Origin of the sequence: Pseudomonas sp. HOU2 (assembly GCF_040729435.1) — a bacterium.
Taxonomy (GTDB): domain Bacteria; phylum Pseudomonadota; class Gammaproteobacteria; order Pseudomonadales; family Pseudomonadaceae; genus Aquipseudomonas.
Genome location: NZ_CP160398.1, coordinates 5,389,942 through 5,447,612 on the forward strand (window position 1 = coordinate 5,389,942; position 57,671 = coordinate 5,447,612).

The 57,671-nt window shown below is 62.8% G+C and carries 22 protein-coding genes (2 of these 22 only partly in view); 13 read left to right on the forward strand and 9 right to left on the reverse strand.

The features are described 5' to 3' along the window. The 4 genes from ABV589_RS24450 to ABV589_RS24465 all read left to right on the forward strand — a co-directional run. Positions 1 to 551, forward strand: partial view of an alpha/beta fold hydrolase gene (locus ABV589_RS24450; RefSeq protein WP_367086227.1) — the 3' portion only. Its footprint begins 136 nt before the window's first position; 551 of the gene's 687 nt are visible here — the last part of the coding sequence; its start codon lies off the left edge, out of view; it ends in the stop codon at positions 549 to 551. Between the two features lie 228 nt (positions 552 to 779). Further along, entirely contained in the window at positions 780 to 13,100 is a 12,321-nt protein-coding gene (locus ABV589_RS24455) for a non-ribosomal peptide synthase/polyketide synthase (RefSeq protein WP_367083998.1), read from the forward strand. Then, positions 13,100 to 28,096 carry a non-ribosomal peptide synthase/polyketide synthase gene (locus tag ABV589_RS24460; RefSeq protein ID WP_367083999.1) on the forward strand — a complete coding sequence of 4,999 codons (14,997 nt, stop codon included), beginning with the start codon at positions 13,100 to 13,102 and terminating at the stop codon, positions 28,094 to 28,096. Before ABV589_RS24455 ends, ABV589_RS24460 begins: the two co-directional genes overlap by 1 nt. 67 nt (positions 28,097 to 28,163) lie before the next feature. After that, positions 28,164 to 29,123: an alpha/beta hydrolase gene (locus ABV589_RS24465; protein WP_367084000.1), complete on the forward strand. Its 960-nt coding sequence runs from the start codon at positions 28,164 to 28,166 to the stop codon at positions 29,121 to 29,123. A 972-nt stretch (positions 29,124 to 30,095) separates the two neighbouring features. Here the strand turns inward: ABV589_RS24465 and ABV589_RS24470 are convergent. The 5 genes from ABV589_RS24470 to pvdM all read right to left on the reverse strand — a co-directional run bounded on the left by ABV589_RS24470 (position 30,096) and on the right by pvdM (position 38,066). After that, entirely contained in the window at positions 30,096 to 32,558 is a 2,463-nt protein-coding gene (locus ABV589_RS24470) for a TonB-dependent siderophore receptor (RefSeq protein ID WP_367084001.1), read from the reverse strand. Positions 32,559 to 32,675: 117 nt separating this feature from the next. Beyond that, positions 32,676 to 34,325 carry a cyclic peptide export ABC transporter gene (locus ABV589_RS24475; protein WP_367084002.1) on the reverse strand — a complete coding sequence of 550 codons (1,650 nt, stop codon included), beginning with the start codon at positions 34,323 to 34,325 and terminating at the stop codon, positions 32,676 to 32,678. A gap of 146 nt (positions 34,326 to 34,471) precedes the next feature. Then, complete coding sequence (locus tag ABV589_RS24480) at positions 34,472 to 35,380, reverse strand: formylglycine-generating enzyme family protein (RefSeq protein WP_367084003.1); 909 nt, start codon at positions 35,378 to 35,380, stop codon at positions 34,472 to 34,474. A 38-nt stretch (positions 35,381 to 35,418) separates the two neighbouring features. Then, positions 35,419 to 36,699 (reverse strand): aminotransferase class V-fold PLP-dependent enzyme, encoded by a 1,281-nt coding sequence (locus ABV589_RS24485; RefSeq protein WP_367084004.1) that lies wholly within the window; start codon positions 36,697 to 36,699, stop codon positions 35,419 to 35,421. Next, positions 36,696 to 38,066 carry a pyoverdine-tailoring dipeptidase-like protein PvdM gene (gene pvdM, locus ABV589_RS24490; RefSeq protein ID WP_367084005.1) on the reverse strand — a complete coding sequence of 457 codons (1,371 nt, stop codon included), beginning with the start codon at positions 38,064 to 38,066 and terminating at the stop codon, positions 36,696 to 36,698. Before pvdM ends, ABV589_RS24485 begins: the two co-directional genes overlap by 4 nt. A 252-nt stretch (positions 38,067 to 38,318) precedes the next feature. Here pvdM and ABV589_RS24495 point away from each other — a divergent pair, with 252 nt between their 5' ends. Further along, positions 38,319 to 39,938, forward strand: coding sequence for a PvdJ/PvdD/PvdP-like protein (locus tag ABV589_RS24495; RefSeq protein ID WP_367084006.1), 1,620 nt, complete (start codon positions 38,319 to 38,321; stop codon positions 39,936 to 39,938). Between the two features lie 236 nt (positions 39,939 to 40,174). Then, on the forward strand, positions 40,175 to 41,110 hold the full coding sequence (locus tag ABV589_RS24500; RefSeq protein WP_367084007.1) for a transposase: 936 nt from the start codon (positions 40,175 to 40,177) through the stop codon (positions 41,108 to 41,110). A gap of 190 nt (positions 41,111 to 41,300) precedes the next feature. On the opposite strand, the gene ABV589_RS24505 is transcribed toward ABV589_RS24500, so the two are convergent. From ABV589_RS24505 to ABV589_RS24515, 3 genes are read right to left on the reverse strand one after another with little or no spacing between them, the layout of a single operon-like run. Further along, a complete protein-coding gene (locus ABV589_RS24505) occupies positions 41,301 to 42,692 on the reverse strand; it encodes an efflux transporter outer membrane subunit (protein ID WP_367084008.1) in 1,392 nt (463 codons plus the stop codon). 7 nt (positions 42,693 to 42,699) lie between these two features. Next, positions 42,700 to 44,673: a MacB family efflux pump subunit gene (locus ABV589_RS24510; RefSeq protein WP_367084009.1), complete on the reverse strand. Its 1,974-nt coding sequence runs from the start codon at positions 44,671 to 44,673 to the stop codon at positions 42,700 to 42,702. Continuing rightward, positions 44,674 to 45,846, reverse strand: a complete 1,173-nt coding sequence (locus ABV589_RS24515; RefSeq protein ID WP_007968297.1) for an efflux RND transporter periplasmic adaptor subunit — start codon at positions 45,844 to 45,846, stop codon at positions 44,674 to 44,676. It abuts the gene before it with no gap. Positions 45,847 to 46,166: 320 nt separating this feature from the next. Between ABV589_RS24515 and ABV589_RS24520 the strand changes: the two genes are divergently transcribed. From ABV589_RS24520 to ABV589_RS24550, 7 genes are all read left to right on the forward strand, one after another. Further along, complete coding sequence (locus ABV589_RS24520) at positions 46,167 to 46,649, forward strand: sigma-70 family RNA polymerase sigma factor (protein WP_045122005.1); 483 nt, start codon at positions 46,167 to 46,169, stop codon at positions 46,647 to 46,649. 134 nt (positions 46,650 to 46,783) lie between these two features. Further along, positions 46,784 to 48,118, forward strand: coding sequence for a SidA/IucD/PvdA family monooxygenase (locus tag ABV589_RS24525; RefSeq protein ID WP_367084010.1), 1,335 nt, complete (start codon positions 46,784 to 46,786; stop codon positions 48,116 to 48,118). Between the two features lie 587 nt (positions 48,119 to 48,705). After that, complete coding sequence (mgtA, locus tag ABV589_RS24530) at positions 48,706 to 51,405, forward strand: magnesium-translocating P-type ATPase (protein WP_007968292.1); 2,700 nt, start codon at positions 48,706 to 48,708, stop codon at positions 51,403 to 51,405. A gap of 188 nt (positions 51,406 to 51,593) precedes the next feature. Then, the gene (locus tag ABV589_RS24535) at positions 51,594 to 52,310 is read left to right on the forward strand and encodes an MgtC/SapB family protein (RefSeq protein ID WP_007968289.1); all 717 of its coding nucleotides are present in this window, start codon (positions 51,594 to 51,596) and stop codon (positions 52,308 to 52,310) included. Positions 52,311 to 52,446: 136 nt separating this feature from the next. Next, a complete protein-coding gene (locus ABV589_RS24540) occupies positions 52,447 to 52,947 on the forward strand; it encodes a chemotaxis protein CheY (RefSeq protein WP_367084011.1) in 501 nt (166 codons plus the stop codon). Positions 52,948 to 53,023: 76 nt separating this feature from the next. Continuing rightward, entirely contained in the window at positions 53,024 to 53,656 is a 633-nt protein-coding gene (locus ABV589_RS24545; protein WP_367084012.1) for a response regulator transcription factor, read from the forward strand. Positions 53,657 to 53,663: 7 nt separating this feature from the next. Next, a complete protein-coding gene (locus ABV589_RS24550; protein WP_367084013.1) occupies positions 53,664 to 56,882 on the forward strand; it encodes a transporter substrate-binding domain-containing protein in 3,219 nt (1,072 codons plus the stop codon). 4 nt (positions 56,883 to 56,886) lie between these two features. Here the strand turns inward: ABV589_RS24550 and dkgB are convergent, their stop codons facing one another. After that, positions 56,887 to 57,671, reverse strand: partial view of a 2,5-didehydrogluconate reductase DkgB gene (gene dkgB / locus ABV589_RS24555; RefSeq protein WP_367084014.1) — the 3' portion only. It continues 19 nt past the right edge of the window; the window shows 785 of its 804 coding nt (coding positions 20-804); its start codon lies off the right edge, out of view — the gene reads right to left on this strand; it ends in the stop codon at positions 56,887 to 56,889.

Here is a 57,671-nt window from a genome sequence, read left to right on the forward strand (position 1 = left end):
AATTGCGGCCGAATCTCAAGGCCCCGTATGCGTTATTTGGCCATAGCCTGGGCGCGCTGCTGGCCTGCGAAATCGCTCACGCCCTGCGTATCTTGGGCTGTGCGGAACCGGTGGCGCTGTTTGCCTCGGGCACGGCGGCGCCGACGATGCGCGCCGACTACGATCGCGGTTTTGCCGAGCCGAAAACCGACGCCGAATTGATCGATCAATTGCGCACGCTCAACGGCACCAGCGAAGAAGTGCTGGCCAATGCCGAGCTGATGAGCCTGACCCTGCCGATCCTGCGCGCCGACTTTCTGCTCTGCGGCAAATTCGAGCCGTTGCAGCGGCCGCTGCTCAACTGCCCGGTGCACGTGCTGGGCGGCAAGGCGGATCGTGCGACCACCGAACAGCTGATCGGCTGGAGCAAGGAAACCCGCGGCAGTTTTTCGGTGGACATGCTCGCCGGCGGGCATTTCTTTATTCATGAGCATGAGGCCAAAGTGCTCAAGGTGATCAAGGATCAGCTGGAAGGGCATCATCGTCGGCATGTCACGGCCGCAATCGCCTGAACGCTCCCTGTAGGAGCTGCGGCACGCTGCGATCTTTTGATCCTGATCTTTAAAATCAAAAGATCGCAGCGTGCCGCAGCTCCTACAGGGTTGTGCGATACGACTGAAATTCCCTGCTCTACCTCCCGCCTGACAGTTGTTCTCATTCGCTAATTTTTCCGGTCTGCATTCGTTTTATAGGGACGACGTGCCTTTGTGCTTCCTGCCTACTGATCCGGATGCTGAGAAATGAATGCTGAAGACTCCTTGAAACTTGCTCGCCGGTTTATCGGGTTGCCCCTGGAAAAGCGCCAGATGTTCCTCGCGGCCCTGCACAAGGAGGGCGTGGATTTCGCGCGGTTTCCGATACCGGCCGGCATCGCAGCCGAGGATCGTCAGGCGCTGTCTTACGCACAGCGCCGCATGTGGTTCCTGTGGCAACTCGACCCGCAGAGCGGCGCCTACAACCTGCCGGGCGCGGTACGGCTCAATGGTCGACTGAACCAGGCGGCGCTGGAGCAAGCCTTCGCCAGTCTGGTGGAGCGCCACGAAACCCTGCGCACGGTGTTCCAGCGCCAGACCGATGACAGCCTGCTGCAAGTGCCGGCCACCGCGCCGCTGCTGATTGCCCGGGAAGACTTCAGCGCACTGCCGGCCAGTGAGCGCGAGCAGGCGGTGATCCGTGCCGCCGAACAGCAGTCGGTGTTGCCATTTGATCTGGCGGTCGGCCCGTTGCTGCGAGTGACCTTGCTCAAGCTCGCCGAGCAGGAACACGTGCTGCTGCTGACCCTGCACCACATCGTGTCCGATGGCTGGTCGATGAACGTGTTGATCGACGAATTCATTCGTTGCTACGACGCGTTCGACGCCGGTCAGGCGCCGCAATTGCCGCCACTGCCGATCCAGTACAGCGACTATGCGCTGTGGCAACGCCGCTGGCTGGAAGCCGGTGAGCAGGCACGCCAGCTCGACTATTGGCAGGCGCAACTGGGCGACGAGCATCCGGTGCTGGAGTTGCCACTGGATCATTCGCGCCCGGCGATGCCGAGCTATCGCGGTACCCGTTACGAATTCGCGGTCGACGGCCAACTCGCCGAGCAGCTGCGCAGCACTGCGCAACAGCATCAGGTCACCGTGTTCATGTTCCTGCTCGGCGCCTTCAATGCGCTGTTGCACCGTTACACCGGGCAGACCGACCTGCGCGTCGGTGTGCCGATCGCCAACCGCAATCGCGGCGAGATCGAAGGCCTGATCGGCTTCTTCGTCAACACTCAGGTGCTGCGCACGCAGCTGCATGGCCAGACCCGGGTCGATGAACTGCTGCGGGCGGTCAAGGAAACCGCGCTCGGTGCCCAGGCGCATCAGGATCTGCCGTTCGAGCAACTGGTCGAAGCGCTGAAGCTGGAACGCAGCCTCAGCCACACGCCACTGTTCCAGGTGATGTACAACCATCAGCCGCATGTGGCCGATATCGCCACCCTCCGCACCGCATCCGGCCTGCAACTCGACAGCCTCGACTGGCAGAGCCGCACCACTCAGTTCGACCTGACACTGGACACCTGGGAGAAGGGCGGCAAGCTCCACGCTGCACTGACCTACGCCAGCGACCTGTTCGATGCACCGACCATCGAACGCATGGCGCGACACTGGCTGCGCCTGTTGACGGCGATGGTCGCCGATCCGTCGCAGCGTATCGGTGAATTGCCGCTGCTGGAGGCTGACGAGCAGCGCACCCTGGTGCACGACTGGAACAACGTCCACGCGCAGTACCCGAGCGACACGCCGATTCATCAGCTGATCGAAGCGCAGGTCGCGCGTACGCCCCAGGCACCGGCACTGCTGTTCGGTGAACAGATTCTGAGTTACGCCGAACTGGATGCCCGGGCCAATCGCCTGGCGCATCTGTTGCGCGAACAGGGTGTGCGGGCGGACAGTCTGGTCGGCGTCTGCGCCTTGCGTTCGGTGGAAATGGTCGTCGCGCTGCTGGCGATTCTCAAGGCCGGCGGCGCCTACGTGCCGCTGGATCCCGAGTACCCGCAGGAGCGTCTGGCCTACATGATCGAGGACAGCGGCATTACTTTGCTGCTGACGCAACAGGCGCTGCTGGCAACGCTGCCGACTGACGGCGTAAACGTCATCACCCTGGATCAGCCGGGGCTGCTCGACCGCTACAGCGACAACCGTCCGGAGGTCAGCGTCGATCCGCTGAACCTGGCCTACGTGATTTACACCTCGGGTTCCACCGGTAAGCCGAAGGGCGCCGGCAACAGCCACGCGGCGCTGGTCAACCGACTGTGCTGGATGCAGGAAGCCTATGCGCTGGACGCCAGTGATTCGGTGCTGCAGAAAACCCCGTTCAGTTTCGACGTGTCGGTGTGGGAGTTCTTCTGGCCGCTGCTGACCGGCGCGCGGCTAGTGGTGGCCGCGCCGGGCGCGCACCGTGATCCGCTGCAACTGATCGATAGCATCAACCGCCACGGCATCAGCACGCTGCACTTTGTGCCGTCGATGTTGCAGGCGTTCATTCACGAGACCGGCGTGGAAAGCTGCAGCGGACTCAAGCGGATTGTCTGCAGCGGTGAAGCGTTGCCGCTGGATGCCCAGTTGCAAGTCTTCGCCAAACTGCCGAACGCCAGCCTCTACAACTTGTATGGCCCGACCGAAGCGGCCATCGACGTCACCCACTGGACCTGTGTCGATGAAGGCGCGGACAGCGTGCCGATCGGCCGGCCGATCGCCAACCTGCGCACGCATGTCCTCGATGCCGAATTGCTGCCGGTGCCGAGCGGTGTCGCCGGTGAGCTGTATCTGGGCGGCGCCGGGCTGGCGCGCAGTTATCACCAGCGTCCGGCGCTGACGGCCGAACGTTTTGTGCCGTGCCCGTTCCATGACGGCGCGCGCTTGTACCGCACCGGTGACCGTGTGCGGCAGCGTGCCGACGGCGTGATCGAATACCTCGGGCGCCTCGACCATCAGGTCAAGTTGCGCGGTTTGCGCATCGAACTGGGCGAAATCGAAACCCGCCTGATGCAGCACTCGCTGGTGCGTGAGGCGGTGGTGCTGGTGCAGGGCGGCAAGCATCTGGTGGCTTATCTGGTGCTGGAAAACCCGCAGGCAGACGAGCAGTGGCAGCAAGAGGTCAAGGCGTGGCTGCTCGGCAGTCTGCCGGAGTTCATGGTGCCGACCTACCTGATCACCCTCGACAAATTGCCGGTCACCGCTAACGGCAAGCTCGACCGCAAGGCCTTGCCGCAACCGGATGCCGCGCCGCAACAGGCGTTCGTGGCGCCACAGGACGCCATGCAGAAAGCCCTCGCGGCGATCTGGGAAGCGGTGCTCGGCCTCGACCGCGTCGGCCTCGAAGACAACTTCTTCGAGCTGGGCGGCGATTCGATCATCTCGATTCAAGTGGTCAGTCGTGCGCGACAGGCGGGGATCCGTATCAGCCCGCGTGACCTGTTCCAGTACCAGACCGTGCGCAGTCTGGCACTGGTCGCGAGCCACGATAACCTGTCCTCGGTAGATCAGGGGCCGGTGACCGGCGACGCCGTGCTCGGGCCGATCCAGCAGGATTTCTTCAGCCGCGCTATGCCGGTGCGCGAGCACTGGAACCAGTCGTTGCTGCTGACCCCGCGTGAGGCATTGAACGCACAATGGCTCGATGCGGCGCTGACGCACCTGATCAATCACCACGACGCCTTGCGCCTGCGTTTTGTCGAAGGCAGCGAAGGCTGGCAACAAAGCCACGGCCCGCTGCTGAATGGCGCTGAGTTGTGGCAACGCGATGCCGAATCTGCCGAACAGTTGCAGGCGCTGTGCAACGAAGCTCAGCGCAGCCTCGACCTGCAAAACGGCCCGTTGCTGCGCGCGTTGCTGGTGACCATGGCCGATGGCTCGCAACGACTGGCACTGATCATTCATCACCTGGCGGTCGATGGCGTTTCCTGGCGGGTGCTGCTGGAAGATCTGCAGCAGGCTTACAAGCAATTGGCGGCGGGCGGCGGCATTCAGTTGCCGGCGAAGACCAGCGCGTTCCAGAGCTGGACGGCGCGTCTGGCGCAGGAAGCGTCGCGCTTCGATGAGCAATTGGGTTATTGGAAAGCCCAGCACCAGGGCGCCGAGGATCTGCCGTGCGACCGCCCGGATGGCAGCCTGCACAACCTGCATGGCGAGAAAATCGAATGGCGCCTCGACGCCGAGCGCACCCGTCAGTTGCTGCAACAGGCGCCTGCCGCCTATCGCACCCAGGTCAACGATCTGTTGCTTACCGCACTGGCGCGCACCATCAGTCGCTGGAGCCAGCAGCCGGGCACGCTGATCGAACTGGAAGGCCACGGCCGCGAAGACCTGTTCGATGATGTCGACCTGACCCGCACCGTGGGCTGGTTCACCAGTCTGTTCGCGGTCAACCTGACCGCCAGCGCTGATCTCGACGGCTCGATCAAGGCGATCAAGGAGCAACTGCGCGCGGTGCCGGACAAAGGTCTGGGTTACGGCGTGCTGCGGCATCTGGCCGCACCGTCGGTGCGCGCCGAACTGGCCGCGTTGCCGCAACCGCGCATCACCTTCAACTACCTCGGCCAATTCGACCGCCAGTTCGACGAGGCGGCGCTGTTCGTGCCGGCTGTTGAAACCAGCGGCGTGGCGCAGGATCCTTCGGCGCCTCTGGGCAACTGGCTGACCGTGGAAGGTCAGGTGTATGGCGGCGAACTGTCGATGAGCTGGGGCTTCAGCCGCGAGATGTTCGACAGCGCCACGGTGCAGCACCTGGTCGATCAATATGCCAGCGAGTTGCAGGCGCTGATCGAACACTGCTGCACGCTACCCATTGCGCAAGCGACGCCGTCGGACTTCCCGCTGGCTCGGGTGACCCAGGCGCAACTGGATGCGCTGCCGGTGCCGGCCGGTCAGCTCGATGATGTCTATCCGCTGTCGCCGATGCAGCAGGGTTTGCTGTTCCACACCCTCTACGAGCAGGCTGCGGGTGAGTACATCAATCAGTTGCGCGTGGATGTGCAAGGTCTTGACCCTGAGCGGTTCCGCGCCGCGTGGCAGGCCACCGTCGATGCGCAGGACATTCTGCGCAGCGGTTTCGTCTGGCAGGGCGAACTGGCGCAACCGCTGCAGATCGTCCACAAACAGGTGCAGTTGCCGTTCAGCATTCTCGACTGGCGCCAGCGCGACGATCAGCCGGCAGCCCTTGCGGCGCTGGCCGATGCCGAGCGTCAGCAAGGATTCGACCTGAGCCATGCACCGTTGCTGCGTCTGGTACTGGTGCAGACCGCTGCCGAGCAATGGCACCTGATCTACACCCATCACCACATCCTCATGGACGGCTGGAGCAACTCGCAGTTGCTCGGCGAAGTGTTGCAGCGCTACAGCGGTCGCACCCCGGCCCATGGCGGCGGGCGGTATCGCGACTACATCGCCTGGCTGCAGCGTCAGGACGCGCAACTCAGTCAAGACTTCTGGAGCGCTCAGTTGGCCGCGCTGCAAGAGCCGACCCGACTGGCCCGCGCCGCGACCGGCGGCGAGCGCGCCAGCGGCCACGGCGACCATTACCTGACGCTGGACGTGCCGCGCACTCAGGCACTGGAAGCGTTTGCCCGCCAGCAGAAAGTCACCGTCAACACCCTCGTGCAAGCTGCGTGGCTGCTGTTGCTGCAGCGCTACACCGGTCATGAAACGGTGGCATTCGGAGCGACCGTGGCCGGGCGTCCGGCGGATTTGCCGGGCATCGAGCAGCAGGTCGGCCTGTTCATCAACACCCTGCCGGTGATCGGCGCGCCGCGTCCGGACCAAAGCGTTGGCCAATGGCTGCAAGCGGTGCAGGCGCAAAACCTCAGCCTGCGCGACTTCGAACACACGCCGCTGGCGGACATCCAGCGCTGGGCCGGGCAGGGTGGTGAAGCGCTGTTCGACAACATTCTGGTGTTCGAAAACTACCCGGTCGCCCAGGCGCTGAGTCAGGCCGGGCAAGGCCTGACATTCGGTGAGGTCGGCAACCTGGAGCAGACCCACTACGCCCTGAGCGTGGCGGTCACCCTCGGTCAGCAACTGGCGCTGCACTACAGTTTCGACCGCAGCCAGTTTGACGGTGAAGTGATCGAAGGCATCAGTGCCCATCTGCTGCAATTGCTTGAGCAGTTTGCGCTGTCGGCCGAGCGCAACCTCGGTGAAATCGCTCTGGCCAGCGCTGACGAGCATGCCCGCCAGCAAGCCCAGAACCAGCCGCAGCCGTACCCGCTGGACATCGCTGTGCATCAGCGCATTGCCGCGCTGGCGGTCGAGCGTCCGCAGCGCACCGCGGTGATCTTCAACGGTCAGCACTTCAGTTATGGCGAGATCGAGCAGCTTGCCAATCAACTGGCCCACGCGCTGATCGCCCGTGGTGTCGGCGCCGAGACTCGGGTCGGTGTGGCCCTGCCGCGCAGCGAGGCGGTGATCGTCGCGCTGCTGGCGGTGCTCAAGGCCGGCGGTGCCTATGTGCCGCTGGACACCAGTTATCCGCGTGAACGCCTGGCCTATCTGATCGAGGATTCGGGGCTGGCGCTGCTGCTCAGCGATTCGTCGGTGTCGGCGCAATTGCCGGTCGACGAGTCGGTGCCGTTGCTGGAACTGGATCGTCTCGACCTGCGCGAACTGCCGAGCACGGCGCCACAGGTGCCAGTCGATCCGCACAACCTTGCGTACGTGATCTACACCTCCGGTTCCACCGGCAATCCGAAAGGCGTCAGCGTTGCCCATGGGCCACTGGCGATGCATTGCCAGGCCATCGGTCAGCGCTATGAAATGCGCGACAGCGACTGCGAATTCCACTTCATGTCGTTCGCTTTCGACGGTGCCCACGAACGCTGGCTGACCAGCCTGACCCACGGTGCTTCGCTGCTGATTCGCGACGACACGCTGTGGACGCCGGAGCAGACCTACAACGCGATGATCGAACACGGCGTGAGCGTGGTCGCGTTCCCGCCGGTGTACCTGCAACAACTGGCCGAACACGCCGAGCGTGTCGGCAACCCGCCGAAAGTACGGATCTATTGCTTCGGCGGCGATGCGGTGCCGAGCGCCAGTTTCGAGCGGGTCAAACGCGCGCTCGATCCGGACTACATCATCAACGGCTACGGCCCTACCGAAACGGTGGTCACGCCGTTGATCTGGAAGGCTGGCCGTGAAGAGCCGTGCGGCGCCGCTTACGCACCGATCGGCAGCCGGATTGGCGACCGCAGTGCCTATGTGCTCGACGCCGATCTGAACCTGTTGCCGCAAGGCCTGGCCGGTGAGTTGTACCTCGGTGGCACCGGGTTGGCGCGGGGTTATCTGAACCGTCCGGGGCTGACCGCCGAGCGTTTTGTCGCTGACCCGTTCAGCGCCCGTGGCGGCTTGCTCTATCGCACCGGTGACCTGGTGCGCCAGCGTGTCGACGGCACGTTCGACTATCTGGATCGCATCGACAATCAGGTGAAGATTCGCGGGTTCCGTATCGAACTGGGCGAAGTCGAAGCGGCGCTGCAAGCCCTCGACGGCGTGCGTGAAGCGGTGGTCGTGGCGCAGGAAGGCAGCGCCGGCAGTGGCAAGCGTCTGGTGGCCTACGTGGTCGGTGATTCAGCGAGTGCCGAGTTCACCGACCACCTGCGCGCGCAGCTCAAGGCCAGCCTGCCGGCGCACATGGTGCCGGCGTATGTCCTGCGTCTTGAGCGCATGCCGCTGACGCCGAACGGCAAGCTTGATCGCAAGAACCTGCCGAAACCGGATGTCAGCCAACTGCAACAAACCTATGTCGCGCCACAGACGGCGCTGGAGCAGCAACTGGCGGCGATCTGGCAAGACGTGCTCAAGCTTGAGCAAGTCGGTGTCAGCGACAACTTCTTCGAACTGGGCGGCGACTCGATCATCTCGATTCAAGTGGTCAGCCGGGCGCGGCAGGCCGGGATTCGCTTCAGCCCCAAAGACCTGTTCCAGCACCAGACCATTCAGGCCTTGGCCACGGTCGCGCAGACTGGCGAAGTCGTGCAGCCAATCGATCAGCGCGCGCAAACCGGCGAAACAGCGTTGCTGCCGATTCATCAGACATTCTTTGCCGAGGCGATTCCCGACCGTCACCACTGGAACCAGTCGGTGATGCTCAAGCCGACGCAGGCGCTGGACGCTCAGGTACTGGAGCAAGCGCTGGATGCGCTGGTGGTTCAGCACGACAGTTTGCGTCTGGATTTTGTCGAGCAGGCCGCTGGCTGGTCGGCGCATTACCGCGACGTCGCCACGCAAGCGGGGGAAACCATTCTCTGGCAAGTCGAGGTCGCTGATCTCGCCGCCCTTGAGGCGCTGGGTAACAAGGCCCAACGCAGCCTGCAACTGAGCGGCGGTTCGCTGATCCGCGCGGTGCTGGCGAACCTGGCTGATGGCAGTCAGCGCCTGCTGCTGATCGTCCATCACCTGGTGGTCGATGGCGTGTCGTGGCGGATTCTGTTCGAAGATCTGCAAAACGCCTATCGCCAGCTCCTCGCAGGTAAGCCCGTGCAATTGCCGGCGAAAACCAGTGCGCTCAAAGCCTGGGCGGCGGCGTTGCAGGACTACGCCAAAACCCCGGCGTTGCAGGCCGAGCTGGGCTTCTGGCAGCAGCAGTTGCAGGGCGCTTCGGCGGCCTTGCCTTACGACCATCCGAACGGTGGGCAGCAACACGATCAGGCGCTGACCCTGCGCAGCAAACTCGATCAGACCCTGACCCGTCAGTTGTTGCAGGAAGCCCCGGCGGCCTATCGCACCCAAGTCAACGACCTGTTGCTGACCGCGCTGGCGCGGGTGCTGGTGCGCTGGACCGGGGACGACAATGCGTTGGTATTGCTTGAGGGCCATGGTCGCGAGGACCTGTTCGAACACATCGATCTGACCCGCACAGTGGGCTGGTTCACCAGCGTATTCCCGGCACGCCTGGCACCGGCCGCCGAACTTGGTGCCTCGCTCAAGCAGATCAAGGAACAGCTGCGGGCGATCCCTAATAAAGGCATCGGCTTCGGCGCGCTCGCGCACCTCGGTGATGAGCCGGCGCGTGCCACCCTGCAAGCCTTGCCGGCGCCGCGCCTGACCTTCAACTACCTCGGCCAGTTCGACGGCAGCTTCGACGCTGCCAGCGATGCCCTGTTCGTGCCGACCAACGAGTCCGGCGGCGCAGAGGTCAATCTGCAAGGGCCGCTGGGCAATCCGCTGGCGCTCAACAGCAAGGTGTTCGGCGGTGAGCTGGACCTGAGCTGGACCTACAGCGGCGCGATGTTCGACACCGCCACCATCCAGCGTCTGGCCGACGACTATGTGCAGGAGCTGACCGCGCTGATCGGCCACTGCTGCGACAGTGCCAACCGTGGTGTGACGCCGTCGGACTTCCCGCTGGCGCAACTGTCGCAAGCGCAACTGGATGCGCTGGTGCTGGAGCCGCAAGGCATTGACGACATCTATCCGCTGTCGCCGATGCAGCAGGGCATGCTGTTCCACACCTTGCTCGAACACGGCAATAGCGACTACATCAACCAGATGCGCCTGGACGTCGACGGCGTCGATCCGCAACGCTTCCGCGCAGCTTGGCAGGCAGCGGTGGATGCGCATGACATCCTGCGCAGCGGCTTCTTCTGGCAAGGCGATCTGCCGCAACCGGTGCAAGTGGTGCAGCGTCAGGTCGAAGTGCCGTTCAGCGTGCTCGACTGGTACGGCAGAACTGATCTGGAGGCAGCGCTGCAAACCCTCGCTGATGAGGAGCGCGCACTGGGCCTGGACCTGGGCTGTGCACCGCTGATGCGTCTGGTGCTGGTGCGCACTGCGGCCGAGCGTTATCACCTGATCTACACCAACCATCACATCCTGATGGACGGCTGGAGCAGCGCGCAGTTGCTCGGTGAAGTGTTGCAGCACTACAGCGGCGAAGCGGTTGCCCGTGGCGCGGGTCGCTACCGCGATTACATCGCCTGGCTGCAACGCCAGGATGGCGCGGCGGCTGAAGCTTACTGGCGGGCGACGCTGGGCAATCTGCAGGAACCGACGCGCCTGGCCAATGCCATCGCGCGGCCGCAGGCCGGTTTGCCGAGCGTGGGTTACGGCGATCATTACCAGGTGCTGGACGCTGAGCTGAGCCAGCGCCTGGGCGAGTTTGCCCGGGCCGCAAAAGTCACCGTCAACACCGTGGTGCAAGCGGCGTGGCTGCTGCTGTTGCAGCGCTACACCGGCAAGGATTGCGTGGCGTTCGGCGCCACTGTCGCCGGGCGCCCGGCGGAGCTGCCGGGTGCCGAAGCGCAGATCGGCCTGTTCATCAACACGCTGCCGGTGATCGCCGCACCGCCCGCGCAGCAGAGCGTGATCGCCTGGCTGCAAGCGGTGCAGGCGCAGAACCTCGCCTCGCGCGAATTCGAACACACGCCGCTGGCGGACATTCAGCGCTGGGCCGGGCAGGGCGGTGACGCCTTGTTCGACAGCCTGATGGTGTTCGAGAACTACCCGATTGGCGAAGCACTGGAGCGTGGCGCGCCGCAAGGTCTGCACTTCGGCGCGGTGGCCAATCAGGAGCAAACCAACTATCCGCTGACCCTGTTGGTGAGCATGGGCGCGCAACTGTCGGTGCATTTCAGCTATCAGCGCGACAGCTTCGCGGCTGCCAGCGTGGCGCAGTTGGGCGCGCATCTGCAGCGTCTGCTGAGCCAGATGGCGGATGGCGGTGAGCGCACGCTCAGCGAGCTGAACCTGATCGAGCACAGCCCGCAAGTGAGCAGCGATTTCGCCACCGAGCAGTGCATCCATCAAGCCATCGCCCGTCAGGTGGCGGCGACCCCGGATGCCTTGGCGGTAACCTTTGCCCATACGCAACTGACCTACGCCGAACTGGACGCGCAGGCCAATCGGCTGGCGCACAAACTGATCGAGCTGGGTGTCGGCCCGGAAGTGCGCGTGGGCGTGGCCATGCCACGTTCCGAGCAGTTGCTGATTGCCTTGCTGGCGGTGCTCAAGGCCGGTGGCGCCTATGTGCCGCTGGACCCGGATTACCCGGCCGATCGCGTGGCCTACATGCTGGAAGACAGCCGGGCGCGGGTGTTGCTGACTGAGCAGGCGGTTGCGAAAACCCTGAGCGTGCCGGGCGATACCCAAGTGCTGCTGTTGGATCAGCTGTCGCTGATTGGTTATTCGGCCGTTGCGCCACAGACCACAGTGCAACCGGACAACCTCGCCTACGTGATCTACACCTCCGGTTCGACCGGCAAACCGAAAGGCGTGGCGATTGCCCATCGCAACGTCATGGCGCTGATCGACTGGTCGGCCAAGGTCTACAACCGCGACGACATTCAAGGCGTACTGGCCTCGACGTCGGTGTGCTTCGACCTGTCGGTGTGGGAGCTGTTCGTCACCCTGGCCAACGGTGGTTCGCTGATCATTGCGCGTAATGCCTTGGAGCTGGCGCAACTGCCGGCGCGCGATCAGGTGCGCCTGATCAACACTGTGCCGTCGGCGATTGCCGCGCTGCAGCGTGCCGGGCAGATTCCCCCGAGCGTGCGCATCATCAATCTGGCGGGTGAACCGCTGAAGCAAGCACTGGTGGATACGCTGTATCAGCAATCGACGGTCGAGCACGTTTACGACCTGTACGGCCCATCGGAAGACACCACCTATTCGACCTGGACCCGCCGCAGTGCCGGTGGTCAGGCGCGGATCGGGCGTGCGCTCGAGCACAGCGCCAGCCATCTGCTGGATGCCGATCTGCACGCGGTGCCACAAGGCGTTTCGGCCGAGCTGTACCTGTCCGGCGCCGGCATCACGCGCGGTTATCTGGGGCGTGCGGCGATGACCGCCGAGCGCTTTGTGCCGAATCCTTTCGTCGGCAACGGCCAGCGCATGTACCGCACCGGCGACCTGATTCGTCAGCGCGAGGAGGGTGAGCTGGAGTACATGGGTCGGATCGACCATCAGGTGAAAATTCGTGGATTCCGCATCGAACTGGGGGAGATCGAGGCGCGATTGCTCGCACAACCGGCAGTCAGCGAAGCGGCGGTGCTGGCCGTCGAAGGCGACAGCGGGGCGCAACTGGTGGCGTATGTGGTCGCTCCGCAACTGGAGATGCACGACGGGGACGCGCAGCGGCAACTGCGCGAGGGACTAAAGACTGGCCTCAAGTCTTCGTTACCTGACTACATGATTCCCGCGCACCTGCTGTTCCTTGAGCAGTTGCCACTGACCCCCAACGGCAAACTCGACCGCAAGGCCCTGCCGGCGGTCGATGCCAGCCAGATGCAGGCCGCCTATGTCGCGCCGCACAGTGAGCTTGAGCAGCAGGTCGCGGCGATCTGGCAGCAAGTGCTCGAAGTGCAACGCATCGGTCTGAACGATCACTTCTTCGAACTCGGCGGGCACTCGCTGCTGGCGGTCAACGTGGTGTCGCGCATGGCCCTTGAACTGGGCCTGACGCTGACCCCGCAACTGTTATTCCAGCACCCCGTCCTGAGCGATTTTGTCGCTCGACTCGATACAGGAGGCGGGGCAATCAACGAACAGAAACTGAGCAAGCTGGAAGCCCTGCTTGACGATATGGAGGAAGTCTGATGGACAAGAGTGTTGCTTTGAGGGTAGCCAAGCGCTTTATCACTCTGCCGCTGGACAAACGTAAGCTGTACCTGGAAAAGATGCTCGAAGAGGGCGTCTCTCCGGCCAACCTGCCGATCCCGGAAACACGTTCCGGGTTTGCGGCGATTCCTCTGTCGTACGCTCAGGAACGTCAACTGTTCCTCTGGCAAATGGACCCGCACAGCACCGCGTATCACATCCCCAGCGCCCTGCGCCTCAAGGGTCGGCTGGATGTGGCGGCGCTGGAGCGCAGCTTCAACGCGGTGGCGGCGCGTCACGAAAGCTTGCGCACCACTTTCGCCGAGCAAGGCGAAAGCTTTTGCCAGGTGATTCATCCGCAACTGCCGCTGAGCATCAGCCTGACGCCATTGCCGGAGGGCCTCGATGCTGGCGGTGAAGACGCCGCGATCAAGGCCTTCGTCGAGAGCGAAACCGCACGCCCGTTCAATTTGCAGCAGGGCCCGCTGCTGCGGGTGGCGCTGCTCGAAGTGGCGGAAGACGACCATGTGCTGGTGCTGATCCAGCACCACATCATCGCCGATGGCTGGTCGATCAAAGTCCTGGTCAACGAGCTGATCCAGCATTACGCCGCCGACACCGCCGGGCAGCCGCTGAGCCTGCCGGAACTGGAAGTGCAATACGCCGACTACGCGATCTGGCAGCGCCACTGGCTGGAAGCGGGCGAGCGTGAGCGGCAGTTGGCCTACTGGGTCAAGACCCTGGGCGGCGAGCAGCCGGTGCTGGAGCTGCCGATCGATTTCCCGCGTCCGGCCGTGCAAAGCCTGCGCGGTGCGCGGCTGGAACTGAACCTGCCGGCCGACCTCGGTGACGCCCTCAAACAACTGGCGCAGCGCGAAGGTGCGAGCCTGTTCATGCTGTTGCTGGCGTCGTTCCAGGCGTTGCTGCATCGCTACAGCGGTCAGGCGCAGATTCGCGTCGGGGTGCCGACCGCCAACCGCAACCGCGTCGAGACTGAAGGCCTGATCGGCTTCTTCGTCAACACTCAGGTGCTGAGTGCCGAGGTCAGCGGGCAGCTGCCGTTCAACCAGTTGCTGGCTCAGGTCAAGCAGGCGGCGATGGCTGCGCAGGCGCATCAGGATCTGCCGTTCGAGCAACTGATCGAAGCCCTGCAACCGGAGCGCAGCCTGAGCCACAGCCCGGTGTTTCAGGTGATGTTCAACCACCAGACCAGCCGTGATCAGGGGCGTAGCGCGGCGCAGTTGCCGCAGCTGAGTGTCGAGGATGTGCAGTGGGAAGGGCGCACCGCGCAGTTCGACCTGACGCTGAATACCTACGAGTCCAGCGACGGCTTTGCCGCCGAGCTGACCTACGCTACCGATCTGTTCAAAGCTGAAACCGTCGAGCGTCTGGCACGTCATTGGCAGAACCTGCTGCGCGGTATCGTCGCCGCACCGAGCCAGCGCGTCGGCGAATTGCCGTTGCTGGAAAGCGCCGAACACGGCGTGCTGTTGCAGGACTGGTTGCGCAGCGCCGACCGCACCGCGCAAGCCGAATGCGTGCAACAGGATTTCTCCCGGCGTGCGCAGCAAACGCCGCAGGCCACTGCCCTGATCATCGGCGAAGAGGTGCTGAGCTACGCCGAGCTGGATGCCCGCTCCAGTCAACTGGCGCACAAGCTGATCGAGGCCGGTGTCGGCCCGGAGCAGCTGGTCGGCATCGCCGTCGAGCGCAGTGTGGAAATGATCGTCGGCCTGCTGGCGATCCTCAAGGCCGGCGGTGCTTATGTGCCGCTGGATCCGGCGTATCCGCAGGATCGTCTGGCCTACATGATCGAGGACAGCGGCCTGCAATTGCTGCTGACCCAAAGCCATTTGCAGGCACAGCTGCCGATCCCGCCGGGCGTGCAAAGCCTGTTGCTGGATCAGCCAAACGACTGGCTGGCGGCTTATCCACAGACCGCGCCGGACGTGGCAGTCAATGGCGAGCATCTGGCCTACACGATCTACACCTCCGGTTCCACCGGCAAACCGAAAGGCGTGATGGTGCGCCACGCGGCGCTGAGCAACTTCGTCGCGAGCATGATCGAGCAGCCGGGCATCTGTGCCGCCGATCGCATGCTGTCGCTGACCACCTTTTCGTTCGATATTTTCGGCCTGGAAATCTACGGCCCATTGCTGGCCGGCGCCTGTGTGGTGCTGACCGGCAAGGATGTGCATCAAGACCCGCAAGCGGTGCTCGAACTGATCGAGCGTCACGCCGTGACGGCGCTGCAAGCCACGCCTTCGACCTGGCGCATGCTGCTGGACAATGAACAGGCGCCCATCCTGGCGGGCCGCACGTTCCTCTGTGGCGGTGAAGCGCTGTCGCAGGAACTGGCGCAACGCATGCTCGCACTGACGCCGAGGGTGTGGAACCTCTACGGCCCGACCGAAACCACCATCTGGTCGGCGCAGCACGCCTTGAGTGCGGACAACAGCCGTCCATTCCTCGGCACACCGCTCGACAACACCGCGTTGTACATCCTCGGCAGCGACCTGGAGCTCAATCCGCTCGGCGCCCCGGGGGAACTGCTGATCGGCGGCGACGGCCTCGCGCGTGGTTACTTCCAGCGCCCGAGCCTGACCGCCGAACGTTTTGTCCCGGATCCCTTTTCGACAACCGGTGCGCGCCTGTACCGCACCGGCGACCTGACCCGTTACCGCGCCGAAGGCGTGATCGAGTACATCGGGCGAATCGACCATCAGGTGAAAATCCGTGGTTTCCGGATTGAACTCGGCGAGATCGAAGCGCGTTTGCTCGCCCTCGACAGCGTGCGCGAAACCGTCGTAGTCGCTCAGGACGGCCCGACCGGCCCGCAACTGGTCGGCTACGTGGTGCCGACCGCCGACGATATTGATGAAGTCGAACTGCGCGCCGCATTGAAAGCTAGCCTCAAGGCCGAGTTGCCGGAATACATGGTGCCGGCGCACCTGTTGTTCCTAGGGCAACTGCCGCTGACGCCGAACGGCAAAGTCGATCGCAAAGCCTTGCCGGCCCCCGACGCCAGCCACTTGCAATCAACTTACCTCGCGCCGCAGACCGCGACCCAGCACAGCGTCGCCGAGATCTGGCAAGCGGTGCTCAAGCTCGATCGCGTGGGCCTGAGTGACAATTTCTTTGAACTGGGCGGCCACTCGTTGCTGGTCACGCAGGTGGTCTCGCGGGTGCGTCAGGCACTGAACGTTCAAGTGCCGCTGCGCACCTTGTTCGAACACAGCACGCTGGAAGACTTTGTCGCCGCGCTGGGGGTCGATCAGGCGCATCGGGAGCCGCCGATTGTTGCCTTGCCACGCCAGCAACCGCTGGCGCTGTCCTATGCCCAAGAGCGTCAATGGTTCCTCTGGCAGCTGGAACCGACCAGCACCGCTTATCACGTGCCGGCGGCGCTGCGTCTGCGCGGTGAGCTGGATCTGTCGGCATTGCAGCGCAGCTTCGACGCGCTGATCGAGCGCCATGAATCGCTGCGCACCTGCTTCGTCGAACAGCAGGGCCAGACCCTGCAAGTGATCCAGGCTCACGGCACGCTCGATCTGCAGGTGCAGGACGTGGCGGCGGATCTCGACGAGGCGGCGCTGCAAGCGCTGGTCGCCGCCGAAACCCTGCACCTGTTCAATCTGCAGCAAGGCCCGTTGCTGCGGGTCAAACTGCTGCGTCTGGCCGCCGATGACCACGCGCTGGTCATCACCCTGCATCACATCGTCTCCGATGGCTGGTCGATGAATGTCATGGTTGATGAACTGGTGGCGTTGTATGCCGCCTACAGCCAGGGCCAGAACGTGCAATTGCCGGCGCTGCCGGTGCAGTACGCCGACTACGCCGTGTGGCAGAAACAGTGGATGGACGCCGGTGAACGCGAGCGTCAATTGAGCTACTGGACCGCGCAACTCGGCGATGGCGATCAACCGCTGCTGGAGTTGCCGACCGACCGTCCGCGTCCAGCCGAGCAGAGCTATCGCGGCGCCCGTCGCGATATCCCGCTGAGCCTCGAACTGGCCACCGCGCTCAAGCACCTGGCGCAACGCGAAAACGTCACGCTGTTTGCGCTGTTGCTGGCGTCGTTCCAGACCTTGCTGCATCGCTACAGCGGTCAGGCCGATATCCGCGTCGGGGTGCCGGTGGCCAACCGCAACCGGGTCGAGACCGAAGGCCTGATCGGTTTCTTCGTCAACACCCAGGTTCTGAAGGCCGAGTTCGACAGTCAGCAGACGTTCCGCAGCCTGCTGCAGCAAGTGAAAAACACCGTGCTGGGTGCGCAGGCGCATCAGGATCTGCCGTTCGAACAACTGGTCGACGCGCTGCAACCGGAGCGCAGCCTCAGCCACAGCCCGCTGTTCCAGGTGATGCACAACCACCAGAGCCAGGTGCGTCAGGCGCAGGGCGCCACGCGTCTGCCAAAACTGGCGATTGAAGGCTTGCCGTGGGCGTCCAATACAGCGCAGTTCGACCTGACCCTGAACACCTTTGAATCGAGCGACAACGTCTGGGCCGAGCTGACCTATGCCACCGACCTGTTCGACGTCGAGACCATCGAACGCCTGGCGCAACACTGGACCCATCTGCTGCAAGGCATCGTTGCCGACAGCGCTCAGCGCATCGCCGAACTGCCGCTGCATGACGCCGCCGAACGCGCGGCGACCTTGCAGCAGTGGAACCCGGCTATCCGCGATTTCCCGAGCGAACAGTGCCTGCATCAACGGATCGAACAACAAGCCGCCCGCGCCCCGCAAGCGATTGCCGTGAGCTGTGCCGGGCAGTCTCTGAGCTACGGCGAGCTCAACAGCCGCGCCAACCAGTTGGCCCACAAGCTGATTGCCAGCGGTGTCGGCCCGGACGTGCGCGTCGGTCTGGCGGTGGAGCGCAGCCTCGACATGCTGGTCGGCCTGCTGGCGATCCTCAAGGCCGGCGGTGCCTATGTGCCGTTGGACCCGACGTATCCGGAGGAACGCCTGAGCTACATGATCGGCGACAGCGGCATCGCCTTGCTGCTGACCCAGAGTCATCTGCTGGGGCGTCTGCCGGTGCCGGATTCGCTGCGCAGCCTGATGCTCGATCAGGAGCGTGACGGTCTGGAAGGCTACAGCGACAGCAATCCGCAGGTGCGCATGAGCCCGGACAACCTGGCTTACGTGATCTACACCTCCGGTTCTACCGGGCAGCCGAAGGGCACGTTGCTGGCCCATCGCAACGTGCTGCGCCTGTTCGAGGCCACTGATGCGTGGTTCGATTTCGGCGCCACGGATGTCTGGAGCCTGTTCCATTCCTACGCGTTCGACTTCTCGGTGTGGGAGATTTTCGGCGCGCTGCTGTACGGCGGCAAACTGCTGGTGGTGCCTTACGAGGTCAGCCGCTCGCCGGAAGATTTCTTCGCCTTGCTCTGCCGCGAAGGCGTCACCGTGCTCAACCAGACGCCGTCGGCGTTCAAGCAATTGATGCAAGTGGCCTGCGCCCCGCAGCACGCGGCGCAAGCACTGGCGCTGCGTTACGTGGTGTTCGGTGGTGAGGCGCTGGAGGTCAAAAGCCTGCGTCCGTGGTTCGAGCGTTTCGGCGATCAGGCAGCGCAACTGATCAACATGTACGGCATCACCGAAACCACCGTGCACGTGACCTACCGGCCGATTTCGCTGGCCGACTTGCAGCGTGACGCCAGCAGCCCGATCGGCGAACCGATTCCCGACCTGTCCTGGTACTTGCTCGACGGAGATCTGAACCCGGTCGCCAAAGGTTGCATTGGTGAGCTGTACATCGGTCGTGCCGGCCTGGCTCGCGGTTATTTGAACCGCGCGGATCTGACCAGCCTGCGCTTCATTCCCGACCCGTTCGCCGCCGATGGCGGGCGTCTGTACCGTACCGGTGACCTGGCGCGCTACCGCGCTGACGGCGTGATCGAATACATCGGCCGGATCGACCATCAGGTGAAAATTCGCGGTTTCCGTATCGAACTCGGCGAGATCGAAGCGCAGCTGCTGGAACAGTCTGCCGTGCGTCAGGCCGTGGTGCTGGCGCAGCCGGGGCTCAGCGGTCAGCAACTGGTGGCGTATCTGGTGCCAGGCGACGCCACGCTGCTCGACGCAAGCCCGGCCGAACAGGCGCTGTGGCGCGACAGCGTGCGCGCCGAACTCAAGGCCAATCTGCCGGATCACATGGTTCCGGCGCACCTGTTGCTGCTGGCGCAATTGCCGTTGACCGCCAACGGCAAACTCAATCGCAACGCCTTGCCGTCACCGGACGCCAGTCAGGCGCAGCAGACCTATCAGGCGCCGCAAAGCGCGATGGAGCAGGGGCTGGCCGCGATCTGGCAGGACGTGCTGAAGCTGCCGCAAGTCGGGATCAACGACAACTTCTTCGAATTGGGCGGCGACTCGATCATCTCGATCCAAGTGGTCAGCCGCGCCCGTCAGGCCGGCATCCGCCTCAATCCCAAAGACCTGTTCCAGCACCAGACCGTGCAGCGTCTGGCACTGGTCGCGCAGTGGGGTGGCGACGAATCGACGATTGATCAGCAAGCCGCGAGTGGTGCGGCGTTGCTGCTGCCGATCCAGCAGCAGTTCTTCGCCGACGAGATCCCACAGCGTCACCACTGGAACCAGTCGGTGCTGCTGCAACCGCGGCAGACGCTGGACGCTGAAAAACTCGAGCAAGTGTTGCGCGCACTGGTCGCTCATCACGATGCCTTGCGCCTGAGCTTCACCCAGCGCGATGGCGTGTGGCAGGCCGAGCATCGCGCGGTCGAAGCGCTGCCGCAGAATCTGCTCTGGCAGGAGGACGTGGCCGATGCCGCCGCCCTTGAAGCCTTGGGTAACCGCGCCCAGCGCAGCCTCGATCTGCAACACGGGCCGTTGCTGCGTGCGGTGCTGGCGAATCTCGCCGATGGCACGCAGCGTCTGCAGTTGGTGATTCATCACTTGGCGGTGGACGGCGTGTCCTGGCGGATTCTGCTGGAAGACCTGCAAAACGCTTATCAGCAACTGCTTGATGATCAGCCGTTGAGCCTGCCGTCCCGGACCAGTGCCTTCAAGGACTGGGGTGAGCACTTGCAGCGTTACGCTAACAGCCCGGCGTTGCAGGCCGAACTGGCTTGGTGGCAGGCCTGCCTGAGCGATGTGAGTACCGATCTGCCGTGCAAACGCGTTGACGCCAGCCAGGACAATCGTCTGGCCCAGACCGTACAAACCCGGCTCGGCGCCGAGCTGACCCGCCAATTGCTGCAAGAGGCCCCGGCGGCGTACCGCACCCAGGTCAACGATCTGTTGTTGACGGCATTGGCGCGGGTCATTGGTCGTTGGAACGGGCAGGCGTCGACGCTGATCCAGCTCGAAGGCCATGGTCGCGAAGAACTGTTCGACGGCGTCGATCTGACCCGCACGGTGGGCTGGTTCACCAGCCTGTTCCCGGTGCGCCTGACGCCAGCAGACTCGCTCGGCGAGTCGATCAAGCAGATCAAGGAACAACTGCGCTCGATCCCCAACAAGGGCATCGGTTTCGGCGCCTTGCGTTACCTCGGTGATGCCCGCGCGCAGCAGAGCCTGCAGGCCTTGCCGAGCCCGCGCATCACCTTCAACTACCTCGGGCAGTTCGACGGCAGTTTCGCCGGCGACGAGGCGGCGCTGTTTGTGCCGTCGCCGGACAACGCCGGCCTCGATCAGAGCCCGGAGGCGCCGCTGGGCAACTGGTTGACTCTCAACGGTCAAGTGTATGGCGGCGAGCTGCGGGTGGGCTGGACGTTCAGCCGCGAGCGTTTCGACAGCGCGGTGATTGAAGCCCTGGCCGCAGATTACGCCGCAGAACTCGCAGCGTTGATCGGCCATTGTCTGACCCCGGGCGTCGAAGGCCTGACCCCGTCGGACTTCCCGTTGGCCGGCCTGACGCAGGCGCAGCTCGATCAGTTCCCGCTGGCGCCACGCCAGGTCGCCGATGTGTATCCGCTGTCGGCGATGCAGCAGGGCATGTTGTTCCACAGCCTCTACGAGCAGGCCACCGGCGATTACATCAACCAGGTCCGGCTCGATGTCGAAGGCCTCGATCCGCAACGCTTCCAGCAAGCGTGGCAAGCGGCGGTGGACAACCACGACATCCTGCGCAGCAGCTTTGTCTGGCAGGGTGAACTGGCGCGTCCGGTGCAGGTGGTGCACAAGCAACTGGACATGCCGTTCCGCGTGCTCGACTGGCGTGATCGTGACGATTGCCAGAGTGATCTGAATGCACTGGCCGCCGCCGAACAGGCGCAAGGTTTCGACCTGAGCCAGGGGCCGCTGTTGCGCATGGTCGTGGTGCGTCTGGACGAGCAGCGCTGCCACTTGATCTACACCAACCACCACATCCTGATGGACGGCTGGAGCAACTCGCAGTTGCTCGGCGAAGTCCTGCAGCGCTACAGCGGGGTTGCCCAGCCGCCGCTGGCCGGGCGTTACCGCGATTACATCGAATGGCTGCAGCGCCAGGACGTGCAGGCCAGCGAGCGTTACTGGACCGCGCAACTGGCTGACTTGCAAGCGCCGACCTTGCTCGCGCAAGCGTTGCAGGCGCAGCGCGGCGATGCACCGCGCGATGGCCATGGTGAACATTTCTGCGTGCTCGACGCCGAGCAGACGCGGCGTCTGGGCGAGTTTGCGCGCCAGCAGAAAGTCACCCTCAACACGCTGATTCAGGCGGCATGGCTGCTGCTGTTGCAGCGCCTGACCGGCCAGCCGTGTGTGGCGTTCGGCGCGACGGTAGCGGGGCGTCCGGCCGAGCTCAAAGGGGTCGAGCAGCAGATCGGTCTGTTCATCAACACCTTGCCGGTCATCGCCAGCCCGCAGTCACCATCGAGCGTTGGCGAATGGTTGCAGAGCGTGCAGGCGCAGAACCTGGCCTTGCGTGAGCATGAACACACCCCGCTGTTCGACATTCAGCGCTGGGCCGAGCGCAACGGTGAGGCGCTGTTCGACAACATTCTGGTGTTCGAGAACTACCCGGTGTCCGAGGCGCTGGCGCAGGGCGCACCACAAGAGTTGCGCTTCGGTGAAATCCACAATCATGAACAGACCAACTACCCGCTGACGCTGCTGGTGCACCTGAGCGACGAGTTGTCGATGCACTTCAGCTACCAGTGCGAAAGCTTTGCCGCGCACAGCGTGGTGCAACTGGCCGGGTATCTGCAGCGCTTGCTTGGGCAGATGAGTGAGTCGGGGCAGCGTTCGCTCAGCGAGCTGAACCTGATCGAGCACAGCCCGCAGGTGAATACCGACTTCTCCACCGATCTGTGCATCCATCAAGCCATCGCCCGCCAAGTGGCAGCTAACCCGGATGCCTTGGCGGTAACCTTTGCCCATACGCAACTGACTTACGCCGAGCTGGACGCGCAGGCCAATCGTCTGGCGCACAAACTGAACGAGCTGGGTGTCGGCCCGGAAGTGCGCGTGGGCGTGGCCATGCCGCGTTCCGAGCAGTTGCTGATTGCCTTGCTCGCGGTGCTCAAGGCCGGTGGCGCCTATGTGCCGCTGGACCCGGATTACCCGGCGGATCGCGTGGCTTACATGCTCGAAGACAGCCGCGCGCGGGTGTTGCTCACCGAACAGGCGGTTGCGGCGACCCTGAGCGTGTCGGGCGATACGCAAGTGCTGCTATTGGATCAGCTGTCGCTGAGCGGCTATCTAGCTGTTGCGCCAAAAACCACAGTGCAGCCGGACAACCTTGCCTACGTGATCTACACCTCCGGTTCCACCGGCAAACCGAAAGGCGTGGCGATTGCCCATCGCAACGTCATGGCGCTGATCGACTGGTCGGCCAAGGTCTACAGCCGCGAGGACATTCAAGGCGTGCTGGCCTCGACGTCGGTGTGCTTCGACCTGTCGGTGTGGGAGCTGTTCGTCACCCTGGCCAACGGTGGTTCGCTGATCATTGCGCGTAATGCCTTGGAGCTGGCGCAACTGCCGGCGCGCGATCAGGTGCGCCTGATCAATACCGTGCCGTCGGCAATTGCTGCGCTGCAGCGTGCCGGGCAGATTCCGCCAAGCGTGCGCATCATCAACCTGGCGGGTGAACCGCTGAAGCAAGCGCTGGTGGAGGCGCTGTATCAGCAGTCGACGGTCGAGCACGTTTACGACCTGTATGGCCCGTCGGAAGACACCACCTACTCGACCTGGACCCGCCGCAGCGCCGGTAGTCAGGCACGGATCGGGCGCGCGCTCGAGCACAGTGCCAGCCATTTGCTGGATGCCGATCTGCACGCGGTGCCACAAGGCGTTTCGGCCGAGCTGTACCTGTCCGGCGCCGGCATCACGCGCGGTTATCTGGGGCGTGCGGCGATGACCGCCGAGCGCTTCGTACCGAATCCTTTCGTCGGCAACGGCGAGCGCATGTACCGCACCGGCGACCTGATTCGTCAGCGCGAGGAGGGCGAGCTGGAGTACATGGGCCGGATCGACCATCAGGTGAAAATTCGCGGCTTGCGTATCGAGCTGGGCGAAATCGAAGCGCGTCTGCTGGCGCATGCTGCGGTTCGCGAGGTCGTGGTCGTGGCCAGCGAAGTGTCGGGCAGTCAGCAACTGATTGCTTATCTGGTGCCGAGCGATCCGGCGATCATCGACGCCAGCGCCGAGCAACAGGCCACACTGCAGCAAACCCTCGGTAACTGGCTGGGCGCAACCCTGCCGGATTACATGGTGCCGAGCCACCGCCTGTGGCTGGCGCAGCTGCCGCTGACACCGAACGGCAAGATCGATCGCAAGCGCCTGCCAGCACTGGAGCTGAGTGCCGCGCAGTCGCATGTCGAACCGGCGAATGCCACCGAGCAGGCGCTGGTGGAGATCTGGAAAGAGGTATTGGGCCTTGAGCAGGTCAGCACCCATGACAGTTTCTTTGCCTTGGGCGGCGATTCGATCATCTCGATTCAGGTGGTCAGTCGCGCCCGTCAGCAAGGGCTGGAGCTGAGCCCGAAAGACCTGTTTCAGCAACCGACCATTCAACAATTGGCCCTGCGCGTGCAGGCTGCCGAAGGGCGTGTGGCGCCGGAGCCGGCGCTGATCGACCTGCCGCTGCACGGCTTGAGCGAGGCGCAAGTCGCGCAACTGCCATTGCCCACCGGGCAACTCGACGGGCTCTATCGCTTGTCGCCGATGCAGCAGGGCATGCTGTTCCTCGGCCTGAATTCGCCGGAATCGGACCTGTACGTCAACCAGTTGAGCGTTCCGGTGCAGGGCCTTGAGCCGCTGCGCCTGCAAGCCGCGTGGGAAACCGTCAGCCGTCGCCACGACATTCTGCGCACCGGTTTCCTTTGGCAGGACATGGCCGAGCCGCTGCAATTCGTGCTCGCCGATCCGCAGTTGCCGTTCAGTCTGCTCGACTGGCGTGAGCAGGATCATTCGGCCGAAGCCTTGCAAGGCCTGGCGGATGCCGAGCGGGCCAAGGGCTTCGACCTTGACCAGCCACCGCTGCAACGGCTGACGCTGGTGCAAGTCGGCGAGCACAGCTATCAGCTGATCTGGACCTACCATCACATTCTGATCGACGGCTGGAGCAGTTCGCAGTTGATCGGTGAGGTGCTGAGCCAGTATTCCGGACGACCACTGGCTGAAGCAGTGCCGTATCGCGGTTACATCAACTGGCTGCAGCAGCAGGACGCGAATGCCAGCGAAGGTTTCTGGCGTCAGCACCTGAGCCGGCTCGACGAGCCGACCTATCTGGCGGACGCGGTGACGCGCACCGGCAGCGGTCGCGGTCACCAGGCGCTGTACAGCCGTCTGGGCGAGGCCCGCACCGAGCAGTTGAAAGCCTTTGCCCAGGCGCAGCAGATCACCCTCAACACCTTGGTGCAGGGCGCATGGCTGGTGCTGCTCAGCCGTTACAGCGGCCAGCGTTGCGTGGCGTTCGGCGCCACGGTGGCGGGGCGTCCGGCGAGTCTGCCGGCGTCGGAATCGATCCTCGGCCTGTTCATCAACACCTTGCCGGTGATCAAGGACGTACCGGCCGAGCAGGCCGTGGGCGCCTGGTTGCGCGAGTTGCAGGATTTCAACCTGGAGATGCGCGAGCGCGAGTACACCCCGTTGACCGACGTCCAGCGTTGGGGCGGGCGTGCCGGGCAGTCGCTGTTCGACAGCATCATCGTGTTCGAAAACCACCCGATCGATCAGGCGCTGCGTGAGTGGCGCGATGATTCGCTGAAGTTTGGCGAGATCAATAACTCGGGCCTGACCAACTTCCCGATGGACCTGATGGTCACCCTCGAAGACGGGCTGGTGATCGAGTACATGTTCCTGCGCGAACACTTCGATCTGGCGACCGTGGAAGGCATCCGCAGCAATATGGAAGGCCTGCTCACGGCACTGGTTCAGGACGCCGGGCAGGCGCTGGGACGCATCGGTCTGCCGACCGGGCAAGTCGCGCCCGCGCCGGACGTTGTCGCGCAAGCGCAGACTACGCTGGTGCACCAGCGCATTGCCGGGTGGGCCGAGCAACATGCCGAACAAACCGCAGTTATCTTCAATGAGCAGGCCTTCAGCTACGGCCAGATCGAAGCGCGGGCCAATCGTCTGGCACATGCGCTGATCGCCGAAGGTGTCGGTCCGGAAGTGCGGGTCGGTGTGGCCCTGCCACGCAGCGAAAACATGATCGTCGCGCTGTTGGCGGTGCTCAAGGCCGGGGGTGCCTACGTGCCGCTGGACGCGACCTATCCGCGCGAACGCTTGAGTTATCTGATGCACGATTCGGGTATCGCCTTGCTGCTCAGCGATTCGAGTCTGCGTCAGGTGCTGCCGACCCACGCCAACCTGCATGTGCTGGAACTCGATCAGCTGGATCTGCGCACTCAGCCGCAGTCGGCACCGCAAGTGGCGGTACAGCCGGGCAATCTGGCTTACGTGATCTACACCTCCGGCTCCACCGGTCAACCGAAAGGTGTCGGCGTGGCGCACGGGCCACTGGCGATGCACTGCCAGGCGATCGGTCAGCGTTACGAAATGAGCGCAGCCGATTGCGAGTTGCACTTCATGTCGTTCGCCTTCGACGGCGCGCATGAGCGCTGGCTGACCACCCTGACGCACGGCGCGCGTTTGCTGATTCGCGACGACAGCCTGTGGACGGCCGAACAGACCTACGACGCCCTGCATCAGCATGGAGTGACCGTGGCCGCGTTCCCGCCGGTGTACCTGCAGCAACTGGCCGAACACGCTGAGCAGCACGGCAATCCGCCGCCGGTACGCATCTACTGCTTCGGCGGGGACGCAGTGCCGGTGGCGAGTTTCGAACTGGCCAAACGCGCGCTGCAACCGCAGTACATCATCAACGGCTATGGCCCGACTGAAACGGTGGTCACGCCGCTGATCTGGAAGGCTGCGGTCGATGATCAGTGCGGCGCGGCCTATGCGCCAATCGGCAGCGTGGTCGGCGAGCGCAGCGGTTATGTGCTCGACAGCGATCTCAATCCGCTGCCGGCCGGCATTGCCGGTGAGTTGTACCTGGGTGGCGCGTTGGCGCGCGGTTATCTGGGGCGTGCCGGTGGCACCGCCGAACGTTTCGTTGCCAACCCGTTCAGCGCCGACGGCAGTCGCCTGTACCGCACCGGCGACCTGGTGCGCCAGCGTGCCGACGGCACTGTCGACTATCTCGGGCGGATCGACCATCAGGTGAAAATCCGTGGCTTCCGCATCGAGCTGGGTGAAATCGAAGCGCGCCTCAAGCAGCAGCCGGGCGTGCGTGACGCCGCCGTGGTGGCCCGCGAAGGTGCCAGCGGCAAACAATTGCTCGGCTATGTGCTGGCCGCTAACGAGACGCCGGCCGACGGTTTGGGCGAACGTCTGCGCGAGCAGCTCAAGGCCAGCCTGCCGGATTACATGGTGCCGGCACACCTGATGGTGCTTGAGCGCATGCCGCTGACGCCGAACGGCAAGCTCGACCGCAAGGCCCTGCCGAATCCGGACGCCGAACAGCGACTGGCCTACGTCGAGCCGCGCACCGAGCTGGAAAAAGCCCTGGCGAAGATCTGGCGGGAGGTGCTGAAAATCGAACGGGTCGGGCTCACCGACAATTTCTTCGAACTAGGTGGCGATTCGATCCTCAGCCTGCAAGTGGTGGCTCGCAGCCGTGTGCTCAAGGCTCAGGGACTGAGCCTGAAACTGCGCGACCTGATGCAGAAACCGAGCATCGGCGAACTGGTAGCGAGTGTTCAGGGCACGGCAGAAAAAGCCTCCGGGTTGCTGGCGATGAACGCCGAGGTCACGGGCGTGGCGCCGTTGTTCTGCCTCCACGCCGGCTTCGGCACGGTGTTCGACTACGAGCCGCTGGCGCGGCGCTTGAGTGGTCAACGTCAGCTGTTGGCGATTCAGTCGCGGATGCTGCTGGATCCGACGTTCAACGACACCTCGCTGCAGGAAATGGCCAGTGATTACCTGGCGCAGATTCGCCAGAAACAGCCGCAGGGGCCGTATCACCTGCTCGGCTGGTCACTGGGCGGTACGCTGGCGATGTTGATCGCCGCGCAACTGGAGCAGGCCGGGCAACAGGTCAAGTTTGTCGGGCTGGTCGACAGCTTCGTGCCGTCGGCGGCGGTCGACGCCGGGGCTGTCGATGACTGGCAAGCCGACCTGCGCGATTTCCTGCAGGTGACGCTGCCGGACGCCGCACCGGGCCTGTCCATCGACGGTGAAGAAACGCCGCACAACCTGCGTGCGCTGTTCCAGCGTGCCATGAGCGCCGAGCGCGGGGCGTCGACCTATGTGGCGCTGGGCGCCGAAGAACTGGCGCAGGTGTTCAGCGTGGCGCGCCGGCTCAAGCAGTTGTCGCTCAAGCTTGAGCGCTGTGTGCCGCTGACCGTCAACCCAGTGTGCTGGTGGACCTTGGGTCGCGAAGCCGAGGCTCTGGAGCTGGCGACGCAACTCGGCCAGCCGGGCATGGGCGGTGAATGGCTGGATTGCGGGCACTTCCAGATCCCGCGCGATGAAACTTTCCTGTCCGAGGCTGAAGAAATGCTCGGCCAGATCGTTGAATCAGTAGTCATGTCCTGAAACCTGCTGTGAAAGCCAAGTAAAAGCGATCGGGCGCTGATGGCGCCCGATCGCTTTGGAGATTTGAATGTCATTGAATCCTGATATCGCCGCATTTCTGCAACTGGTCGGCAACGGCCGGGCCAGTGGCAAACGCGTCGGCATGCATGAGCTGACCCCGAGCGAGGCCCGTGAACAATTCGATCAGTCATCGTTGCTGATGGACGCCGGCGGTGAAGAACTGGCCGTAGTCGATGAGCTGCAATTGCCGGTGCGTGACGGTGCACTGTTGAACGCGCGGATCTACAGCAATCATCCGTTGCAGGCGGGCGCCGGTCGTCCGGCACTGTTGTATTTCCATGGCGGCGGCTATGTGGTCGGCAGCCTCGACTCGCATGATTCGCTGTGCCGCGCGCTGGCCTTGCTGGCGGATTGCGTGGTGCTGTCGGTGGCGTATCGACTGGCGCCGGAACATCGCTTTCCCACAGCAGCCGATGACGCCCGCGATGCCTGGGAGTGGCTGGTGGCGAGTGCAGCTGATCTGGGCATCGATGCGGCGCGGTTGGCGGTTGCCGGTGACAGCGTCGGTGGCAGCCTGGCCACGGTGCTGGCTGCGCAACTGACGGATGGCGCTGTGCAGCCGCGTTTGCAGGTGCTGATTTATCCGGTCACCGATGCCAGTCGCAGTACGCCTTCGATCGAGCGTTTTGCCGAAGGTTATCTGCTGGAGAAGGCTTCGCTGCAGTGGTTCTACGCGCACTATCAGCGTGATGCCAGCGATCGTCTTGATCCGCGTTTCTCGCCGTTGCTCGGCGAAGTTCCGGCCGATGTCGCGCCGGCGCTGATGGTGTTGGCCGAGTGTGATCCGTTGCATGATGAGGGCGTGGCGTATGCGCGGCATTTGCAGGCGGCGGGGGTTGCGGTGGATTTGCAGGTTTACGCCGGCATGACCCATGACTTTATGCGGATGGGGGCGATTGTTGATGAGGCTGAAGAGGCGCTGGGGTTGATTGCTGGGCGGTTGGTAGAGGTGTTTGCTTTGGCTTGACGGGGTGGGGGGGGGGAATATCCGTTGCTGCGGTAACGGCCACTTAGAGTTTCGCCCTTACGGCGACTCACTTTTTTTACAAACGCCTAAAAAAAGTAAGCAAAAAAACGCTTGCTCCTACGTTCGGCCCGCTCGCTGGGGCTCGGGGTCCCTTCGCTCCGGGCTCCATCCGGGCGCAGCGCCTACGGTTTGCTTCGCTGCACCTCCTCTCGCTGTGTTTGGCTGCGCCAAACGGTCGCTGCGCTCCCACCCCCGGATGAATCCCTCCACTCAGCCTTCCGACGTCGCCCGTGGATCAAGATCAAAAGCCGCAGCCGAGCTAACGCTCATCCTGTGTAGGAGCTGCCGGAGGCTGCGATCTTTTGATCTTGATCTTGTAGGAGCCAGCCTGCTGGCGATGGCGGCCTGTGAGCCGACCGGTCTCTAACTGACCACACCCATTCCCCCTGTGGGAGCGAGCTTGCTCGCGAAGGTGGCCTGACAGCCGACCAAACTCCAACTGAAAACACCCAATCCCCTGTAGGAGCTGCCGAAGGCTGCGATCTTTTGATCTGCTTTGGCTTTGGCTTTGGCTTTGGCTCTTGATGTGGCTTTTGATCTTCAGCCCCTTCGGCAGGCCGAGCGTAGGTGTCCATCCGGGGGTTAGGCGCGCAGCGCCATGCGGCGAAGCCGCATACATCGAGAGGAGGTGCAGCGAAGCAAACCGTAGGCGATGCCCCCGGATGGACACCGTAGCGAGGGAGCACTGAGCCTAAGCGAAGTGCCGTACGCCGGGGGCAAAGCCTTTTGGGTTACCTTTTCGGCGTCTGGAAAAGGTGACTCGCTGTAAGAGCGAAACCGCCAGCCGCAGCACCCGAAGCAACGGATATTCACCCACCTCCCCAAGAGCCTGGTCGGCCCCAAGGCCGCCAAGCCCCAATCAGCAAAAAAAAACGCCAGCAAATGCCGGCGTTTCAGTGATCGCTAAACGTATTACCAGTTATAGGTCACGTCAGCAGTCATGGTCCGGCCTTCGCCGTAGTAGCAGTCGAGGGTGCCGTTGCACGCAGCAACGTACTTCTCGTCAGTGAGGTTTTGCAGGTTGGCTTGCAGTTTCACGCCTTTGACATGCAGCGGCGATTTCTCCAGGTCGTAAGAGACCATGGCGTCATACACGGTATAGGACGGAATCTGGAACGAGTCCGACTCGTAATCCGAACCGTAGCTGCTGCGCACGTAGCGGGCGCCCAGGCCCATGCCGAAGCCGGCGAGGGCGGTGGAGATGTCGAAGTCGTAGTTGACCCACGCGGAAGCGGTCAGCGGTGGACGCATGGCCAGGGTGCGACCTTCACGACCGTCGTTGTCTTTTTCCCACTTGGTCTGGTTACGCGACACCGCCGCCAGCACGCGCAGGTTGCGGGTGACGTTGACCTTGCCTTCCAGCTCGATACCGCGCGAACGCACGGAGCCGCTCTGGGTGCTGAAGCCCGGGTTGGCAAGGTCGCTGGTCAGCATGTTGTCCTGATCGATCTGGTACGCCGACAGCTGGATGAAGCCATCGATGGCCTTCGGCTCGTACTTGACGCCGACTTCGTACTGCTTGCCGGTGGTCGGTTCGAAAGCGCCGCCGCTCATGTCGGTACCGGTTTGCGGCAGGAACGATTCGGCGTAGCTGACGTACGGCGTGATGCCGTTGTCGAACTCGTAGCCGAGGCCGGCACGACCGGTGAACTTCTCGTCTTTCTGGTTGCTGTGGCCGCCGCTCAGCGGTTGCTTGTTGTCGGTTTCGGCGAAGTCATACCGACCGCCGAGGGTCAGGAACCACTGGTTCCAACGCAGTTGATCCTGAGCGTACAGGCCGGTCTGGGTGATGGTGTTGTCCCATTTGTACGGCTGACGGAAATTGATCTGACTGCCATACACCGGGTTGTACAGATCCAGACCCGGAGCGGTGCGGTCGTACAGGCCGAGGAATTTCGAATTGTAGTGGTAGTAATCCACACCCAGCAGCACGGTGTGCTCGACGTCGGCGGTGTGGAACTTGGCCTGGGCGATGTTATCGATGCCGTAGACCTTGTTGTGCTGCGACCAGTCCACCGCATAACGGCTCTGGTAGCTGCCGTCGTTGAGGCCGGTAACCGGGTTGGTCGGGAACGAATAACCGTGTAGCGGCGCCACGTACTGGTCGTTGACGTCGGCGTAACGCGCGTTCTGTTTCAGGGTCCAGACGTCGTTGAGTTCGTGGGCGATCTCGTAACCGACGACGAACTGCTCGCGGTGGTACTTGTTCACGTCCGGCTCGCCGAGGAACAGGCTGCGGCTGATGCGCCCGGCCTGGCTGCGATGCACTGTGCCGTTGGCCGGCAGACCCTGGGCCTCCGGGACGTCGTGGTCTTTCTGGTACTGACCGAACACGGTGATGGTGGTCTGGTCGTTGGGCAGCCAGGTCAGGCTTGGCGCCAGCAGCATGCGGTTCTGGCTGGCGTAGTCGATGGCCGAGCCGCTGTCGTTGACCACACCGGTCAGGCGGTAGAGGAATTCGCCCTGATCATCGATCGGGCCGCCGAGGTCGAAGGCACCGTACTTGCGGTCATAGCTGCCGCCACCGAGCTTCACTTCGTGCAGCGGGGTCGCGGTCGGGCGCTTGCTGACCATGTTGACGATACCGCCAGGCTGGTTCTGGCCGTACAGCACCGAGGCCGGGCCCTTGAGCACTTCGACGCGCTCCAGGGTGTACGGGTCGATCTGCAGCGAACCGCCGGTGCTGCCGCCGCCGTAAGGCATGTGCAGGCCGTCGAGGTACAGCGGAGTAGGGGAGAAGCCACGGGAGGTCGGTTCGTCGAAGATCTTCACCCGGTCCGAGAAACCACCACCGGTCATGCCGGGGGTGTATTGCAGGGCTTCGGTGACGGTCTTCGAGCCGCGCATCTTGATTTCGTCTTGAGTGACGACGTTGATGGTCTGCGGGATTTCCTTGAGCGACGAATCGGTCTTCGAACCGGTGGCGCTGCGCTTGGCGACGATCCCGTCTACCGGGCCCCAGGCCGATTCGGCGGTGGCGGAAATGCTGGTCGGGGCCAGATCGAGGCTGGCACCGCCGGTGCTGCGCGAACGCAAGGCGACGTTGTTGCCCTCGACGCTGTAGGCGATGTTGGTGCCTTGCAGCAGTTGCGCGATGGCGGCGGTCGGTTCCAGGTTGCCACTGACCGCGCTGCTGCGCAGGCCACTGACCTCATCCGGGCTGTACAGCACTTGGAGGTTGGTCTGGCGACCGAATTCCTGCAAGGCGCTCCCCAGCGACTGGGCAGGAATATTGATCGCCACGGCGGCGGCCTGGGCCTGGCCGATCATCGGCACAGTCAGGGCCATGGCGCAGAACGCGGGCAAGGTGCAACGGAAGGAGCGGCGGATCAGCAGAGCCTTGGCGAGCGGGTGGAGTCCGTGCGGTGCGGGCATTGTTCTTCTACTCTTCAAAGTGTTGACTGAGAACTATTTCTATTAACTGTTAGTAAGACGTTGAGCCTTCCGAAAACCGGAAAGCTCAACGCCATTTTTTTTACAAATTTTTCACAGTCAGGCGGGTTGCAGCTCAGTGACCACTTTGCCGGCGCTCATGCGCACCAGTTGGTCGGCGACATCGAAGTAACGATCGTCGTGGGAAATGACGATGATGGTCTTGCCCAGAAGCTTCAGGTCCGGCAGCAGCTCGGTGTAGAAAATCCGCCGGAAAGTCGGATCCTGATCGGCGGCCCATTCGTCGAACACCAGCACCGGGCGCTCTTCCAGCCAGGCGTTGATCAGGGCCAGACGCTTGCGCTGGCCGGTGGACAGGTCGGTGGTGGTGAACGAGCCGTCACGCACGCTGACCTTGTGCGCAATTTCCAGGCGCTCCAGATATTGGTTGGCGTCTTCCGGGATATGGGTGTCGCCCTGGACCACGTCGTCGAACAGGTAATAGTCGGCGAAGATCGTGGTGAACAACTGGCGGTAATCGTCGCGGTTGGCGGCGTCGACGAGCTGCTGATTGAGGCGGATTTCGCCTTGCTGTGGCGCGTACAGGCCCAGCAGCAACTTGATCAGCGTGGTCTTGCCGCAGCCGTTTTCGCCGACGATGAAAATGATGTCGCCCTGTTCGATTTTCAGGTTCACCGGCCCCAGCCGGAACGGCTTGGCGCCTTCTACCGTCGGGAAGCTGTACGAGACATCGGTCAGTTCCAGGCTGTGCACCGGGGTCTTTTGGTGGCCCTGATCGCTGAGCAGCAAGTGCGGCTCGGGCGAGGAGAATTGCTCGGACAGATCGGCGATCCGGCGGAACGCGATTTGTGCACGACTGACGATCGGCAGGGTGCCGATGATGTGTTCCAGCGGCCCTTTCATGTACAGCAGCACCAGCACGAAGCCGCTCATCACCGCTTTGTCGGCGCTCGGCCACAGCGATTGCAGGCCCAGCGCCAGACCGATGACCACGAAGAACAGCATCGACCCCAAAGTCTTGGCGACCACGAAAATGTTCACCGAACGCACCTGCGTGTCGCAGATCTTGTCGGCCGTACCTTCGATGCCAGAAACGAACATGCGATGCCGGCGCGGGCGGTGGATGCGCAGTTCCTTGGCGCCCTCGGCGACCGCGTGGTAGTGCTTCTGCAACTCGTCTTCGTAGTCACGGGCCTTGAGGAAACCCTGCATGCCACGCCCGCGCGCGATGTATTGAATGACCGTGCCGATCAGGATCGCCACCGCCATCATCAGGAACATCGGCCACGACAACATCGCCAGGTAGCCCATGCAACCGAGGGTCACGGTCAGGGAAATCGCCAGCGGCGCAAAGGCGAAAGCGAAGTCGCTGATGGTGTCGACGTCGTGGGTCAGCACCGGAATCAGCCGATGGCTGCGATAGCGCTCGATCTGCTCGATCGGCGCCGAGAGGACTTTTTCGCCGAGCTCTTTGCGCAATCTGGCGATGATGTGCTGGCCGACGAAATTGGTGCCGATATCGGAAAAGATCGAGCTGGTCAGCGCCAGCAGGCACAGGCCGGCAAACACCGCGACCATGGTGCTGGTCAGTGCGCCCTCGGTGTGCAGCACGTTGTTGATGGTCGCCAGCAGCGCGGTGACGCTCAGGCCACCGACCATGCCAAGCAGGATCGACACGCTGACGATCAGTCGAAAGGGTTTGAGCAGGGCGAACAATTCATTGATCACCCCGCGTGTTGGTTTGCTCATGGAGGTTCCCTGCTTGAAGGAGCGGCGAACACCGGCACTGCGCGTGGGTTCGCCTGGATGACGTAGAGGGCGGTGGGCGCGCCATGGAGGATCGCGCCCACCTGTAGAACGACTGGCAGGACGGCTAATTTAGCCGGGCGATGGCGTTACAGATCACGGGCGACCCGGAAGCCGATCCAGTCGCCACGGGTGTCGGTGTAGGTGGCGTTGCGGTTGCCCGAACGCGAGAACACCGGCGCTTCGCCCCAATCGTTGCCACGGATGCGCCGTACTTCGCACTTGCCGCTCAGCCAGGCACTGCCATCGCTTGGCGCGCCAACGTAGTTGTCGTTGTAGCAATCGGCGGTCCACTCATAAATATTGCCGTGCATGTCGTAGACGCCGAAGGCGTTGGCCGGGAAGCTGCCGGCCGGCGCGGTGAAGTTGTAGCCATCGGCGGCGCCATAAGTGTTGGCGTGTTTGGCGATGCTGTATTCCTTGCCTTCGTCGAACGGGAAGGGGAACGGCCCGGTGCTGCCGGCGCGGGCAGCGTATTCACGCAGCGACTCGCTGACCAGCCGGTATTGCTGGCCGGTCTTCTTCGACAGCCAGGCCACGTAAGCTTCGACCTCCGGGAAATCCATGCACACCGCCGGGTGCTTGTCGGTGTACTGCTTGCGCGGGTCGCTGCCCTGATAATCCGGGATGCCCGCCTTGCACGCGCGACCGGGGCGTTCGTCACCGTCGGGCATTTTGTAGCCGCTGTCCTTGAGGTAGGCGTCCCACTCGCCGCGCAGTATCTGGAAGCGGCTGATCGCCAGCGGTTTGGCAAACGTCACCGGGTGCAGCGGTCCTTCGTCCGGCTCGCGGCCGACCTCATCCTCCGGGGTGCCCATGGTGAACGTGCCGGTGGGCAGCACGACCATTTCCGGGCAGTCCTTGCAGTCCTTGAACACCTTGCCCGGCGCAGGCGGGGTGGCGGCCTGCGCGGCACCCGGCAGCAGGCCGGCGGCGAGGGCGGTGAGCATCAGCGCCGGCAGCGCCTTCAAGGAAAATCGACGCGGTTCACTGTTCATTGCGAGTCTCGCTAAAAGGAAAAAGGGATCGCCCGGATTCACAGGGCCTGGTCGAGCACGGCCAGCAAGCGGTCGATTTGCTCTTCGTCGTTGAGCAGCCCCGGTGCGGTGCGGATCACCGGGCCGACGTCACGGTGCACGGCATCGGCCACCACGCGGTTGGCCATCAGGTGCGCGGCGATCTTGTCGCTGTCCTTGCCCTTGACCCGGAAGAAGGTGAAACCGGCGGACAGCTCAGGGCTCAGTGGCGTCACCAGTTCGATCTGCGGACGTTGCTGCAGGCGTTGTTTCAGGTAACTGTTGAGCGCGTGAATGCGCGCCTCGACCTCGGCCTTGCCCAGCTCAAGATGCAATTTGAACGCTTCGTCCAGCGCCCAGCGGTGCTCGAACGAGTGATAGCCGCCGGGTGTCATGGTGGTGGAAAACGCCGTGGCTTCGGAGAACGTCGGAATGATCGGGGTGACGTACCTGACCTCGGCGAAGCGACTGCAGACGATGCCGGTGCCACGCGGACCGAACATCCACTTGTGGGTGCCGGCGATGAAGAAGTCGCAGTTCATTTGTGCGAAGTTCAGGTTGTCCACGCCGAAGCCATGTACCCCATCGACCACGTAAACGATGCGGTCGGCGTCGCTGCGACCGCGGTTGTGCTTGTCGACGATGGCGCCGATCTCACCAATGGGCAGTTTCATGCCGCTGCCCGAATGCACCCAGCACATGCCCAGCACCCGGGTTTCGGGGCGGATGGCGCCGTCGATGGCAGCAAGGATTTCTGCTTTGCTGGCGCTGTACGAATCCTTGAACAAGCGAATCTTGCGCACCCGGGTGCCGTCGCGTTCGCTACGCAGGGCGAGGATGGTGTGGGTCGCGTAGTGCTCGTGCTCGGTGGTGAGGATTTCCTGATCGGGGCGCACGTGTACGCCGCCGTAGATCGTCGTCAGACCTTCGGTGGTGCTGCCGGTCAGGGCGATCTGCTTGGCATCGACTTGCAGATAGCGCCCGGCCCAGACGCGCACGTTCTCTTCGCGTTGTTCGATCACGCCGAGGTCCCAATCCATAGCCAGTCCGGGATTTTTGTCGAGGGCGGCGCGGTGCCGCTCAATTGCGTCGCGCACCGGTTTCGGGTGTGAGGTGATCAGGAAATTGGAGAAGTGCAGATACGCCGGATCCTGATCGAACAACTGCTGCAACCGCGTCCACTTGTTGCCGGTCACGGGCGCGGCGTTCGCGGCACCGGCGACGTTCGGCAGGCTCGCGCCCAGTGGCAGCGCCGCCGCGAGAATCCCCGCCTGCTTCAAGAACTCACGACGATTGCTCATGGCTTGGCAGTTCCCGGCGCAGTGGCCAGTGCCGGTTTCGCGGCTTTCTCGACCTGATCCCAGACCCGCAGGAAGTTGCCGCCCCAGAGCTTGGCGATGTCCGCTTCGGAATAACCGCGTGAGATCAGCTCGGCGGTGACGTTGCGGATTTCGCCGACGTTCTCGAAGCCTTTGACGCCGCCACCTTCGTTGAAGTCGGAACTGATGCCGACATGGTCGATGCCGATCTTGCGCACCGCGTAATCGATGGCATCGCCCAGATCCTTGAGGCTGGCTTTCGGTTCTTCTTCGAGGATGCCGTAGAGGCGGCTGGCGTACTGGCCGAACTTCTGCTCGGACCACGCCGCAATGATCGGGTCGCCCGGCATCAACGCCATCGCCAGGTTCGGCAGCGGCGGCAGGTCGAAGTCCTTGCGCATCGCGTTGAGTTTGTCCTGGGTGTGCTGGGTGAGCGGACGCAGGTACTGCGAGAACGCGACGATCTGCACCACGCCGCCGCTGTTTTTGATCAGCTGCATTTCCTTGTCGCTGAGGTTGCGCGGAATGTCGACCATTGCGCGCGGTGCCGAGTGCGAGGCCACCAGCGGCGTGCGGCTGAGCTGCGCAACTTGTTCGAGGGCCTTGGTCGACATTTGCGAGACGTCGATGATCACGCCCAGATCGTTGAGGCGCTTGACCGCTTGCTTGCCCAGATCCGAGAGGCCGTCGAGGGCGTCCGGCGAATCATTGAGGAATGGCAGCGGCCGCGACGAATCCGCCCAGTCGTTGTTGCCGATGTAGCTGAAACCGAACATGCGCATGCCGCGCGCGGTCCACAGGTCCAGCAGGTTGAGGTCGTGGCCCAGTGGATAGGCGTTGAGCATGCTGATGAAAATCGCGAATTTGCCTTCGCCGTGCAAACGCCGGAAATCGTCCGGGGTGTAGGCGATGGCGACCTGATTGGGGTAGTCGCGAACCATCCCGGAGATGATCTTGAAACGGATTTCCTGCTGGTTGCGCGCCTCGTCGACGAAGCCGGGGGTCGGCTTGTGCGGGGCGTTCGGGCCGTTCCACATTTCCGGCCAGCCGAAGATGGTCAGGGCGGCTCCGGACAGGCGTCCACGGTTGGCCTTGGCGAGGTCGAACTGGCCGTCGCCGTCTTTGTCGGCCTCGTGGCCGTCAGTGCCGAAGTTTTGCGTCAGGCTGACATGGCTGTCGAAAGAGAGCATGCGTTCGTGTAGCTCATCGGCCTGCTTCATGACTTTGGCCGGGTAGCCGAGGTCGTCCTTGAACCAGTGATGCCACACGGCAAAGCCTGCGCCGGCGCTGATCGCCAGAGCCAACGGCAGGCCGATGAATAGAGCCTTTTTCGAACGTGGTTTTGTCATTGCCATCTCAGTCAGGTTCGCCATCGAGGTGCAGGCGCGGGGGCCTTCGCTATCTGGGAGGAACGAGTGGTAGGCCGTGGAATTTAGGTTGCCAGGTCAAAAGATCGCAGCCTGCGGCAGCTCCTACAGGGATATACATTCCATGTAGGAGCTGCCGCAGGCTGCGATCTTTTCAAACCCACATAAATTTACCCGCGCAACAAACGTTCTAGCTTGGATAAAGCCTGCTTCATGGCTGACACAGGTAGGGCAATGAAGATTTCTCGACGATGGTTCATGGCGGGCCTGGCGCTGACCGGCGCTGCCGTGCCTGCGGCGTATTTCGGGCATCGTGAATGGACGAAGCCGGACCCGACGATCACTCCGGGCGAAGCGTCTTTCGACGTCGCCGACAGGGCCGGGCAGCGCCTGGCGAATGCGTTGCGCGGGGTGTGGGATATCCGTTTCGAAGGTGCCGATGCCGGCCTCGATGGCTTGCCGCCCAAGGGCCTGCAAGTGTTTCTCGACATCGGCCAGAAGGGGCGCGGCGTGTGCGGTTTTCTCGACACGCCTGAGCGCCTGCGTTCCGCTGAAACCCCGCGTTACCGAATTCTGGGCGACCTCGCGAAAGCCGATGCGGCAAAGCTGAGCTGGCGCCTGATTGGTGCCGACGGCCAGATCAGCTATGAGCTGGAGATGATCCTCGATGAGGTCTGGGCCGACTTCGGCAATGCCGGCAGTGGCACCCTCAGCGGCAGGGCCTTGCGCCTGGATCGAGCGCTGGCCTTGCCGGCGCAGGACAACCGCTTCGTCGCCGTCAAACGGCTGTTTCCCGAAGCGCGCGAGCGCACGCCGCTCAACCCGACGTTGCTGGCGTGGTTGATCTCTCCCGAGCATCGCCTGTTTCACCAGTTGTGGCATGCGACCCGGGACAAGTGGCACAAACTGCCCGAGGACAAACGCGAAGCCTTGCGCGGCATTGGCTGGCAGCCCGGCCCGCGCGACAAGGAGCGCGATGCCCGTGGCCCGCGCAAGGATCGCAATGGCTCGGGCGTGGACTTTTTCTTCATGCACCGGCACATGCTCGGGACGGCGCGCTCGATGCAGGATCTGCCGTCGTGGGCGTTTTTCCCGCTGCCGCAGCCGGAGCTGATCCGCGACCGCGTCGGCTTCGCCCGCTATTTCGACAACCACGACGGCGCGGCCTTGCCGCCCACCTGGACGGCGGCGGGCGATGACGAGTTCAGCCAGTGGGTCAGCGACATCAAGACGGCCGAGACCTACGAAAGCAACTTCCAGGTCTGGGAGTCGCAGTACCGCGATCCGGCGTATCTGGCCCGGCTCACCCTCGGCCAGTTCGGCTCCGAAGTCGAGCTGGGTCTGCATGACTGGCTGCACATGCGCTGGGCCTCCGTGCCGCGCGATCCGTCCAACGGTCAGCCGGTGCCGTTTGCCCGCGATCCGGCGGACTTCGCCGCACGTTGGTACAACGCCGAGAACGACTTCCTCGGCGATCCGTTTTCTTCCCACGTCAACCCGACGTTCTGGCATTTCCATGGCTGGATCGACGATCGCATCGAGGACTGGTTCCGCGCCCACGAGCGTTTCCATCCGGGCGAAGTCACGCGGCTGCAGGTCAATGGCGTGCCATGGTTTGCTCCGGGGCGCTGGGTGGAAGTCGACGACCCGTGGCTCGGGCCGATTACCCATGGTTGCAGCACCACGCCGGGATTGCAGATGGGCAAGACGGTGGAGATGGATCCGGAAACCATGAAGCTGGCGCTGCGCATCACCTTCATCACCGACGAGGAAAAACTCGCCGGCCTGTTCCGCCGCGTGCCGCAACGGCCATGGTATGCGCGCAATCTGAAGCCTAAAACCAGCCCGGCTTGAGGGCTGCGTCATCGATCATTCGCGAGCAGGCTCGCTTGTATGTTTAGACTTGAAGGGGTGGGCGGGACTACAGACTCGATTCTGACTCTGACCAGTACAGACCGTGGGAGACTTCTCGTCCCGCCCCTTCTACCCAAAGCGCCAATAAGGAATTCATCGGTAAACCGACGACAGAGACAAGCCAGCGCAACGGTAGACCCCAACAAGCTCTTAAACCCTAGCTCCGAGGATTCGTCATGACAATCCTTACTTCGCAGACGGTTGTTGGTATCGATATCGCCAAGGCCGAAATCGTTGTCTATCGCGCCGACCTGGAAACCATTGAAGCGGTCAAGAATGATCGTGCCGCCCTCAAACGTTGGCTCAAAACTCTGCCCGCGCAAAGCGCTATCGCTGTCGAAGCCACCAATATCTACCATTTGGAGACTGTTGATCTGGCTCATGCGATGGGACATCAGGTCTATGTGGTGGATGCTTATCGAGTCAGCCACTATCGTCGCGGTGTCGGTCAGCGAGCCAAAAATGATCCATGCGATGCACGCGTGCTCGCACGCTATCTGACGAATGAACAAAGCAAACTGCGGCTTTGGAACCCGCCTCCTAAAGCCTACACCGTACTGAAAAGCTTGCTGCACAGACGCGCGACGCTGATTCAGAACCATAAGGGTCTGATGTTGAGCTGGGCCGATGAACCCTTGCTGAAGAAAGAACGTACGGCTCAGCAAAAGGCATTCGAGCGATCCGACAAGGTCATTCAAAACCTGCTGCGCAAAGTCAGCAAAGAGGCCGGTATTGATGACAATATTGGCCGCTGCAAAGCAATCGAGGGCGTGGGAGAGCTGACTGCGACTGGGTTGGCAACGACCTATATGCGCGGTGACTTTGCCAACAGCGACGCGTTCATCGCGTTTTTGGGTATGGATCTGACGGTGGACGATTCGGGGAAAAAGAACGGCCCGAGGTTCCTGAGCAAAAAAGGAGATCCGGAGATCCGTCGATTAGCCTACAACGCCGCAATGGCGGCGTGTCGCTCAACCAAGTGGAAGCCTTTTTACGAGTCTTACCTGGCCAGAGGCTTCTCGAAAACACAGGCATTGGTAGCTCTTGCTCGCAAGCTCTGCCGAGTGGCATTCGCCCTGATGAAGAATCAGGGCGAATACCGATCAGTTTGAGATTCTAGGGTTGCTGAGCAACATAGAATCTCCCACAGGTTCAGGTGTCAGCCCGAGATAGCGGCAACACCGTCAATCAATGTGGGAGCTGGCTTGCCAGCGATAGCATTGGGTCAGGCAACGTTGATGTCGGGAGTGCTGGCCTTATCGCTGGCAAGCCAGCTCCCACAGGGTTGTTGTGTTGATTCGATTACAAAGTCTGCCACCCGCCGCCAAGTGCCTTGTACAGCGCAATGCTGGCCTGCACTCGTGACAGCCGCAGTTGTGCATGCTGATCCTGGGCCGCGTACAGCGTGCGCTGGGTTTCCAGCACCGTCAGCAAGTCTTCGGCGCCTGCCTGGTAGCGGCTCTGGGCGATGTCGAATGCGGTCTGCGCCTGATTCAGTTCTTCGTCCTGCCACAACCGCTGTTCATCCAGGCGACGAATGCTATTGAGCGCTTTTTCCACATCAGCGAAACCGTTGATGATCGCCCCACGGTAAGTTTCCAGCAGCTCTTGCTGGCGCGCCGAGGCCTTGTCGCGTTCAGCGCCGAGGCGACCGTTATTGAAAATCGGTGCGACCAGCCCGGCGGTCAGGTTGTAGAAAGGGCTGCGAATCAAATCGTCGAACTGATTGGCGCCCGAGCCGAGTTGGGCGGTCAGGGTGAGTGCCGGCAACATGGCCGCGCGAGCGACTTTGACGTCAGCTTCGGCGGCGGCCAGTTGGGCTTCGGCGCGGGCGATGTCCGGACGATGCGTGAGCAACTCGCTGGGCACGCCGGCGGCGATGTCTGGCCACTGCAGGTGATCGAAGGACTCTGTTGCCGACAGTTGCTGCACCGGTCGGCCGAGCAGGGCGGCGAGGCTGATCAACGCTTCCTGAGCTTGCTGTTGCACGCGCGGCAATTGCCATTGCTGGGCGGCGACCAGGCTCTTCTGTTGTGCCAGCTCCAGCGCGGTGGCTGAGCCTGAATCAAACCGCGTCTGCACCAGTTTCAGCACGCTTTGTGCGTTGGCCAGATTGAGTTCGGCGATGCGGCTCTGCTCGCGCAGCGACAAGGTTTGCGCGTACGTGCTGGCAACGCCGCTGAGCAATGTCAGCTCGACCGTCGCCCGGTCGAATTCGCTGGCCTGCAAGGCGAACTGGGCACTGTCGCGCGAGGCGCGTTTGCCGCCCCAGAAATCGATTTCGTAAGTGGCGCTCAGGTTGGTATCGAAATAGTCCACAGCCTTGTTGCTGCTGTTGGCATCGAGTTGGCTGTAGCCATTGCCGCGCAGCAGTTTCTGCCGATTGGCATTCAGACCGGCCTTGACCTCCGGCAACTGAGAGCCGCCAGCGATGACGGTGCCCGCCTGCGCCTGACGCACTCGAGCGACGGCGGCCGCGAGGTCGAAACTGCCGACGCGAGCCTGTTCGATCAGGCGATCCAGTTCCGGGCTGCCAAATTGCGTCCACCACTGCGGGTTGTTGCGGGCAACGCTGGCGCCATGGGGCGACTGCCAGGCAGCTGGCGGCTGCACGCCACTGTCCGGGCGTTGAACGGGACTGCCGCAGGCGCTGAGGATCAGGCACACGGTCAACAGGCTGAGGCGCGGTTTCATAGATCGATCATTCACTGGTAAGGGCCGTGACCGGGTCAAGCCGGGCAGCTTTGCGGGCCGGCATGAAGCCGAAGACAACGCCGGTGACCAGGGCGCAACCGAAGGCGCCAAGTACCGCCATCAAGGAAAAGGCCACGGCCACTTCGCTGAGGATCAGCACGCCGCCGACGATCAGCGCCAGGGCGATCCCGGCAATGCCGCCGACCACCGAGAGCATCACCGCTTCGGTGAGGAACTGCCGGAGGATGTCACGCTGGCGGGCGCCGGTGGCCATGCGAATGCCGATCTCGCGAGTCCGCTCACGCACGGTCATGAGCATGATGTTCATCACGCCGATACCGCCAACCAGCAGCGAGATCGCGGCAATCGAGCCGAGCATCAACGACAGGGTGTTCTGGGTGCGCGCCTCGGCCTGAATCATCGCGGCGTTGTTGGTCAGTTCGAAATCCTTCTTGCCGTTGTGCAGGCGCAGCATCAGTTGCTCGATGGCTTGCTCGGTGTCCTTGACCTTGCGCGCGTCGGCGGCGGCGATGGCCACGTATTCCGGATTGCGCGTGCCGAACAGCCGAACGCTGGCCGCCGAATAGGGGATGGCGATGCGATTGTCGCTGTCGGAGTCGCCGGAGCTGGCGCCTTTTTCTGCGAGTACGCCGACCACCTGGAACGGCACATTCTCGATCAGGATGAATTGGCCGATCGGGTTCGGCACATCCTTGAGCAGTTTGCTGCGCACCTTGTGGCCGATCACCGCAACGGCTGCAGCGTTCTGCTCGTCGGCCTCGGTGAAGTAACTGCCTTGCACCACCGGCCAGTTGAAGATCGCCGGGAAGTTGGTGTCGTTGCCGCCGACGTAACTCAGGTGGTCGGCATTGCCGTAACGCACCCCGGCCTCGGCACCGTTGACCGGCATGATCCGCTGCACTTGCGGCAGGCTGGCCAGCGCGTGCACATCGTCGAGGGTGATGATCCCCGGCGGCGTGCGCGGGTTGGGCGCCGAGCCGCTCAGATAAATGATGTTCGAACCGAACGCGCCCATCTGCGCCATCACCTGGCGTTTGCTGCCTTCACCGACCGCCAGCATGACCACCACCGAGGCCACGCCGATGATGATCCCGAGCAGGGTCAGCGCGGTGCGAAAGCGGTTGATCCACATCACTCGCCACGCAGCGTGCAGGGCATCGACCAGTTCACCTTTCCAGGCGCCAGTGGCGTCCGCGCCCACGGCCAGGCGCTGGCGCAGATCCACTGCTTGCAGGGCGCCGGGATTGGCGCTGATCTGGGCGTGGGGATTGTCGCGGGCGCTGTCGCTGATGATCAGGCCGTCGCGGATTTCGATGATGCGTTTGGCCCGGGTCGCGACTTCGCGGTCGTGGGTGATGAGGATCACCACGTGGCCCTGGCTCGCCAGTTCGTCGAGCAGCGTCATCACCTCTTTGCCGCTGTGGCTGTCGAGGGCGCCGGTGGGTTCGTCGGCGAGGATGATGTGGCCGCCGTTCATCAACGCCCGGGCAATCGACACCCGTTGCTGCTGACCGCCGGACAACTGATGCGGGCGATTGCCGGTGCGCGAGGCCAGGCCGAGGCGGTCGAGCAGGGCGGCGGCGCGGGCGTGACGTTCGGCGGCCGGGGTGCCGGCATAGATCGCCGGCATCTCGACGTTTTCCTGAGCCGAGCCGGATGGAATCAGGTGATAGCCCTGGAACACAAAACCGAAGGCTTCGCGGCGCAGCCAGGCCAGCTCGTCGCTGTCGAGGCCAGCGACGTTTTCCCCGGCAAAGCGATACTCGCCGGAGGTCGGCCGGTCGAGGCAGCCGAGGATGTTCATCAGGGTCGATTTGCCAGAGCCGGAAGCGCCGACAATCGCCACGAATTCGCCGGCGTGGATCGACAGGTCGATACCGCGCAGCACGTGAACCTCGGGAGCGTCACCGCCGCCGTAGGATTTGCGGATGTCCTGCAGGTCGATCAGAGGCGTTTGCATTCAGCCTCCGCTGCCGTCGACCGGGCCGATCAACAGGTGATCGCCTTCATTGAGGCCGTCGACAATCTGCACTTTGAGCCGGTCGCTGATGCCGGTGCGCACCTCGCGTTGCTGGATGTCGCCGTTGGCCGCCACCACCTGGGCGGTTTGCAGGTTGGCCGTAGTGCTGCCCTGCAACGCGGCGACCGGGGCGGTGAGCACGCCTTTGGCCTGATTGGCGACGAAAAACACCTGGGTGGTCATCTCGGCCATCAAGGCGTTGTCGGCGTTATCGACGTCGAGCAAAACCGTGTACAGCACAACGCGGGCGCTGCCGCTTTTACTGCTGCTGGCCGGGCTGCCGCCACCCTGGCTGGTCTGGTCCAGCGGCTTGGGCGGCACCGGCAGAATCTGCCGTACGGTGCTGCTCCAGCGGCGCTGGCCGCCGCTGAGGGTGGTGAAGTAGGCGGTCATGCCCGGTTTGACATGGCCGATGTCGGCCTCGGAGACCTCGGCCCACACTGTCATCGGTGACAGCTTGGCGATGCGCAGGATCAGCGGCGTTTGCTGTTGCGCGTTGAGGGTCTGGCCTTCGCGGGCGTCGAGGGCAACCACGGTGCCGGCCATCGGCGCGTAGATTCGGGTGTAGCCGAGTTCGGCCTGATCACTGCGCAGGCTCGCTTCTGCCTGGCGGATCTGCGCCTGGAACATGTCGACGCGCGCCTGAGTGGCTTTCAGTTCGGCGCGGGCGGTCTGCACGTCTTCTTCACGGGTGGCGCCGCCGGCGGCGAGATTCTGCTGACGCTGATACTTCTGCCGCGCCAGTTCATGTTGGGCGCGCTGCTCCTGCAATTGCGCCTTGAGGTTTTCGATGGAGAAGCGCCCGGCGTCGAGTTTGGCCTTCTGCGTGGACGGATCGATTTCCACCAGCAGTTGACCTTCCTTGACAACGTCACCGACTTCGACGTGGATTTTCTGGATCTGCCCGGAGGCCTGCGCGCCGACATCGACATACCGGCGCGGTTGCAGGGTGCCCAGCGCGGTGACGCTGCTTTCGATGTCGCCACGGCTGACTTGCACGGTGGCGAAGCGCTCGCGGCCCGGCGGCATGATTTGCCATGCGGCATAGGCAACAACGGGAATCAGACAAAGGACTGCGAGCAGGGCGCGTCGAGCGGGGCGGGGACGTTTCATGCAGGGTTCCGGCCAGTGGAATTCGGCCCGTCGTTCGGCTGCGCATAACAAGGCGCAGCCGCTGAACGCTGTCGCGGGGCGCGACAGACACGGGGAGCTGTCCTGTAAACGATGGATGTGGAGGGGAATTTAAGCGAAGACACAGGATGTTACAGGTATAGAACGGCACTATTTGACGGGCAACGACAAACGCCACTTTAAATCTATATGAGAATTACTATAAATTACGCACCTCAGTTGCCACTATCTTGCTACCCGTGTTCGCGGGCCGTCGATCAGTGTGCTCAAGGATCGAATCCGCATCGAAGCGGCCGGGAGTCATGTTGGAAAACTACTATCGCGAGCTGGTGTGTTTCCTGAACGCCAAGCTCGGCAACCGTCAGGTCGCCGAAGATGTGGTGCATGACGCTTATGTGCGGGTTCTGGAACGCTCCAGCGACACGCCCATCGAGCAGCCGCGGGCCTTTCTCTATCGCACCGCGTTGAATCTGGTGATCGATGATCATCGGCGCAACGCCTTGCGCCAGGTCGAGCCACTGGAAGTGCTCGACAGCGAAGAGCGTTATTTCACCCCGTCGCCCCACGGCACCCTCGATCACGGCCAGCGTCTGGAGATGCTCCAGCGCGCCTTGGCGGAATTGTCGCCGCTGTGTCGCGACAGTTTTCTGCTGCGCAAGATCGAAGGCCTGTCGCACCCGCAGATCGCCGAACATCTGGGAATTTCCAAGGCGCTGGTGGAAAAGCACATCGTCAATGCGATGAAGCATTGCCGCCTGCGCATCAAGCAATGGGATGCCCATTGAGCCGCCATCGCTAAATTTTATTTCACTGTCCTCGTTCCTACTCAACAGACGACCTGCTGTCCTGCTCAAGGCCAGTCGGGTCACTTAGGCTCTCCTTTCCCCTTGTTGAGGGGTTCATCCAGAGGACACTGGAAATGACTCAGGCAATTGCATCGCCCATCGTTCACGACCTGATCGGCGTCGGTTTCGGCCCTTCGAACCTGGCGCTGGCCATCGCTCTGCAAGAGCGCGGCCCGACCCACGGCGAGCTGGATGTGCTGTTCCTCGACAAGCAGGCCGACTACAGCTGGCACGGCAACACCCTGTCGACCCAGAGCGAATTGCAGATTTCCTTCCTCAAGGATCTGGTAACCCTGCGCAACCCGACCAGCCCGTACTCGTTCGTCAATTACCTGAAGGCTCACGGGCGTCTGGTGGACTTCATCAACCTCGGCACCTTCTACCCGTGCCGCATGGAGTACAACGACTACCTGCGCTGGGTTGCCGGGCAGTTCACCGAGCAGAGCCGTTACGGCGAAGAAGTACTGACCATCGAGCCGGTGCTGCACAACCATCAGGTTGAAGCGCTGCGCGTGATCTCCCGTGACAGCGAAGGCCAGCAGTTCGTGCGCACTGCGCGTTCGGTGGTGGTCAGCGCCGGTGGCACGCCGCGGATTCCGGAGGCGTTCAAGGCGCTGAAGGGCGACAGCCGCGTGTTCCACCACTCGCAGTACCTGTCGCAGATGGCCAAACAGCCGTGTGTGAACAACCAACCGATGAGCATCGCAATCATCGGCGGCGGGCAGAGTGCGGCGGAAGCCTTTATCGATCTGAACGATTCGTTCCCGTCGGTGCAGGTCGACATGATCCTGCGCGGCTCGGCGCTCAAGCCTGCGGACGACAGCCCGTTCGTCAACGAAGTGTTCTCGCCGGAGTTCACCGATCTGGTGTTCCAGCAAAACAGCGCCGAGCGTGAGCGGCTGGTCAACGAGTACCACAACACCAACTACTCAGTGGTCGACATCGACCTGATCGAACGCATCTACGGCATTTTCTATCGGCAGAAAGTCTCGGGCATCGCCCGCCATGCGTTCCGTACCCTGACCACCGTCGAGAGCGCCACCGCCACTGAGCGCGGCATCGAACTGGCGGTGCGCAACAACGCCACCGGCGAAGTCACCGTGCGTGTCTATGACGCCGTGGTCCTGGCCACCGGTTACGAGCGGCAGATGCACCGCAAATTGCTGGCGCCACTGGAAGAGTACCTGGGTGATTTCGAGGTCGATCGCAACTACAAACTGATCACCGACGAGCGCTGCAAGGCCGGCCTGTACATGCAGGGCTTCTGCCAGGCCAGCCATGGTCTGAGCGACACGCTGCTGTCGGTGCTGCCGGTGCGTGCCGACGAGATTGCCGGTTCGCTGTATGAGCATGGCAAGCATCGTGGGCATCGTTCGGTGGCGGATCTGTTGTTGGCGACTGCCAGCTGAATCAGCATTGCCTGATCCACCGCAATCGCTGGCAAGCCAGCTCCCACAGGATCTGTGTCGGATGCAAAACTTGTATTCACTGGAGATTCTTGTGGGAGCGGGCTTGCCCGCGATAGGGCCCTGAAGACCGGCGAAAAATCTGAATCCTGAACCCTTCCTGAACATCCCCGATATTCCCCGACACACCTCCTTACACGGGTTTACTCTCCAATCATCGAGGCGTAAGCTTCGCGCGTTTTCATCAATAGCGGAGACCCACAGTGGGTACTTGTTCGAGTGACAGTTGTCGGCCGGTCTCGGTAACCGGCAGATTCTCGGCAAGATAACGCGCAGCCTTTCTCTGCCGTTGTCTCGCCGTAAAGCGAGCAGCGGCATCCCGATCATGGTCAGTTGAGACCATGTCCCGACGTCCTTCTCATCGACACTGAAAGTATGTGATTTCGACCGTGTGGTCGCGATCGCAAACCTATCGACACGCCTGTCCTTTGTGACCGGCGCGCCAAGCCTTGCCGTGCCGGATTTTCCGGTGAACGAGGCATGGTCGTACCTGCTCGACGGTTTCCCGGCTGACCATAGGGGCAACAGCCATGAAACTTACGCTCAAGGAATTTTTCGCAGGCTTCCTGCGTACACGCCACATCGCCCGGCACTTCCGTCGTCTGGCGCTGCTGGAGTCGATCAGCGACACCACGGTCAGCCGTGAAGTGCCGCCCACCCTGGCCAACACCCTGGTCGATGCGGCCCATCGCGACAGCGGCGAACTGCTGTCGTCGCTGGGCACCCACACCGACGGCCTGACCGACTTTGAAGTCGATGCACTGCGCGCGCAGTACGGCCTCAACGAAGTCGATCACGAGCAGCCGCTGCCATGGTGGACCCACCTGTGGCACTGCTACAAAAACCCGTTCAACCTGCTGCTGACTCTGTTGGCGGTGATCTCGTGGCTGACCGAAGACCTGAAAGCTGCCACGGTGATCTTCTCGATGGTGGTGCTGTCGACGCTGCTGCGTTTCTGGCAGGAAAGCAAATCCAACCAGGCCGCCGACGCGCTCAAGGCCATGGTCAGCAACACCGCCACGGTGATGCGCCGCGATGAGCCGCGCGTCGAACTGCCGATCAAGCAACTGGTGCCGGGCGACCTGATCGTGCTGTCCGCCGGCGACATGATTCCCGCCGACTGCCGGGTGCTCAGCGCCAAGGACCTGTTCGTCAGCCAGGCAGCGATGACCGGTGAATCGATGCCGGTGGAGAAGTTTGCCCGTCAGGCCGACCGCGACACGCGCAATCCGCTGGAGCTGGAGAACATTCTGTTCATGGGCACCAACGTGGTATCCGGCACGGCGGTGGCGGTGATTCTCACCACGGGCAACAGCACCTATTTCGGTGCCCTGGCCCAACGTGTGGGGGCAACTGATCGCGCGGTGACTTCGTTCCAGATGGGCGTGAACAAGGTCAGCTGGTTGCTGATCCGCTTCATGTTTGTCATGGCGCCGCTGGTGTTGTTCATCAACGGGTTCACCAAGGGCGACTGGACTGAAGCACTGCTGTTCGCGCTGTCGATCGCCGTGGGTCTGACCCCGGAAATGCTGCCGATGATCGTCACCTCGACTCTGGCCAAAGGGGCGGTGTTCCTGTCGCGCAAGAAAGTCATCGTCAAGCGTCTGGATGCGATCCAGAACTTCGGCGCCATGGACGTGCTGTGCACCGACAAGACCGGCACCCTGACCCAGGACAAGATCTTCCTCGCGCGCAATGTCGATGTCTGGGGTGAAGATTCCGATGACGTGCTGGAAATGGCCTACCTCAACAGCTACTACCAGACCGGGCTGAAAAACCTGCTCGACGTGGCGGTGCTGGAGCACGTGGAAATCCACCGCGAACTGAAGGTCGGCACGGCGTTTCGCAAGGTCGATGAAATACCGTTCGACTTCAATCGCCGGCGCATGTCGGTGGTGGTCGAAGGGCGTGGTCAGCCACATCAACTGATCTGCAAAGGTGCGGTGGAAGAAGTGCTGGCGGTGTGCACCCGTGTGCAGCACGGCGATGTCGAGGAAGCCTTGAGCGATGAATTGCTGACCCGGATTCGTCAGGTCACCGCAGCATTCAACGCTGAAGGCTTGCGTGTGGTGGCGGTGGCTGCCCGTTCGATGCCGCAAGGTCGCGACACCTACAGCCTGGCGGATGAGCAGGAACTGACGCTGATCGGTTACGTGGCGTTCCTCGATCCACCGAAGGAAAGCACCGCACCGGCGCTCAAAGCGCTGGCCGAGCACGGCGTGGCGGTCAAGGTGCTGACCGGTGACAACGAACTGGTGACCGCGAAGATCTGCCGTGAAGTCGGTCTGGCGCAACAGGGCTTGCTGCTGGGCAACGATGTCGAGCGCATGAGCGATGCCGAACTGGCGGTGGCGGTGGAGAACACCAACGTGTTCGCCAAGCTGACGCCGTCGCACAAGGAGCGCATCGTGCGCATCCTCAAAGGCAACGGGCACGTGGTCGGGTTCATGGGTGACGGCATCAACGATGCGCCGGCGCTGCGTACCGCGGACATCGGGATTTCGGTGGACAGCGCGGTGGATATCGCCAAGGAAGCCGCTGACATCATCCTGCTGGAAAAAAGTCTGATGGTGCTGGAGGAGGGCGTGCTCGAAGGGCGCCGGACCTTCGCCAACATGCTCAAGTACATCAAGATGACCGCCAGTTCCAACTTCGGCAACGTATTCTCGGTGCTGGTGGCCAGTGCGTTCATTCCGTTCCTGCCGATGCTGCCGATGCACCTGCTGGTACAGAACCTGCTCTACGACATTTCGCAGATCGCGATTCCGTTCGACAACGTCGACAAGGAGATGCTGAAGAAGCCGCAGCGCTGGCAGCCGGCTGATGTCGGGCGCTTCATGCTGTTCTTCGGCCCGATCAGTTCGATCTTTGACATCCTGACGTTCGCCTTGATGTGGTATGTGTTCGATGCCAACACCCCGGACCACCAGACCCTGTTCCAGTCCGGCTGGTTCGTGGTGGGGCTGCTGACCCAGACGCTGATCGTGCACATGATCCGCACGCCGAAGATTCCGTTCCTGCAAAGCCGTGCAGCCATGCCGCTGCTGGTAATGACCGGGATCATCATGGCGGTGGGGATCTTCCTGCCGATGGGGCCGCTGGCCAACTACTTCAAACTGCAGGCGCTGCCGTCGCTGTACTTCGTGTTCCTGCCGGTGATCCTGCTGGCGTACATGGCGCTGACTCAGGCGGTGAAAGGCTTCTACATCCGCCGGTTCGGCTGGCAATAACAGCAGGCTGCAACCTTCACCTGCAACCCTGTAGGAGCTGCCGCAGGCTGCGATCTTTTGATTTTGTTTTTACAAGACAAGATCAAAAGATCGCAGCCTGCGGCAGCTCCTACAGGGGGCAGGGGTTTCAGATGAATTGGCAGCAAGCCCCCGACAAAGGGACTGTGATCTATTCAAGGAGCTTCATCATGCAAGCCATCAACAACCTCAACCTGACTTCTTTGCTCGACACCCTGGTCAGCCTCAGCGCCGCCTTCATCCTCGGTGGCCTGATCGGATTCGAGCGCCAGTACCGGCAACGCACCGCTGGCCTGCGCACCAACGTGCTGGTGGCGGTCGGCGCGGCAATATTCGTCGACATGGCCAACCGTCTCGGCGGTGCTGAAGGTGCGGTGCGGGTGGTCGCCTACGTGGTTTCCGGCATCGGCTTTCTCGGTGCCGGGGTGATCATGCGCGAGGAGGGTAATGTGCGCGGCCTCAACACCGCCGCGACTCTGTGGACTTCCGCCGCCGTCGGTGCCTGCGCTGGTGCCGACCTGCTGGCCGAAGCGGTGCTCGGCACGCTGTTCATCCTCGCCGCCAACACCTTGCTGCGGCCGATCGTCAACAACATCAACCGTCAGCCACTGGACGTGGTCTCGGCGGAAGTCACCAACATCGTTTACGTGATCGCCCGGCGTTCGCAGCAGAAAGCCGTGTTCGCCCTGCTCGAAGCCGAGCTGGAACGCAGCAACTACCCGGCCAGCGACGTCGATGTGCACGCGTTCGGTGCCGACGAAATCGAGATCGAAGCCACGCTGGCGACCACCTCGGTGGACGGTGACGAGCTGGATGCCCTGGTGGCGCGGATCTCGACTTCAGCGTTGGTGGTGCAGGCGTTCTGGAGTCCGAGTACGACGGAATAAGGCAACAACCTCGGACAGCCCTTCGGCATGGCTCAAGGGTGGGGATGAATGACCGGTTTTTTAGGAAAAGTCCTACAGAACTGCTCCTGAGGCTTGCGTAGTCTTGGCGCACCCATCCACCGCCCCGAGATCGAGCATGATCAATAAATCCCTGCGCATCCTGATTGCCGATCCGCAGCATTTTCACCGGATGAAAATCGAGCGCCTGTTCAATGGCCTCGACTACTTCCGCATCGCTCCGATACAGAATCTGCTTGAATTACTGACCCTGGTGGACTACGGCTGTGCACCGTTCGACGTCGTGGTCATCAACGCCGAGCTGGCGGCCGGAGCGCTGGACCTGCCGGGGTTTTTCCTCCACAACCCGCAGGTGCGCCACGTCCTGATCTATAACGAGCCCTCGGCACCTGCGCTGACGACTGCTGGCTTCGCTCAGGAAAACCTGCAGATCAGCCCCGTCGCCTTGCCCAATGCGGCCGCGATCAAGCATCTGATGGCGCAGGTCGATGTTGCCCCGGTTTGCGCGGCGAACATATGGGAAACGGCGCCAGCCTCGCAGCGCCGGGGCTTGAGCATGGATTTCCCTTTGGCGCAACTGTCAGATCTGACAGGTAGATACGCTTTGCTTCCCGTGTAACAGTCTTTGCGCAGCCACCCCGGCTGGAACAGCGGGTGGCGCTATCCATCGTCCTGTTTTTGCACTGGGAGCGGTCATGAAGTCAGCGCTGATCGTCGACGATCATCCGGTGGTAAGGGCTGCCGTGAAACTTGTCCTCGAAACCGAAAGGTTCAAGGTGATTCACGAAGCATCCAGCGCCAGCGAAGCCATGGCGCTGAGCCGTGAGCACAAGCCGAAACTGGTGGTACTCGATCTCAAGTTGCCGGGACTCGGCGGACTGGAGGTACTGGAGCGGCTCAAGGCCACTGACCCCGAGTGCAGGGTCCTGATTTTTACCTCTCAGGATCCGCTGCACTATCAGGATCGCTGTCTGCGTAGTGGCGCCATGGGTTACGTGGCCAAAACCAACCAGTTGCTGCAATTGCACAAGGCTGTCCAGGCGTTGATGTCGGGCTACTCCTATTTTGCTGCACTGCCTGATAGCGGCCCTGTGTCGTCGCCGTCGCACCGCAGCGAAAAGCAGCTGATCGACGAGCTATCCAACCGTGAACTGAGCATTCTCGAGCAGTTGGCGCTGGGCAAGCCCAACAAGAATATCGCGGCCGAAATGTTCCTCAGCCACAAGACCGTCAGCACCTACAAAACCCGCTTGATAAAAAAGCTGGGTCTGCACTCAAAGTCAGGGGTGTACTTGCGCGAATTCGCCAAGCGCAACCATTTGATCTGAGTGGAAAATGAATCTGCGACGCTGGTGGTGCGTGCTGTGGTTGAGCATCACGGCCACCTGCTGGGCCAGTGAGCCGCCACAGCCTCTGGAGTTGTTGAGCCAGGCGGCACTGGAAAATATCCGGGTTCCGCTCGACGAGCAGGATCGCCAATGGCTGCGCCAGCACCCCCGGTTGCGCATGGGCATTTCCGGCGCCGATTACCCACCGTTTGAAATCACCCGCAATCGGTTGGAGCTGGAAGGGCTGACCGCCGATTACGCGGAGCTGCTGGCGCAACTGCTCGGTGTGCGGATCGAGGTGCAACGCTTTACCCATCGCGACGCGCTGATGAGTGCACTCAAGCGCGGCGAACTCGATCTGCTGGGTACCTCGAACAATTTCGAACTGGCCGATGCGGATTTCATTTTGTCGCGCCCCTACGCCGAAGACCAGCCGATGCTGGTCACCCGGCTCGACGAAACATTGCCGGCGGACTTGGCGGGCCGACGCATCGCCATGGTCGAGGATTATCTGCCGCTGACCAGCGTGCAGGCGTTCTACCCCGAGGCGAAAGTGCAGCGCTATCCCTCGGCGATGGACGCGCTGGGTGCGGTGGCGTTCGGTGTCGATGATGGTTATCTCGGTGATCTGATCAGTGCCAATTACCTGATCAACACCAATTATCGCAATGACCTGCAACTGGCCGGGCCTTCCGGGCTGGATGCCAATCCCTTCGGTTTCGCCCTGCTGCGCAGTGACGTACGCCTCAAACGCATCATCGACAAGGCGCTGGCGGCGATTCCCATGGAGCGTCGTCAACTGATCGAGCAGCGCTGGAGCGCGGGGCGCGCGCACATGGCCGCGCAGTCGCGGGTGCGCCTCAGTGCCGGCGAGCAGCAGTGGCTGGCGCAACATCCGCGGGTGCGGGTCGGTGTGATCGAAGACTTCGCACCGCTGACGTTCTTTGATGCCGACGGGCGATTCAATGGGCTGTCGGCGCAGTTGCTCAACCTGATCGGTCAGCGTACCGGGCTGCAATTCGAAGTGATTCGTGGACGTTCGCTGGACCGCCAGATCGAACAGCTCAAGGCCGGTGAGCTCGACGTGCTGCCGGTGGTGACCCCGAGCAGCGAACGCGAAGCCGAGCTGCAATTCACCCGCTACTACCTGAACAACCCATTCGTGCTGGTCAGTGCGACAACCGCGGGTAGTCCGCGCAGCCTCATTGATCTGCCGGGCAAGCGCCTGGCGATTTATCGCGGTCATCCGTTGCGCAACTATATTTTGCAGCGAGTGCCCGGGATCCGCCTGGTGGAGGTGCGCAGCCCGGCCGAGGGCATGGAACTGATCGCCAAGGGGCAGGCCGACGCGACCGTCAGCTCGCTGCTGGTGGCGCGCTTTCTGATCGCCCGCCATTACCGCGAGCGCCTGCGTATCACCAACACGATCGGCGATCAACCGGCGCGGATCGCCCTGGCGACCGCAGCGCAGGATACGGCGCTGCACACGATTCTGAACAAGGCGCTGCTGAGCATCGCGCCACAACAGATGGACGAACTGGTCGAGCGCTGGAGCCATGACGTGGTTGTGGAAGAGAGCTATTGGCAGCGTCATCGCCACGAAATCCTTGTGGCGTTTGCCGGTGCGGCAGGGCTGCTGTTGCTGGCCTTGGCCTGGATCGCTTTTCAGCGTTGGCAGTTGCGCCAGCGTCAGCAGTGGTTGCAGCAGTTGCAGCAGGCCAAGGATGCCGCCGACGACGCCAACCGGGCCAAGACCACGTTTCTGGCGACCATGAGCCATGAAATCCGCACGCCGATGAACGCCCTGATCGGCATGCTCGAACTGGCCCTCAAGCGTGCCGAGGAGGGCGTCACCGACAAGCTGGCGATCGAGGTCGCGTCCGCTGCCGGCCAGCAATTACTGGGATTGATCGGCGATATTCTCGACATCGCGCGGATCGAGTCCGGGCATCTGTCCCTCGCGCCGCAACGGGTCAATCTGCGTGAACTGGTGAACTCGGTGTGCCGGGTATTCGAGGGGCTGGCGCGCGAGAAACGCCTGCTGTGGCAGGTCGAACTGGATGCGCACAGCGACGTTGACGTGATGCTCGACCCGATACGCTTCAAGCAAGTGCTGTCGAACCTGTTGAGCAACGCGATCAAGTTCACCGAGCACGGTCAGGTCACTCTGCAACTGGTGGTGAGCAGGACAGCGCTCGGCCAGTCGGCCGTGAAAGCAGTGATTGAGGACAGCGGCATCGGCATCAGTGAAGACGACCGCAAACGCCTGTTCAGTCCGTTCGTCCAGGCCGGCAATCATGGCCAGTCAGCGCGCAGCGGCTCGGGATTGGGACTGGTGATCAGCCGCAACCTCTGCGAAATGATGGGCGGAACACTGCACCTCGACAGTGAGCCGGGGCATGGCACGCGGGTCGAGATAAATCTGCAATTGCTGCCTCTGGCCGCGCTCGCCCCCGAGGCGGCAAGCCCCGCAGTGGCGGACACTCCGGTGCGCTCATTGAGCGTGCTGGTGGTGGACGATCATCCGGTCAACCGCTTGCTGCTGTGCTGGCAACTGAGTGAACTCGGCCACCGCACGGTCGACATCGAGGACGGAGAGTTGGGCCTGCAGCGTTGGCGGGCCCAGGCCTTCGATGTGCTGATCACCGACTGCAACATGCCGCGGCGCAATGGCTACGAACTCGCCCGGACGATCCGTGACGAAGAGGCGGCGAGCGGCCGGGGGCGTTGCCTGATCATCGGGTTTACTGCCAACGCGCAGGTCGAGGAACGGGTTCGTTGCCTGGAGGCCGGCATGGACGATTGTTTGTTCAAGCCGATTCGCCTGGATGATCTGCAACAGGCGTTGCAGTTGGCGAGTCACGGCGACATCGATCACCTGCCGACCCCGGCAGTGACGTTGACCGAGATCGACCTGAGCGCGCTGGAGCAGATGGCCGGAGACGATCACGCGGTGATGCAACGCCTGCGGGACCAAGTGTTGCGCAGCTTGCACGACGATCTGCAACGGCTGGATGCGGCGCGCCAGCCACAGGATCTGGACGGGTTGCGGACACTGGCGCATCACATCAAGGGCGGTGCGCAGATGGTCGGTGCGGCGCGAGTGGCGGCGGCGTGCACCGATCTTGAACAGGCGTGCCGCGACGCCGAAACCCTGGCTGTCCACCGCTCGGTGGCTGCGCTGCGCACCGCCATGCTTGGCCTCGCGCAGCGCCTTCAGGACTGAGCGATCAATCCCACTGCGGGGCGATGCCTTTCGGGCTGGTCAGACGATGGCCACGCTCCAGAGCGGCGATCAGCGCCATATCGGGTTCGCTCAGGGTCAGCGTCGTGGCGCCGAGGTTGCTTTGCAGGTTGGAACGTTTGGTCGACGATGGAATCACCGCGTAACCCGACTGCATCGCCCAGGCCAGAGTGACTTGCGCCGGGGTCGCTTGCAGACGTTCAGCAATCTGCCGGATCACCGGATCCTTCAGCACTTCGCCATAGGCGAGGGTCATGTAGGAGGTGATCTGAATGCCCTGGCTGCGGGCGAACTCGACCACTTTGCGGTTTTGCAGGTACGGGTGCAGCTCGATCTGGTTGGTGGCGATGTGGTCTGCACCGACCGCTGCGATGGCTTGCTGCATCAGCTCGATGGTGAAGTTGGACACCCCGATCTGCCGGGTCAGGCCCAGACGCTTGGCTTCGAGCAGCGCCCCCATGAATTCGCCGACCGGCACTTGATCTTCCGGCGACGGCCAGTGGATCAGCGTCAGGTCGAGATAGTCGGTCTGCAACTTCTGCAGGCTTTCCTTGAGGCTCTCGATCAGACGATCCTTGGCGAAGTTGGCGATCCAGATCTTGCTGGTGATGAACAGCTCTTCACGAGCAATGCCGCTGGCGGCGATGGCTTGACCGACCTCGGCTTCGTTCTCGTAGATCTGCGCGGTGTCGATGGCGCGGTAACCGAGTTCAAGGCCGGTGCGCACCGAATCGATGACCACCTGACCTTGCAGGCGAAACGTACCCAGAC

What these genes read in the sequence shown, in the direction of transcription:
- ABV589_RS24550 (WP_367084013.1), top strand. Translation starts at nt 53,664, where the DNA reads ATGAATCTGCGACGCTGGTGGTGCGTGCTGTGGTTGAGCATCACGGCC.
- pvdM (WP_367084005.1), bottom strand. Translation starts at nt 38,066, where the DNA reads ATGACAAAACCACGTTCGAAAAAGGCTCTATTCATCGGCCTGCCGTTG.
- ABV589_RS24515 (WP_007968297.1), bottom strand. Translation starts at nt 45,846, where the DNA reads ATGAAACGTCCCCGCCCCGCTCGACGCGCCCTGCTCGCAGTCCTTTGT.
- ABV589_RS24525 (WP_367084010.1), top strand. Translation starts at nt 46,784, where the DNA reads ATGACTCAGGCAATTGCATCGCCCATCGTTCACGACCTGATCGGCGTC.
- ABV589_RS24535 (WP_007968289.1), top strand. Translation starts at nt 51,594, where the DNA reads ATGCAAGCCATCAACAACCTCAACCTGACTTCTTTGCTCGACACCCTG.
- ABV589_RS24495 (WP_367084006.1), top strand. Translation starts at nt 38,319, where the DNA reads ATGAAGATTTCTCGACGATGGTTCATGGCGGGCCTGGCGCTGACCGGC.
- ABV589_RS24540 (WP_367084011.1), top strand. Translation starts at nt 52,447, where the DNA reads ATGATCAATAAATCCCTGCGCATCCTGATTGCCGATCCGCAGCATTTT.
- ABV589_RS24460 (WP_367083999.1), top strand. Translation starts at nt 13,100, where the DNA reads ATGGACAAGAGTGTTGCTTTGAGGGTAGCCAAGCGCTTTATCACTCTG.
- ABV589_RS24480 (WP_367084003.1), bottom strand. Translation starts at nt 35,380, where the DNA reads ATGAACAGTGAACCGCGTCGATTTTCCTTGAAGGCGCTGCCGGCGCTG.
- ABV589_RS24475 (WP_367084002.1), bottom strand. Translation starts at nt 34,325, where the DNA reads ATGAGCAAACCAACACGCGGGGTGATCAATGAATTGTTCGCCCTGCTC.
- ABV589_RS24470 (WP_367084001.1), bottom strand. Translation starts at nt 32,558, where the DNA reads ATGCCCGCACCGCACGGACTCCACCCGCTCGCCAAGGCTCTGCTGATC.
- ABV589_RS24510 (WP_367084009.1), bottom strand. Translation starts at nt 44,673, where the DNA reads ATGCAAACGCCTCTGATCGACCTGCAGGACATCCGCAAATCCTACGGC.
- ABV589_RS24465 (WP_367084000.1), top strand. Translation starts at nt 28,164, where the DNA reads ATGTCATTGAATCCTGATATCGCCGCATTTCTGCAACTGGTCGGCAAC.
- ABV589_RS24500 (WP_367084007.1), top strand. Translation starts at nt 40,175, where the DNA reads ATGACAATCCTTACTTCGCAGACGGTTGTTGGTATCGATATCGCCAAG.
- ABV589_RS24545 (WP_367084012.1), top strand. Translation starts at nt 53,024, where the DNA reads ATGAAGTCAGCGCTGATCGTCGACGATCATCCGGTGGTAAGGGCTGCC.
- mgtA (WP_007968292.1), top strand. Translation starts at nt 48,706, where the DNA reads ATGAAACTTACGCTCAAGGAATTTTTCGCAGGCTTCCTGCGTACACGC.
- ABV589_RS24485 (WP_367084004.1), bottom strand. Translation starts at nt 36,699, where the DNA reads ATGAGCAATCGTCGTGAGTTCTTGAAGCAGGCGGGGATTCTCGCGGCG.
- ABV589_RS24520 (WP_045122005.1), top strand. Translation starts at nt 46,167, where the DNA reads ATGTTGGAAAACTACTATCGCGAGCTGGTGTGTTTCCTGAACGCCAAG.
- ABV589_RS24505 (WP_367084008.1), bottom strand. Translation starts at nt 42,692, where the DNA reads ATGAAACCGCGCCTCAGCCTGTTGACCGTGTGCCTGATCCTCAGCGCC.
- ABV589_RS24455 (WP_367083998.1), top strand. Translation starts at nt 780, where the DNA reads ATGAATGCTGAAGACTCCTTGAAACTTGCTCGCCGGTTTATCGGGTTG.